General features: G+C 71.8%; 54 protein-coding genes (1 of these 54 only partly in view). 28 read left to right on the forward strand and 26 right to left on the reverse strand.

Features of this window, described 5'->3' with window-relative positions:
* Positions 1 to 313: 313 nt before the first annotated feature.
* Positions 314 to 1,753, reverse strand: coding sequence for a GuaB1 family IMP dehydrogenase-related protein (locus GA0070216_RS19740; protein WP_091248006.1), 1,440 nt, complete (start codon positions 1,751 to 1,753; stop codon positions 314 to 316).
* 190 nt (positions 1,754 to 1,943) lie between these two features.
* A complete protein-coding gene (locus GA0070216_RS19745) occupies positions 1,944 to 3,695 on the reverse strand; it encodes an acetyl/propionyl/methylcrotonyl-CoA carboxylase subunit alpha (RefSeq protein ID WP_091248008.1) in 1,752 nt (583 codons plus the stop codon).
* 148 nt (positions 3,696 to 3,843) lie between these two features.
* Here GA0070216_RS19745 and GA0070216_RS19750 point away from each other — a divergent pair, with 148 nt between their 5' ends.
* From GA0070216_RS19750 to GA0070216_RS19760, 3 genes are all read left to right on the forward strand, one after another.
* Positions 3,844 to 4,452 carry a PadR family transcriptional regulator gene (locus tag GA0070216_RS19750; RefSeq protein ID WP_091248010.1) on the forward strand — a complete coding sequence of 203 codons (609 nt, stop codon included), beginning with the start codon at positions 3,844 to 3,846 and terminating at the stop codon, positions 4,450 to 4,452.
* A gap of 130 nt (positions 4,453 to 4,582) precedes the next feature.
* Complete coding sequence (locus tag GA0070216_RS19755; RefSeq protein WP_091248011.1) at positions 4,583 to 5,542, forward strand: ATP-binding cassette domain-containing protein; 960 nt, start codon at positions 4,583 to 4,585, stop codon at positions 5,540 to 5,542.
* A 17-nt stretch (positions 5,543 to 5,559) separates the two neighbouring features.
* Positions 5,560 to 6,315, forward strand: a complete 756-nt coding sequence (locus GA0070216_RS19760) for an ABC transporter permease (RefSeq protein WP_091248012.1) — start codon at positions 5,560 to 5,562, stop codon at positions 6,313 to 6,315.
* 144 nt (positions 6,316 to 6,459) lie between these two features.
* Here GA0070216_RS19760 and GA0070216_RS19765 read toward each other — a convergent pair whose 3' ends face one another.
* The 5 genes from GA0070216_RS19765 to GA0070216_RS19790 form a co-directional block, all read right to left on the reverse strand.
* Positions 6,460 to 7,113, reverse strand: a complete 654-nt coding sequence (locus GA0070216_RS19765) for an O-methyltransferase (RefSeq protein WP_091248014.1) — start codon at positions 7,111 to 7,113, stop codon at positions 6,460 to 6,462.
* A gap of 9 nt (positions 7,114 to 7,122) precedes the next feature.
* Positions 7,123 to 7,779, reverse strand: a complete 657-nt coding sequence (locus GA0070216_RS19770; RefSeq protein ID WP_091248016.1) for a Maf family protein — start codon at positions 7,777 to 7,779, stop codon at positions 7,123 to 7,125.
* A 9-nt stretch (positions 7,780 to 7,788) separates the two neighbouring features.
* On the reverse strand, positions 7,789 to 9,009 hold the full coding sequence (gene mycP, locus GA0070216_RS19775; RefSeq protein WP_091248018.1) for a type VII secretion-associated serine protease mycosin: 1,221 nt from the start codon (positions 9,007 to 9,009) through the stop codon (positions 7,789 to 7,791).
* A gap of 1,270 nt (positions 9,010 to 10,279) precedes the next feature.
* The gene (locus GA0070216_RS19785; protein WP_091248022.1) at positions 10,280 to 10,747 is read right to left on the reverse strand and encodes a hypothetical protein; all 468 of its coding nucleotides are present in this window, start codon (positions 10,745 to 10,747) and stop codon (positions 10,280 to 10,282) included.
* Positions 10,748 to 10,838: 91 nt separating this feature from the next.
* On the reverse strand, positions 10,839 to 11,051 hold the full coding sequence (locus tag GA0070216_RS19790) for an acyl-CoA carboxylase subunit epsilon (RefSeq protein ID WP_091248023.1): 213 nt from the start codon (positions 11,049 to 11,051) through the stop codon (positions 10,839 to 10,841).
* Positions 11,052 to 11,142: 91 nt separating this feature from the next.
* On the opposite strand from GA0070216_RS19790, the gene GA0070216_RS19795 reads away from it, so the two are divergent.
* Entirely contained in the window at positions 11,143 to 13,290 is a 2,148-nt protein-coding gene (locus GA0070216_RS19795) for a protein kinase domain-containing protein (protein WP_091248024.1), read from the forward strand.
* A 92-nt stretch (positions 13,291 to 13,382) separates the two neighbouring features.
* Positions 13,383 to 13,616 carry a hypothetical protein gene (locus tag GA0070216_RS19800; protein ID WP_091248028.1) on the forward strand — a complete coding sequence of 78 codons (234 nt, stop codon included), beginning with the start codon at positions 13,383 to 13,385 and terminating at the stop codon, positions 13,614 to 13,616.
* Positions 13,617 to 13,740: 124 nt separating this feature from the next.
* Here the strand turns inward: GA0070216_RS19800 and GA0070216_RS19805 are convergent, their stop codons facing one another.
* On the reverse strand, positions 13,741 to 14,493 hold the full coding sequence (locus GA0070216_RS19805; protein WP_091248030.1) for a GH25 family lysozyme: 753 nt from the start codon (positions 14,491 to 14,493) through the stop codon (positions 13,741 to 13,743).
* A 169-nt stretch (positions 14,494 to 14,662) separates the two neighbouring features.
* Positions 14,663 to 14,929, reverse strand: coding sequence for a Uma2 family endonuclease (locus tag GA0070216_RS19810; protein ID WP_425413173.1), 267 nt, complete (start codon positions 14,927 to 14,929; stop codon positions 14,663 to 14,665).
* A gap of 97 nt (positions 14,930 to 15,026) precedes the next feature.
* Between GA0070216_RS19810 and GA0070216_RS19815 the strand changes: the two genes are divergently transcribed.
* The 4 genes from GA0070216_RS19815 to GA0070216_RS19830 all read left to right on the forward strand — a co-directional run bounded on the left by GA0070216_RS19815 (position 15,027) and on the right by GA0070216_RS19830 (position 18,396).
* Complete coding sequence (locus GA0070216_RS19815) at positions 15,027 to 15,770, forward strand: M50 family metallopeptidase (RefSeq protein WP_091248034.1); 744 nt, start codon at positions 15,027 to 15,029, stop codon at positions 15,768 to 15,770.
* Positions 15,771 to 15,908: 138 nt separating this feature from the next.
* Positions 15,909 to 16,901 carry a ketopantoate reductase family protein gene (locus GA0070216_RS19820; RefSeq protein WP_091248037.1) on the forward strand — a complete coding sequence of 331 codons (993 nt, stop codon included), beginning with the start codon at positions 15,909 to 15,911 and terminating at the stop codon, positions 16,899 to 16,901.
* A 71-nt stretch (positions 16,902 to 16,972) separates the two neighbouring features.
* Positions 16,973 to 17,464, forward strand: a complete 492-nt coding sequence (locus GA0070216_RS19825; protein WP_091248040.1) for a SigE family RNA polymerase sigma factor — start codon at positions 16,973 to 16,975, stop codon at positions 17,462 to 17,464.
* The gene (locus GA0070216_RS19830) at positions 17,464 to 18,396 is read left to right on the forward strand and encodes a hypothetical protein (protein WP_091248044.1); all 933 of its coding nucleotides are present in this window, start codon (positions 17,464 to 17,466) and stop codon (positions 18,394 to 18,396) included. The genes GA0070216_RS19825 and GA0070216_RS19830 overlap by 1 nt, the downstream gene beginning before the upstream one ends.
* Positions 18,397 to 18,411: 15 nt before the next feature.
* Here GA0070216_RS19830 and GA0070216_RS19835 read toward each other — a convergent pair whose 3' ends face one another.
* Positions 18,412 to 19,992: an acyl-CoA carboxylase subunit beta gene (locus tag GA0070216_RS19835; protein WP_091248049.1), complete on the reverse strand. Its 1,581-nt coding sequence runs from the start codon at positions 19,990 to 19,992 to the stop codon at positions 18,412 to 18,414.
* Between the two features lie 109 nt (positions 19,993 to 20,101).
* On the opposite strand from GA0070216_RS19835, the gene GA0070216_RS19840 reads away from it, so the two are divergent.
* Complete coding sequence (locus GA0070216_RS19840; protein WP_091248052.1) at positions 20,102 to 20,977, forward strand: biotin--[acetyl-CoA-carboxylase] ligase; 876 nt, start codon at positions 20,102 to 20,104, stop codon at positions 20,975 to 20,977.
* 116 nt (positions 20,978 to 21,093) lie between these two features.
* Entirely contained in the window at positions 21,094 to 21,666 is a 573-nt protein-coding gene (locus GA0070216_RS19845) for a PH domain-containing protein (protein WP_091248056.1), read from the forward strand.
* Between the two features lie 70 nt (positions 21,667 to 21,736).
* Here GA0070216_RS19845 and GA0070216_RS19850 read toward each other — a convergent pair whose 3' ends face one another.
* Entirely contained in the window at positions 21,737 to 22,477 is a 741-nt protein-coding gene (locus tag GA0070216_RS19850) for a GtrA family protein (RefSeq protein ID WP_091248061.1), read from the reverse strand.
* A 62-nt stretch (positions 22,478 to 22,539) separates the two neighbouring features.
* Positions 22,540 to 23,079: a GtrA family protein gene (locus GA0070216_RS19855; RefSeq protein WP_091248063.1), complete on the reverse strand. Its 540-nt coding sequence runs from the start codon at positions 23,077 to 23,079 to the stop codon at positions 22,540 to 22,542.
* Positions 23,080 to 23,448: 369 nt separating this feature from the next.
* Between GA0070216_RS19855 and GA0070216_RS19860 the strand changes: the two genes are divergently transcribed.
* The 3 genes from GA0070216_RS19860 (at position 23,449) to GA0070216_RS19870 (ending at position 27,084) form a co-directional block, all read left to right on the forward strand.
* Complete coding sequence (locus tag GA0070216_RS19860; protein ID WP_091248066.1) at positions 23,449 to 25,290, forward strand: phosphoenolpyruvate carboxykinase (GTP); 1,842 nt, start codon at positions 23,449 to 23,451, stop codon at positions 25,288 to 25,290.
* A 50-nt stretch (positions 25,291 to 25,340) separates the two neighbouring features.
* Complete coding sequence (locus GA0070216_RS19865; RefSeq protein WP_091248070.1) at positions 25,341 to 26,201, forward strand: hypothetical protein; 861 nt, start codon at positions 25,341 to 25,343, stop codon at positions 26,199 to 26,201.
* Between the two features lie 112 nt (positions 26,202 to 26,313).
* Positions 26,314 to 27,084 (forward strand): isoprenyl transferase, encoded by a 771-nt coding sequence (locus GA0070216_RS19870; RefSeq protein WP_091248072.1) that lies wholly within the window; start codon positions 26,314 to 26,316, stop codon positions 27,082 to 27,084.
* Positions 27,085 to 27,355: 271 nt separating this feature from the next.
* Here the strand turns inward: GA0070216_RS19870 and otsB are convergent, their stop codons facing one another.
* The 3 genes from otsB to GA0070216_RS19885 form a co-directional block, all read right to left on the reverse strand.
* Positions 27,356 to 28,180, reverse strand: a complete 825-nt coding sequence (gene otsB / locus GA0070216_RS19875; protein ID WP_091248076.1) for a trehalose-phosphatase — start codon at positions 28,178 to 28,180, stop codon at positions 27,356 to 27,358.
* Positions 28,181 to 28,271: 91 nt separating this feature from the next.
* Positions 28,272 to 28,625: a hypothetical protein gene (locus tag GA0070216_RS19880; protein WP_091248080.1), complete on the reverse strand. Its 354-nt coding sequence runs from the start codon at positions 28,623 to 28,625 to the stop codon at positions 28,272 to 28,274.
* 161 nt (positions 28,626 to 28,786) lie between these two features.
* Positions 28,787 to 29,227, reverse strand: a complete 441-nt coding sequence (locus tag GA0070216_RS19885; RefSeq protein ID WP_091248084.1) for an XRE family transcriptional regulator — start codon at positions 29,225 to 29,227, stop codon at positions 28,787 to 28,789.
* A 265-nt stretch (positions 29,228 to 29,492) separates the two neighbouring features.
* Between GA0070216_RS19885 and GA0070216_RS19890 the strand changes: the two genes are divergently transcribed.
* The 6 genes from GA0070216_RS19890 (at position 29,493) to GA0070216_RS19915 (ending at position 34,790) form a co-directional block, all read left to right on the forward strand.
* Positions 29,493 to 29,837 (forward strand): hypothetical protein, encoded by a 345-nt coding sequence (locus GA0070216_RS19890; RefSeq protein WP_091248086.1) that lies wholly within the window; start codon positions 29,493 to 29,495, stop codon positions 29,835 to 29,837.
* Positions 29,838 to 29,868: 31 nt separating this feature from the next.
* Positions 29,869 to 30,210, forward strand: coding sequence for a hypothetical protein (locus tag GA0070216_RS19895; RefSeq protein ID WP_091248090.1), 342 nt, complete (start codon positions 29,869 to 29,871; stop codon positions 30,208 to 30,210).
* Between the two features lie 329 nt (positions 30,211 to 30,539).
* Positions 30,540 to 31,955 (forward strand): RNA 5'-3' helicase PhoH2, encoded by a 1,416-nt coding sequence (gene phoH2, locus GA0070216_RS19900; RefSeq protein ID WP_091248094.1) that lies wholly within the window; start codon positions 30,540 to 30,542, stop codon positions 31,953 to 31,955.
* Between the two features lie 285 nt (positions 31,956 to 32,240).
* The gene (locus GA0070216_RS19905; protein WP_091248097.1) at positions 32,241 to 32,936 is read left to right on the forward strand and encodes an aggregation-promoting factor C-terminal-like domain-containing protein; all 696 of its coding nucleotides are present in this window, start codon (positions 32,241 to 32,243) and stop codon (positions 32,934 to 32,936) included.
* 114 nt (positions 32,937 to 33,050) lie between these two features.
* Positions 33,051 to 33,704: a rhomboid family intramembrane serine protease gene (locus GA0070216_RS19910; protein ID WP_091248100.1), complete on the forward strand. Its 654-nt coding sequence runs from the start codon at positions 33,051 to 33,053 to the stop codon at positions 33,702 to 33,704.
* Positions 33,705 to 33,821: 117 nt separating this feature from the next.
* The gene (locus GA0070216_RS19915) at positions 33,822 to 34,790 is read left to right on the forward strand and encodes an NAD(P)/FAD-dependent oxidoreductase (RefSeq protein ID WP_091248105.1); all 969 of its coding nucleotides are present in this window, start codon (positions 33,822 to 33,824) and stop codon (positions 34,788 to 34,790) included.
* Between the two features lie 252 nt (positions 34,791 to 35,042).
* On the opposite strand, the gene GA0070216_RS19920 is transcribed toward GA0070216_RS19915, so the two are convergent.
* Entirely contained in the window at positions 35,043 to 35,729 is a 687-nt protein-coding gene (locus GA0070216_RS19920) for a TetR/AcrR family transcriptional regulator (RefSeq protein WP_091248109.1), read from the reverse strand.
* Between the two features lie 141 nt (positions 35,730 to 35,870).
* Here GA0070216_RS19920 and GA0070216_RS19925 point away from each other — a divergent pair, with 141 nt between their 5' ends.
* A complete protein-coding gene (locus GA0070216_RS19925; RefSeq protein WP_091248113.1) occupies positions 35,871 to 36,827 on the forward strand; it encodes an NAD-dependent epimerase/dehydratase family protein in 957 nt (318 codons plus the stop codon).
* Between the two features lie 25 nt (positions 36,828 to 36,852).
* On the opposite strand, the gene GA0070216_RS19930 is transcribed toward GA0070216_RS19925, so the two are convergent.
* Complete coding sequence (locus GA0070216_RS19930) at positions 36,853 to 37,824, reverse strand: DMT family transporter (RefSeq protein ID WP_091248116.1); 972 nt, start codon at positions 37,822 to 37,824, stop codon at positions 36,853 to 36,855.
* Complete coding sequence (gene glpX / locus GA0070216_RS19935) at positions 37,821 to 38,852, reverse strand: class II fructose-bisphosphatase (RefSeq protein ID WP_091248117.1); 1,032 nt, start codon at positions 38,850 to 38,852, stop codon at positions 37,821 to 37,823. The genes GA0070216_RS19930 and glpX overlap by 4 nt, the downstream gene beginning before the upstream one ends.
* A 157-nt stretch (positions 38,853 to 39,009) precedes the next feature.
* On the opposite strand from glpX, the gene GA0070216_RS19940 reads away from it, so the two are divergent.
* Together GA0070216_RS19940 and GA0070216_RS19945 are read left to right on the forward strand one after the other, a co-directional pair.
* Entirely contained in the window at positions 39,010 to 39,789 is a 780-nt protein-coding gene (locus tag GA0070216_RS19940; RefSeq protein WP_091248584.1) for a DUF4245 domain-containing protein, read from the forward strand.
* Positions 39,790 to 40,044: 255 nt separating this feature from the next.
* Positions 40,045 to 40,890, forward strand: a complete 846-nt coding sequence (locus tag GA0070216_RS19945; RefSeq protein ID WP_091248120.1) for a hypothetical protein — start codon at positions 40,045 to 40,047, stop codon at positions 40,888 to 40,890.
* Between the two features lie 218 nt (positions 40,891 to 41,108).
* Here the strand turns inward: GA0070216_RS19945 and GA0070216_RS19950 are convergent, their stop codons facing one another.
* The 3 genes from GA0070216_RS19950 to GA0070216_RS19960 are packed head-to-tail and all read right to left on the reverse strand — an operon-like array spanning position 41,109 to position 44,519.
* Positions 41,109 to 42,023 (reverse strand): PLP-dependent cysteine synthase family protein, encoded by a 915-nt coding sequence (locus tag GA0070216_RS19950; protein ID WP_218108247.1) that lies wholly within the window; start codon positions 42,021 to 42,023, stop codon positions 41,109 to 41,111.
* A gap of 1 nt (position 42,024) precedes the next feature.
* Positions 42,025 to 43,422: an EamA family transporter gene (locus GA0070216_RS19955; protein WP_091248126.1), complete on the reverse strand. Its 1,398-nt coding sequence runs from the start codon at positions 43,420 to 43,422 to the stop codon at positions 42,025 to 42,027.
* Positions 43,423 to 43,436: 14 nt separating this feature from the next.
* On the reverse strand, positions 43,437 to 44,519 hold the full coding sequence (locus tag GA0070216_RS19960) for a serine O-acetyltransferase (RefSeq protein WP_141723143.1): 1,083 nt from the start codon (positions 44,517 to 44,519) through the stop codon (positions 43,437 to 43,439).
* 223 nt (positions 44,520 to 44,742) lie between these two features.
* Between GA0070216_RS19960 and GA0070216_RS19965 the strand changes: the two genes are divergently transcribed.
* Entirely contained in the window at positions 44,743 to 46,161 is a 1,419-nt protein-coding gene (locus GA0070216_RS19965) for an aminotransferase-like domain-containing protein (protein ID WP_091248131.1), read from the forward strand.
* 39 nt (positions 46,162 to 46,200) lie between these two features.
* On the forward strand, positions 46,201 to 46,938 hold the full coding sequence (locus GA0070216_RS19970; RefSeq protein WP_091248134.1) for an alanyl-tRNA editing protein: 738 nt from the start codon (positions 46,201 to 46,203) through the stop codon (positions 46,936 to 46,938).
* Between the two features lie 95 nt (positions 46,939 to 47,033).
* On the opposite strand, the gene GA0070216_RS19975 is transcribed toward GA0070216_RS19970, so the two are convergent.
* Both GA0070216_RS19975 and xseA read right to left on the reverse strand, forming a co-directional pair.
* Complete coding sequence (locus GA0070216_RS19975; RefSeq protein ID WP_091248136.1) at positions 47,034 to 47,246, reverse strand: exodeoxyribonuclease VII small subunit; 213 nt, start codon at positions 47,244 to 47,246, stop codon at positions 47,034 to 47,036.
* Positions 47,243 to 48,469, reverse strand: a complete 1,227-nt coding sequence (gene xseA, locus GA0070216_RS19980) for an exodeoxyribonuclease VII large subunit (RefSeq protein WP_091248139.1) — start codon at positions 48,467 to 48,469, stop codon at positions 47,243 to 47,245. Before xseA ends, GA0070216_RS19975 begins: the two co-directional genes overlap by 4 nt.
* A gap of 133 nt (positions 48,470 to 48,602) precedes the next feature.
* Here xseA and GA0070216_RS19985 point away from each other — a divergent pair, with 133 nt between their 5' ends.
* Together GA0070216_RS19985 and GA0070216_RS19990 are read left to right on the forward strand one after the other, a co-directional pair.
* Positions 48,603 to 49,586 carry a 4-hydroxy-3-methylbut-2-enyl diphosphate reductase gene (locus GA0070216_RS19985; RefSeq protein ID WP_091248586.1) on the forward strand — a complete coding sequence of 328 codons (984 nt, stop codon included), beginning with the start codon at positions 48,603 to 48,605 and terminating at the stop codon, positions 49,584 to 49,586.
* 113 nt (positions 49,587 to 49,699) lie between these two features.
* Positions 49,700 to 50,170: a hypothetical protein gene (locus tag GA0070216_RS19990; RefSeq protein ID WP_091248143.1), complete on the forward strand. Its 471-nt coding sequence runs from the start codon at positions 49,700 to 49,702 to the stop codon at positions 50,168 to 50,170.
* A gap of 250 nt (positions 50,171 to 50,420) precedes the next feature.
* Here the strand turns inward: GA0070216_RS19990 and GA0070216_RS19995 are convergent, their stop codons facing one another.
* Positions 50,421 to 51,572 (reverse strand): DNA recombination protein RmuC, encoded by a 1,152-nt coding sequence (locus GA0070216_RS19995; RefSeq protein ID WP_091248146.1) that lies wholly within the window; start codon positions 51,570 to 51,572, stop codon positions 50,421 to 50,423.
* Positions 51,573 to 51,625: 53 nt separating this feature from the next.
* Between GA0070216_RS19995 and GA0070216_RS20000 the strand changes: the two genes are divergently transcribed.
* Positions 51,626 to 52,426, forward strand: a complete 801-nt coding sequence (locus GA0070216_RS20000) for a hypothetical protein (protein ID WP_091248149.1) — start codon at positions 51,626 to 51,628, stop codon at positions 52,424 to 52,426.
* 95 nt (positions 52,427 to 52,521) lie between these two features.
* On the opposite strand, the gene ppc is transcribed toward GA0070216_RS20000, so the two are convergent.
* Both ppc and GA0070216_RS20010 read right to left on the reverse strand, forming a co-directional pair.
* Entirely contained in the window at positions 52,522 to 55,308 is a 2,787-nt protein-coding gene (gene ppc, locus GA0070216_RS20005) for a phosphoenolpyruvate carboxylase (RefSeq protein WP_091248152.1), read from the reverse strand.
* A gap of 93 nt (positions 55,309 to 55,401) precedes the next feature.
* Positions 55,402 to 56,034 carry the 3' portion of a hypothetical protein gene (locus tag GA0070216_RS20010; protein WP_091248155.1) on the reverse strand. 402 nt of this gene lie beyond the right edge of the window, so the window shows 633 of its 1,035 coding nt (coding positions 403-1,035); the start codon falls outside the window, past its right edge; it ends in the stop codon at positions 55,402 to 55,404.

A 56,034-nucleotide genomic window follows, 5' to 3' on the forward strand; every position in this document is an offset into this window, starting at 1 on the left:
GTCCCCCGCCGCCCCGCCCCGCCCCGCCGCCCCGCCGCCCTGCCCCGCCCCGCCGCCCTCCCGCCTGGCTGCCCCGCCCCGCCTCTCTCCCAGCCCCGTTGATCAAGAGGTTTACGTCACCCCACCCGCCTCAGCTGACGCAAACCTCTTGATCACCCGAGCGGGTGAAGGGTCGGGGCGTTGATCAAGAGGTTTGCGTCAGGAGATTCGTGGTGGGTGACGTAAACCTCTTGATCAACTCGTGCGGGGCGGGGCGGGGCAGGGCAGAGAGGGGGAGGGCGGGGAGGGGGGAGGGGGGAGGGGGGGAGGGGGGTTACCAGCTGGTGGGGAGGGGCATGCCTTCGGTGTAGCCGGCGGTGCTCTGGACGCCGACCAGGGCGCGCTCGTGGAACTCGTCCAGGGAGCGGGCGCCCGCGTAGGTGCAGGCGCTGCGTACCCCGGAGATGATCTCGTCGATCAGGTCCTCGACGCCGGGGCGGGCCGGGTCCAGGTACATCCGGGCGGTGGAGATGCCCTCCTCGAAGATCGCCTTGCGGGCCCGGTCGAAGGCGCTGTCCTCGGCGGTCCGGGCGCTGACCGCACGCGACGAGGCCATCCCGAAACTCTCCTTGTAGCGTCGGCCGTCCGGCTCGGTGTAGAGGTCACCCGGCGACTCGTAGGTGCCGGCGAACCAGGAACCGACCATCACGTTGGATGCCCCGGCGGCCAGCGCCAACGCCACGTCCCGGGGGTGCCGGACCCCGCCGTCGGCCCAGACGTGCCGGCCCAGTGCGCGGGCCGCCGCCGCGCAGTCCAGCACCGCCGAGAACTGTGGCCGGCCGACCCCGGTCATCATCCGGGTGGTGCACATCGCACCCGGCCCGACCCCGACCTTGACGATGTCCGCACCCGCCTCGATCAGGTCGCGTACCCCGTCGGCGGTGACCACGTTGCCGGCCGCCACCGGCACCGGCGGGTCGAGCTTACGGACCGCCCGCAGTGCGGAGATCATCCGCCGTTGGTGCCCGTGCGCGGTGTCCACCACCAGGGTGTCGACCCCCGCCGCGAGCAGCGCCTCGGCCTTGCCGGTGACGTCGCCGTTGATGCCGACCGCCGCCGCGATCCGCAGCCGGCCCCGGTCGTCGACGGCCGGGCGGTAGAGGGTGGCCCGCAGCGCGCCCTGCCGGGTGAGCACCCCGACCAGGCGGCCGTCGGCGTCCACCACGGGGGCCAGCCGACGCCGCCCCGCGTGGAGCCGCTCGAATCCGGTACGCGGGTCGGCGTCGGCCGGCACGGTGTGCAGCTCGGTGGACATCACATGCTGGAGCTGGGCGAACCGGTCCACCTCGTGGGTGTCCGCCTCGGTGACCACGCCCACCGGCCGGCCGGCCTCGTCGATCACCACCACCGCGCCGTGCGACTTCTTGGGCAGCAGGTGGATGGCGTCGCCGACGGTGTCGGTCGGGCCGAGCGTGATCGGGGTGTCGTGCACCAGGTGCCGCTGCTTGACCCAGTCGACCACGGTGGCGACCACCTCGATCGGGATGTCCTGCGGGATCACCGCGATCGCACCGCGCCGGGCCACCGTCTCGGCCATCCGCCGGCCGGCCACCGCGGTCATGTTGGCCACCACCAGCGGAATGGTGGTGCCGGTGCCGTCGGCGGTGGACAGGTCGACGTCGAGCCGCGAACCCACCTCGGAACGGGCCGGCGCCATGAAGACGTCGTTGTAGGTCAGGTCGTGTGCGGGGACCGCGCCATGAAGGAACCTCACCCCGCCATCATTCCCGCTCCCGGCCCGTCCCGCCGCCGTCGGTGGCCCACACCACCCTGCCTCCGCTGGAGGCGTCCGGCCCGTCGGTCGGTCGACGACGCACCGCACCGGGCCGCGCAGGGGCACCACGGTCACCGGGACCGGGTTGCCCCGAACCTGCCGCTGGCCGATGGGGCGCGAGGGGCCCGGTTCAGGAGATGGTGCAGATCGCCGCACCGGCGGTGAGTACCGCGCCGACCTCGGCGGCCAGCCCGGCGACCGTACCGGCCCGGTGGGCGTGCAGTGGCTGCTCCATCTTCATCGCCTCCAGGACGACGACCAGGTCACCCTCGGCGACGGTGTCCCCGTCCGCGACGGCGATCTTGACGATGGTGCCCTGCATGGGCGAGGTGAGCGCGTCGCCGCTGACCGCCGCGCCCGTGTTGGTCCCACCGCCGCGGCGGGCCGGCCGGCGGGTGGCGGGGGCGGCGGTGGTCGTACCCCCGGCGAGGCCGGCGGGGAGGGTGACCTCCAGCCGCTTGCCACCCACCTCGACCACGACGGTCTCGCGGGGGGCCACCGGGTCGGCGGCGTCGGCGGTGGCGGTGAACGCCGGGACGGTGTTGTCGAACTCGGTCTCGATCCACCGGGTGTGCACGGTGAACGGCTCGGCGGTGAACGCCGGGTCGCGTACGACGAGACGGTGGAACGGCAGCGCCGTGGCCATCCCCTCGACGACCATCTCGTCGAGCACCCGGCGGGCCCGCTCGATCGCTTCGGCGCGGGTCTCGCCGGTGACGATCACCTTGGCCAGCAGCGAGTCGAAGTTGCCGCCGATGACGTCACCGGCGCGGACACCGGTGTCGACCCGTACGCCGGGACCGGTGGGTAGGCGCAGCGCGGTGATGGTGCCGGGGGCGGGGAGGAAGTTGCGGCCCGGGTCCTCGCCGTTGATCCGGAACTCGATGGCGTGCCCGCGCGGGGTCGGGTCCCCGGTGAACCGCAGCTTCTCGCCGTCGGCGATCCGGAACTGCTCGCGGACCAGGTCGACGCCGGCGGTCTCCTCGGTGACCGGGTGCTCCACCTGGAGCCGGGTGTTGACCTCCAGGAAGGAGATGGTGCCGTCCACGCCCACCAGGTATTCGACCGTGCCGGCGCCGTGGTAGCCGGCCTCCCGGCAGATCGCCTTGGCGCTGTCGTGGATCTGGGCGCGCTGCGCGGCGGTGAGGAATGGTGCGGGGGCCTCCTCGACCAGCTTCTGGTGCCGGCGTTGCAGGGAGCAGTCCCGGGTGCCGACCACGATCACGTTGCCGTGCTGGTCGGCCAGGACCTGCGCCTCGACGTGCCGGGGCTGGTCCAGGTAGCGCTCGACGAAGCACTCGCCCCGGCCGAACGCGGCGACGGCCTCCCGGGTGGCCGACTCGAACAGGTGCGGGATCTCCTCCAGGGTGCGGGCCACCTTGAGGCCGCGCCCGCCGCCGCCGAAGGCGGCCTTGATGGCGACCGGCAGGCCGTGTGCGACGGCGAAGGCGGTCACCTCGTCGGCGTCGGCGACCGGGTCGGGGGTGCCGGGGACCAGGGGGGCGCCGGCCCGTTGGGCGAGGTGCCGGGCGGTCACCTTGTCGCCGAGGTCGCGGATCGCCTGCGGGGTGGGGCCGATCCAGGTCAGGCGTGCGTCGATGACCGCCTGGGCGAAGTCGGCGTTCTCGGAGAGGAAGCCGTAACCGGGGTGCACGGCGTCCGCGTCGGCCTGCCGGGCCACCTCGATCAGCTTGTCGATGCGCAGGTAACTGTCGGCGGCGGTGTCGCCCCCCAGGGCGTACGCCTCATCGGCGAGGGTGGTGTGCAGGGCGTCCCGGTCGGAGTCCGCGTAGACGGCGACGCTGTCCAGACCGGCGTCGCGGCAGGCCCGGATGACGCGGACGGCGATCTCTCCACGGTTGGCGATGAGAACCTTGCGCACCTTGGTGCTCCTCCCGGGGTCGTTGCCTGGGGAGTGTATCGGCAGGCCGGGAGCGCCCCGAACGATCACTCAGTGTGGGATGCCGCACTATGGGCGCGGTGAGCTAGTCAAACTTGGTTATTACGCTTGTGCGGTGTCTGCGACTCGGTTGATGATCCTGGGGCTGGTCCGGTGGATGCAGCCCGTGCACGGTTACGACGTTCGCCGCGAGCTGCTGAGCTGGAGCGCCGACAAGTGGGCGAACGTGCAGCCCGGCTCGATCTATCACGCGCTACGCAAGCTGACCGAGGAGGGGCTGTTGCGTGCGGTCGCCACCGAGCAGGTCGGCGCCCGCCCGGCGCGCACCACGTACGAGGTGACGCAGAAGGGGGACGAGGAGTTCGAGACCCTGCTGCGGGCGCAGTGGTGGCAGTTGCACGAGGTGGTCGACCCGTTCACGGTGGCCTTCTCGTTCCTGCCGGCGATGCCCCGGGAGGAGGCGGCGGCGGCGCTGCGTAACCGGGCGAACCTGCTGCGGGCCGGTGTCGAATCGATGCGTGCCTCGTTGGACTCGGACTGGGTGCGCAACAGCAAGCCGGTGCACGTGAGCTGGATGTTCGAGCTGTGGCTGGCCCGGGCCGAGGCGGAGGTGGCGTGGTGCGGGCGGATCGCCGAGCGGATCGAGTCGGGAGTGTCGTACCTGCCTGCTGGGGTGGCCGGGACGGAGGGCTGGCCGGGCTGGACCGACGGTGGTCCATCGAGCGGCACCAAGAAGTAATAGCCAACGTTGACTATAGAAGCTATATCGCGTTAGCCTGCTCCTTGCCCGATGGTGGGGAGCGCGCCGCATGGCGTCCCGGGGGCAGACGGTGGCCGGCACGACCCGGCCCGGACGACCAGGAGTAGAAATGATCGAGACCAGGGGGCTGCGGAAGTCGTTCCGCTCCCGGCAGGGTCGGGAGACGAAAACGGTCGACGCCGTACGGGGGGTGAACCTTCAGGTCCCCGCAGGGGAGATCTTCGGCTTCCTCGGCCCCAACGGTGCCGGCAAGACCACCACCCTGCGGATGCTCGCCACGCTGATCGCACCGGACGGCGGCGATGCCACCATCGCCGGCGCGGACCTGCGCAAGGAGCCGGCCGAGGTGCGCCGCCGGATCGGTTACGTCGCCCAGGGCGGCAGCACCTGGGACGAGTGCACCGCCCGCGAGGAGTTGGTCCTGCACGCCCGGATGTACGGCATCGGCAAGGCCGACGCGCACCGACGCGCCGTCCGCGCCCTGGATGCCTTCCAGCTCACCGAGTACGCCGACCGTAAGTGCAAGACCTACTCGGGCGGCCAGCGGCGGCGGGTGGAGATCGCGCTCGGCATCATCCACGAGCCGAAGATCGTCTTTCTGGACGAGCCGACCACCGGCCTCGACCCGCAGAGCCGCGCGCACATGTGGGACGAGATCCGCCGGTTGCGCACCGAGGGGATGACCGTCTTCATCACCACCCACTACCTCGACGAGGCCGACGCGCTCTGCGACCGGATCGCGATCATGGATCACGGTGAGGTGGTCGCCGAGGGCACCCCGGCCGAGCTGAAGCGGGAGATCTCCGGCGACGTGGTGCTCGTCGGCCTCGACCTCGCGAGCACCCCGCAGGCCGCCCAGCTCCTCGACGGCGAGGAGTACCTCAACAAGCTGGAGACCGCCGACGAGGGTGGGCTGCGCCTCTATGTCGACGAGGGAGCCACCGCCATCCCGCAGATCCTGCGCCGGCTCGACCACGCCGGGCTGTCCATGACCTCGATCGAGCTGCACCGACCCAGCCTCGACGACGTCTTTCTCACCAAGACCGGCCGCTCGCTGCGCGAGTCCTGAGACCCCGGAGACCACGCATGAAACTCGCCCGCGACACCTGGCTGATCTTCCAACGTCAACTCCAACTGCTGCTGCGCAACCCGGTGTGGGTCTTCGTCGGCGTCTTCCAGCCGGTGATGTACCTGCTGCTCTTCGCCCCGCTGCTCAAGCCGGCGCTGAACGCGCCCACCCAGGCCGCCGCCTACAAGATCTTCGTACCCGGCCTGCTGGTGCTGCTCGCCATCTTCGGCGGGCTGTTCCAGGGCTTCGGCCTGATCGCCGAGCTGCGTGCCGGGGTCATCGAGCGGTCCCGGGTCACCCCGATCAGCCGGCTCGCCCTGCTGCTCGGCCGCTCCCTGCGCGACGTCGTCTCGCTGCTCGTGCAGGCGGTGATCATCACGCTGCTGGCGCTCCTGTTCGACCTGCGTGTCTTCATCGGCGACCTGCTGCTGGCGTACCTGATGCTGGCCCTGATCGCGCTGATGACCTCGGCCGTCTCGTACGGCGTCGCGCTCAAGGTCAAGAGCGAGGACGCCCTCGCCCCGCTGATGAACACCGTGGCCCAGCCGGTGCTGCTGCTCTCCGGCATCCTGCTGCCGCTGACCTTCGCCCCGGGCTGGCTCCAGGGGGTGGCCGAGTGGAACCCGTTCTCCTGGGCCGTCGACGGCACCCGGGCGCTGTTCGCCGGTGACCTCGCCAACGACAAGGTGTGGCAGGGGCTGGCCATCATCGCGGTGCTCGCCGCCGCCGGGGTCTTCTGGGCGGCCCGGCAGTTCGCCCGCAGCGTCCGCTGACGAGACGCCGCCGCACCCGACCTCGACGTGGCTCGTGCGCCCTTGATCGACTCAATGTCGCCGATATAGCGGTGTCGACGTGTACTGGACACCGCTATATCGGCCCAGGGGAGTTGATCTAGGCAGGCGACCCGGGTGGAGCGGTCAGTGCACCCGGGCGAGGGTGACGCCGTCGGCGAGGGGGAGCAGCACCGCGTCGACGCGGACGTCGGCGAGCACCTCGTCGTTGAAGGCGGCGATCGCCCGGTCGGCGGCGTCACGTGGGGCGAGCACCCGGCCGCCGCGCAGGGTGTTGTCGACCGCGATGACCGCGCCGGGGCGCATCCGGGGCACCAACTCGGCCCAGTAGACCGGGTAGCCGGTCTTGTCGGCGTCGATGAAGGCGAAGTCCAGGTAACGCTCGTGCGGCAGCTCCCGCAGCGTCTCGGCAGCCGGGCCGATGCGCAACTCGATCCGGTCGGCCACCCCCGCGCGCTGCCAGTACGACCGGGCGATGCCGGTGAACTCCTCCGAGATGTCGAAGCAGGTCAGCCGACCGTCCTCGGGCAATCCACGGGCGATCGCCAGCGACGAGAGCCCGGTGAACGTACCCACCTCGACGGCCTGCCGGGCACCCAGCAGCCGGGTCAGGAAGGTAAGGAACGCCGCCTGCTCCGGCGCCACCTGCATTTCGGCGTGTGCCGGCAGTACCGCGCGGGTCTCCTCCGCCAGGTCGCGGATGATCTCGTCCGGCGGAGAACCGTGAGCGACGAGGTAGGCGTGCAGTTCCGGCGTCAGCGGCAACGACTTCGAGGTCATGACCGGACGTTAGCCCAGCGGCTCGATCTCCTGGGCGCCCGGCGCGACCTTCGTCCACAGGTCGGTGATGCTCAGCTCCAGATCGCGCAGCAGGCCACGGAGCAGCGGCAACGACAATCCGACCACCGTTCCCGGATCACCCTCGATCCCGTTCAGGAACGCCCCACCCAACCCGTCGATGGTGAACGCCCCGGCCACCGCCAACGGCTCACCCGTGGCCACGTACGCGGCGATCTCCGCGTCGGTCACGTCGGCGAAGTGCACGACCGTCGAGGCCACCGCCTCCGCACGGGACTCGTGCACCATGTCGATCAGGCAGTGCCCGGTGTGCAGCACCCCGCTGCGCCCGCGCATCCGCTGCCATCGTCGGGTCGCGTCGGCTGCGTCGTCCGGCTTGCCCAGGATCTCACCGTCGAACGCGAGCACCGAGTCGCACCCCAGCACCAGCGTCCGCTCGTCCGCAGTGGAGCGCAGCCGGTCGGACACGGCCTGCGCCTTCAACCGAGCCAACTCCAGGCAGAGATCCTCGGCCCGTTCCGCGATCACCTGGGACTCGTCGACCCCACTCACCAGCACATCGGGTTCGATCCCGGCCGCCTGGAGCAACTTGCGGCGGGCGGGACTCTGCGAGGCGAGCACGAGGCGGAGCGGCAAGGAGTTGGACACGGGCCGACGCTACCGGCTGATCCGTGGTGGCGGGTCGTCGGCACGTCGACGTCGACGCCACACCAGGAATCCGCACCCGGCCGCCACGATCACCCCCAACGTCGCCCACCCCCGCACGGCAGCACCAACGTCGTCGCCGCCGGCCGGCTGTGCTGCTGCGCTCGTCGCCCCGGTCTTCGGCGGGGTGGCCGTCGTGCTCTCGAAGCCCAGGGGTGGGACGTCGGCAGTGAGCGCGGCCACCAGGTCGATGACGCCGTAGCCGTACTCGTCGTCGCGGCCGGGAGGGCCCTTGTCGACAGCGGTCGCCGTGAGCCGGTGTACGACCTCGGCGGCGGGGAGGTAGGGGTATTTCGAGCGGACCAGCGCCGCCGCCCCGGCGACAATGGCAGTGGCATCGGACGTGCCGGTTCCCTTGCGGTACTTACCGTTGATGCTGGTGCTGTAGATGTCCACCGCCGGTGCCACAACGTCAATTTCGGGACCACTCACAGAAACTGGGGCATGCGCACCGTTTCGGCCAACGCCAGCCACTGCCAGTACGCCATTCTCTGCTGCGGGGTATATTACAGCACTGTCGTCGGGCGTATTGCCGGCAGCTGCAACAATAATTACGTTGGCCTGAAGTGCGGCTTTGACTGCCTGACGTAGGCGAACATTTGAGGCCCCTCCACTGGAGATGCAAACCACTTGCGCGCCCTGCCGGGTTGCGTACTCGATGCCTGCAGCCATTGCATCCGCGGTTGAACCTCCTTTCGATGATACATGTATGGGCAAGATCTTGGCCTTGGGCGCGATGCCTAGCGCCCCTTGGTGCCCCTTTCCGTGGGCTGCAATTAGACCAGCCATGCCAGTTCCATGACCGTCGCGGTCTCGCTTTCCGTCAATGCCACCTCCTGCCAGGTCCACTCCTCGGAGAAGATTGCTGGATAGGTCTGGATGTGGTGATACGCCAGTGTCTGGAACCGCGACTATGACGCCTTCCCCCTGGCTGATGGACTGCGCTTCTGCTGCCTTGAGATAATTGAGATGCCATTGGTCTTTCCGAATTTGACTTAAATCATCTGCTTGAACCTTGCTGTAAGGAAATAAATTGGTGAGCGTTATGGCTGCGGTTGTCGTGATAATAAGAAAGCGCTTCACCGATTGAAGCCAATTGCCGGGCCAGGATCTATCGGGCCGCCGTCGTCTGGTGGCCGAACGATCGGCGTTACGCCCTCTTCCACTTCCCATGGCTGGTCGGGGTTCCAGCGCCGATTCGTCTCGTCAAATCTGCCACTTCGGCCACTCCCGCCCGGCATCGATCCGGTAGTGCCGGTAGGGCCACCCCCGAGGGGGGGAATATGAGTTCCGCCTGGTTGCCGCCCTCCGCCGGGTCGCGAGCCAGCTCCTCCGGTTGGTGTAGTTCCGGCTGCCCCGCCACCGATTACACCACCAATTGGATTGATCCTTCGTGGTGGAGGATTCCCTGGTTGTTGGGTGAAGCCCATACCGGGAGTGCCACCGATTACTCCATTCGAAGGCATTTGGGGCGGTGGCGTCCTTTGGGGAACTCCTTGGTGCCCTTCTGTGAATGGCTGAATTGGGTTTGCGTTCAGCCACTTCTGGGTCTGGGTATGATTTGGGCGACCCGGTAAGGGTGTTATGGGCGGCAGAGATGATGGTGGCCTGCCGTTAGGGGGTGGTCCCACTGAAGGCGGTGAGCTTGTTCCTGGAGTAACGGGCTGACGAGATGCAACGCCTGTGCTGCCCAGTACTGGACCGCTTCGAGGGGTAGGCGGAGTCGGAGCATTTTGCCTTATGGCTGGTGACCGACTGCTGTTCGCGCCGCTGCTTCCCGAAGTCGGTACAGGAACTATGGGTGGAATTGCGATGGCAGGCCCGGTGCTGCCATAGATGTCCGAATTGGACGGGTCCTTCGATGGGAGCCTGGGGGGTGAAGCGGAGGGTTTTTGGAGCATTGCTTGTGCTTGTTGGAGTTCGCCGCTGAGCCCGAACATGATCCCGCGCGCCTGCACGTTCAGCTTCTCCAGGTCGGCGTCGGTCACCGGCGGGTCCACCACCCGGCTGCCCGCAGCTGCCTTGGGATCAGCAAGAGTCGCTTCGTACCCCCGCTTCCGGGTGAGCTTTCCGGCGTAGTCGTCGTACAGCCGCTTCAGCTCTGGTCTGGTGCTGTCGATGGCGCGGGCGGCGGCGGCGAGGGCGTCGTGGTTGGCGGCGGCCGTGTCGTGGGTGTGCTGCACCTTGCTGATCAGCTCGTCCAGCTCACCGAGGTACGTCCTGGCGGCGGCGTTCGTGGCGGGCGGCCACGCCTCGGCGAGCCCACTGCGGTACTGCTGGAGTCGCCGCAGGTGGGTCTGGGCCAGGTCGCAGACCTTGCGCCACCCGGCGACGTGCTTCCAGTGCCCCGGGGTCTCCTGGTCCTGGAGGCAGGCCCACATGCTGAGCACGTCCATCAGTTGCCAGTCGGTGAGGCCGGACGTACGGCCGCTGCCCCGTTCGATCACGGCAGCACCACCGGACCCGGGTTCTCGGGGCTGTTGGGCTCGGGTGCCGTCCACGAGGAGCGGCCGGCGAGGGTGGCCGCGGTGGCCTGCGCGCCGTGCAGGGCGCGTTCGACGTCGGTCACCCGGGCGTTGGCGAAGGCGTCGGCACCCTGGTAGTCGGTGGCGATCCGGTTGGCGGCGGTCGCCAGCCGACCGGTGGCGCCGGCCAGGCCGTGCACCAGGTCGGAGGTGGCCTGCTGGGTCTCCCAGTGCGCCTGGAGGAAGTGGACCAGCTCGATGAACGCATCGCACGGGTTGGGCACGGCGGTGGTCATGTCGTCGGCGATGTAGCGCAGGTGCGGCGTGTAGTTCCGCTCGACCTCGGCCTGGAGGTGGTCGGCGAACTCCCGCATCTGGCGGATGTCGGCCTCGATGCCGCCGTAGTTGCCCAGCCAGGAAGCTGGGCGGCCCTCCTCAGGGATCACTGGTCCTCCCGACTGTCACGACACCGTTTCCCAGAGTGAGGCTAGTGGCTGGGTGGCGATCCCGGCAGCCCCCGGCGGGCGGTCCCGACCGTCAGCGGGGCAGGCCGGAGGTACGCCAGGCGCCACGACCGGGCGCGGGAGCCGCGCCGACCGGACGGGCGCTGTGGGCCCACGAAGACCTCGCCGCCGGCGCGGGTGTGCCGGCCGACCGGGAACGGAGGGTGAGTGCGCCGACCAGCGCGGCCAACTCCTCGGCGGTCGGCACCCCCCGGACGACCCGGAACAGCGGCTCTTCGGCAGACATGACGCCAGGGTACGCGTCGACAAGTTGACCCACGTCGCACAGTGGCGTGCCGGCGGTGTGCGCATTGGCGCGGCCGGGTACGGTCTCACCGATGTCTGACGTACCTTCCTCACTCGTCGCTGACCGGTACCGGCTGCTCTCGCCGCTCGGTCAAGGTGGCATGGGCCGGGTCTGGAAGGCGCGCGACGAGGTCCTGCACCGGGACGTCGCCATCAAGGAGCTCGTCCCACCGCCCAGTCTGACCGACGACGAGCGCCGCGAGATGCGGGAGCGGTCGCTGCGCGAGGCGCGGGCGATCGCCCGGCTCAACCACGTCAACGTGGTCCGCATCTTCGACGTGCTGCGCACCGACGGCGACCCGTGGATCGTCATGGAGTACGTGGCGTCGAAGTCGTTGCAGGACACCCTCGCCGAGGACGGGCCGGTGACCCCGGCCCGCGCGGTGGAGATCGGCCTGGGCGTGCTGGGCGCGCTGAAGTCCGCCCACAAGGCCGGTGTGATGCACCGGGACGTCAAGCCGGGCAACGTGTTGCTGGGCACCGACGGCCGGGTGGTGCTGACCGATTTCGGACTGGCCACCATTCCCGGCGACCCGAACGTCACCCGCACGGGCATGGTGCTCGGTTCGCCCGCGTACATCGCGCCGGAGCGGGCCCGGGACGGCACCGCCGGCCCGGAGGCGGATCTCTGGTCGTTGGGGGCGACGCTCTACGCCGCGGTGGAGGGCAAGTCGCCGTACGCCCGGCCGTCGGCGATCGGCACCCTGGCTGCGCTGGCGACCGAGCCGTTGCCGCCGGCCAAGAACGCCGGCCCGTTGAAGCCGGTCCTGATCGGCCTGCTCCGCAAGGACCCGACCGAACGGATCACCGCCGAGGTGGCGGAGCGCATGCTGCGGCGGGCCGCCGGCAAGCGCGCCAGGGGCATCTCACTGCTCGACGGGGTACGCCGGCCGGGGCCGAACGGTCCGCGCGAGCCGCGTGTACCGGTGGTGCCGGCGCCCCGCCCGGCGGAGGGCGGGACCGGCGCGAGGACCTCGCCGTCGGTGGCCTCCGCAGCGGGGGCCGCCACCGGCACCGCAGCCGCGAAGGCAGCGGCCGCGAAGGCGGCGTCGGACAGTGCCGCCGCGAACGACAGCGCCGCCACGCGGGCCATGGCGGGCGGTGCCGCCTCGACGGGTGGCGCAGCGGAGGCGACCGTCGTCACCGGGGCGTCGGCCGCAGGTGCGGACGCCACCGCGACGGTGCCGGCCGGGGTGGATGCCGACCCGACCACGAAGGTCACCCCGCCGATCGAGGCCGACGCCGTGTCGACCGGCCCGGGGGTTCCGGCCGACAGTCCTCCGCCTGGCGAGGCCGCCGCGGCCACCGCGCCGGCCAGCAAGGCTGCCGCGCCGGCCGGTGCCGACGCCGCGTCGACCAGCAAGATCTCCCCGTCGGCCGGCGCCGGCCGGGTCGACCCGCCCCCACCGGGCAACCCGACCGCCGTGCTGGACGCGCCGGTCAGCCCGCCCGCCCGGTCCGCCGGGGTCGCGTCCGTCCCGGTGTACGACGGGACGCCGTCGGACCACAAGCGACGTAACCTGCTGATCGGCGCGCTGGTCGCGGTGCTGCTGGTGGGGTTGGCGCTGGCGGTCCCGTTGCTGACCAGCTCCGACGACCCGGGGAACGGGACCCCGCAGGCCGACCCGACGAGCGCCGCCGCGTCCTCCGCCGCCCCGACGTCGGCTCCGGCGGCCCCGCCACCGACGAGCGCCCCGCCCAGCCCGACGCCGTCGGCCACCCCCTCCGCCGACCCGAACGCGCTGCCGGTGGGTTGGGAGATGTACAAGGGGCCGACGTTCAGCGTGCCGGTCCCGAAGGGCTGGCGACGCAGCGTCCGTTCCGACTCGGTGGTCATCACCGAGCCGGGCGGGGTGCGGGAACTGCTCATCCAGTGGACGTCCAGCCCACTCAAGGACGCGGTCGCCGACTGGAAGGACAAGGAACCGGCCCGGAAGAACTACGTCAACGCCTACCAGTACCTCGACATCAAGGCGTGTGGCGGCTACCGCACCTGCGCCGACTGGGACTGGTTGGAGAGCCGGGACAACACCCGCATCCACGTCCGTAACCGGGGTTTCGTCACCGCCACCAACCGGGGATACGGGCTGCGCTGGGAGGTGGCGGCGAAGGACTGGAACGCCAACCTCGACAACTTCGCCCTGATCACCAGCCGGTTCGTCCCGGACCGGAAGAACTGATCCCGGAGGATTCCCGCCGGGGGTGAAATCGTTTCGCATGACTTCCGGTCGTACGGGGTATCTGTCCTGGGACGACGGAAGGAGGTAGCGAGATGAGTTACCGACGCAGGGACGCCCGACCCAGGCTGGCACTGTGGATGCTCGTCGCCCTCGGCGATGTCGTCCTGCTGCTGTTGAGCGCGGGGGTGGCCGCGCTGGTCACCCTGGTCGCCGTCGTGACGGTCGCCGCCGCCGGGGTCGCCGCCTGGCGGCTGAGCCGGCGGACCGCGATGACCACCGGCACCGACGCCGTGACCGTGCCGTTGACCAGCCGCAAGAGCGCCTGACCCGACAGCCGACTGACCGGTCGGCAGGCACACCGGTCACCCACCACGACGGCGGCAGTCGGACCGGTCATCGACCCTTCGGTGATGACCGGTCCCGCTGCCGCCGAGCCGTGTCCGGCAGTGGTCAGGTGTTGTTCGCCAGCGCGATCAGCCGGGAGCGGTCGCCGTTCCAGTAGTTGCGGTCGACGTTGCCAGGGATCCCGGAGACGCTGCCGGAGCTGGTGTACTGCCAGAAGCTCCAGACCGGGGCGCCGGCGGGCAGAGTGCCCGGCGTGCTGGCCCAGCGGGCCAGCCAGAGCGGGTGGTTGGCCCACGGGCCGGTCCAGCTGCCGGTGCACTGGTTCCACCAGCTGGTGGTGGTGTAGATGACCGCGTACCGGCCGGTGCGGGAGCGGTAGGTGTTGAGGAAGTCCTGGATCCAGTTGCGCATTCCGGTGGTGGACAGCCCGTAGCAGGTGCCGCCGCTGTACGGGTTGGCCTCGACGTCGAGCGCGGCCGGCAGGGTACGGCTGTCCGCCGACCAACCCCCACCGTTGCTGGCCAGGTAGCCGGCCTGGGCGGCGCCGGATGAGGCGTTCGGCAGGGCGAAGTGGTAGGCCCCGCGAATCACCCCGGCGTTGTAGGCGTTGACGTAGTTGGCGTTGAAGTTCGGGTCCTTGTAGGTCGTACCCTCGGTGGCCTTGATGAAGGCGAACTCGATGCCGGCGTTGCGGACGCTGGTCCAGTTGATGGAGCCCTGGTAGCGGGAGACGTCGACGCCGGCGGTGGTGGCGGCGGCCGCGGGTGCGGCCGTGACGACGAGGGCCGCGGCCGCGGTGGCGGCCACGGTGAGACCGGCGGCGAACAGCCGGCGCAACGACAATCTGGTACGGGTCATGGATTCCTCCAGGGACGCCAATCGATTGACGCCAATCTTTGGAGATTCCTATCCTTGATCGCAAGAGGGCTCAAGGAAAGTTTCATCGACGATTGCCGAACTTTGCAGGCACTGATCTGAATCGGTCAGGCCAGGTAGGCGGCGGTGTCCGCCGGTCGACGGGGTCGGTTCAGCGCAGCGCGGCCGGGTCGAGCTGCCAGCGGAACGGCTCGGCCAGGGTCAACGTCTCGCCCGCCTTCGCCACCTGGTCCTCCACGTAGTGCGCGCCGTCGAGCCGGTGCAGCCGCAGCGAGTGGGCGTCGCCATCCTGCTCGACCAACAGGTACCACGGGATGCGGGCGATCGCGTAGAGCTGCATCTTGACCAGGCGGTCGGCGTTGCCCGGCGAGACGATCTCGCAGACCAACGCGACCGGTTGCTCGGAGCAGGGGCTCACGATCAGGCTCCCGTCGAGCTCGCCGCCCGGTCAGGCTCACCCGGTACGAGGCGACGACCGTCGAGCGACGCGGTCCGGCCGGGTAGGCTCCCCGGCCATGGTGTCGATCGACGGGCTGGGCGACCTCTGGGACCGGCTGTTCAGCGCCCAACCCGACCCGCCGCCCCTGCTGGTGCTGCTCACCGCCCTGGCCGCGCTGGTGGTCGTCGCCGTCCGGACGACCTGGCGGGTCGCCCGCAACGCGGTGACCATCGCGCACGAGGGCGGCCACGCCCTGGCGGCGCTGCTGACCGGGCGGCGACTGCACGGCATCCGGCTGCACTCGGACACCTCCGGGCTCACCCTCAGCGCCGGCCGTCCCACCGGCCCCGGCATGATCCTCACCCTGCTCGCCGGGTACGTCGCGCCGTCGCTGGTCGGCCTGGGTGGTGCCTTGCTGCTCGGCGGCAACCGGATCACCCTGCTGCTCTGGGCCGCGGTGGCCCTGCTGCTCGCCCTGCTGCTGCTGGTCCGCAACGTCTTCGGGGCACTCTCCCTGCTGATCACCGGCGGTGTGGTGCTCATCGTCTCCTGGTACGCCACCCCGCAGGTGCAGGCCGCGTTCGCCTGGACCTCGGTCTGGTTCCTGCTGCTCGGCGGCGTCCGGCCGGTCTTCGAGTTGCAACGGCTGCGCAGCCGGGGCCGGATGCCCGAATCCGACGCCGACCAGTTGGCACACCTGACGCCCTTCCCGGCGCTGCTCTGGGTGGTCGTCTTCGGGCTGGTCAACCTGTTCGCCCTCGCCGTCGGCGCGGTCCTGCTCGCCGGTCCGCTGCTCGCCGAGGCCGGCATCCCGCTCTGAGGCCGCCCGCCCGGGCCACCGCACCCACGACGACCGCACCACCGACCGCATCCCGCGCCGGGCCACCGGCACCGGGGGACGGTGCCCGGACCGGTGCCGGGTCGTCGAGCCGGCCGGGTGCGGGGCAGAATCGGTCTGATGCGATACGTGATCATCGGAGCGGGCGCGGTCGGTGGCACCATCGGCGTACTGCTGGGGGAGGCCGGTCGCGACGTCACGTTGGTGGCGCGGGGTGCGCACCTGGACGCGATCCGCCGCCGCGGGCTCACCCTGCGTACCCCCGACCGGTCGGTGACCTGGCGGGGGCCGGCCACCGGCGGGCCGGGCCCGGAGCCGCTGCCGGCCGACACCGTCCTGGTGCTGACCGTCAAGTCGCAGCACACCTGGGCCGCCCTGGACGCCTGGGCGGACGCCCCGGTCGTCGGCGGCGGCACGGCCGGGCAGCGGCTGCCCCTGTTCACCGCGCAGAACGGGGTGGCGAACGAGCCGACCGCGCTGCGCCTGTTCGCCCACGTCCACCCGGTCTGCGTGTGGCTGCCGGCCACCCATCTCGACCCGGGTGTGGTGATCGCCAGCGGTCACCCGTACCCGGGGATGTTGCACGTGGGCCGTTATCCGGCCGGTGCCGACGAGATCGACACGGCGGTGGCGGCGGACCTGACCGCTGCCGGCTTCCTCGCCCCGGTCCGCGACGACGTGATGCGGTGGAAGTACGGCAAGCTGCTGAACAACCTCGGCAACGGGGTGCAGGCCCTGCTCGGTGGCGACCTTCCCGGCTGGCTGCTCGACCGGGTCCGGGCCGAGGGCGTCGCCGTGCTCGCGGCGGCCGGCATCGCGCACCCCGCCGAGGACGAGGAGCGGGCCGAGCGGGGTGACCGGGTCGGCACCCGGCCCGTCGACGGGCAACCGCGCAGCGGCAGCTCGACCTGGCAGAGCCTGACCCGGGCGGCGGGCTCCACCGAGGCCGACCACCTCAACGGTGAGATCGTGCTGCTCGGCCGACGACACGGGGTGCCCACACCGGCCAACACCGCCGTGCAGGTCGCGGTCCGCCGGTTGGCGCAGGAACGCCTCCCCGCCGGCACCTTCCCGCTGGCCGAGCTGATCGACCTCGTCGAGCGCGCAGAATGATCGGCTGAGCACGCAACCCACCGGGGCGCGGCGCGCGTGTCACCTGCGACCGCCACGGGGGAGGTATCAGCGTGCCGGACGTCGACGGGTTCGACGAGTTCTACCGGGGCAGCCGACAACGGCTGCTCGGCTTCGTCTGCGCGCTCACCGGCAACCTGGCCGAGGCGCAGGACGCCGTGCAGGAGGCGTACGTCCGGGCCTGGCAACGCTGGTCGACGGTGAGCGGGTACGACGACCCGGAGGCCTGGGTACGCGTGGTGGCCTCCCGGATCGCGGTGAGCCGCTGGCGCAGCCTGCGCAGCCGGGCCCGCGCCTACCTGCGGCACGGGGCGACCGAGAGCGTGCCCGGCCCCGGCACCGACACGCTCGACGTGGTTGCCGCCCTGCGGCAACTGCCCGAGGAACAGCGCATCGCGCTCGCCCTGTACTACCTGCTCGGCATGCCCGTCGCCGAGGTGGCCCGGGAGACCGAAGCCCCGGTGGGCACGGTCAAGGCCCGGCTCTCCCGGGGGCGCGCCGCGCTCGCCGGCCTGCTCGCCGTTTCTGACCTGGAGGAGGTCTGATGGATGAGGATCTGACCTTCGTCGACCGGCTGCACCGGGACCTGCGTGAGGTCCACTGGCCCGAGCCGGCCGAGATCCGGGCCCGCGCCCGCCGCCGCAGCCGCCGGACGGCGGTGCTGTCGGCGGTGACGGTGCTCGTGGTGCTGGCCGGCTCCGCCACGGCGGTGAGCCGGGGGCCCACCGGGTCACCGACCCCCACCGCGCCGGTCGGCGCCCCGGCACCGTTCGCGAGCCGGTCCTCGGTTCCGGTCGTGGTCCCGGCCCGGGTGGAGATCCCCCTCGCCGCGCTACTGACCCCCGCCGACCTGCCCGTCAAGACCGGGCCAAGGCTCGGCACGACGGGGCTGGCCGAGACCGTCCAGGTCGACCCGCTGCTCGAGTCGTGTGGGCGGGAACGCGAGGTCGCCGCCCAACTGCCGGTGTCCCGCGCCTCCCGCTCGCAGACCCTGCTCCGCCCGGGGGCCCGCGTCGACGTCCCGATCGCCAAGGTGCTCAGCCAGGACGTCTACCGGATCGAGCTGCCCCGGGGCCGGTGGCTGTTCGGCGAGATCGACCGGCTGCTCAACGCCTGCGCGGACTGGACCCTCAGCGCGTCCATGCTGACCGCCGATCAGCAGCCGGCGCGCACGGAGCAGGAGCACAGCTGGGAGCCGGCGGCGCGCGACTTCGCCGGTGACCAGTCGGTGCTGCTGCGGCACGTGGCGCGGCAACCCCGTGAGCAGGTCGGCGGGGAAGCGGTCGGCCGGCTGCCAGTCGTCGAGACCACCCTGGTGGTCCGGGTCGGTGACCTGGTCACGGTGGTCGCACCCGCCCCGGACACGGTCGCCGACCGGGTCGACGGCACCGGCCCGGGGCTGAGCCAGGCCGACCTCATCACGCTGGGCGGGACCGCCGCGAAACGGCTCTGCCCGGCCACCGAGGGGCCCTGCTGACGGCCCGCCCGCCGGTCACAGCGGGATGTTGCCGTGCTTCTTCGGCGGCAGGGTCTCCCGCTTGGTCCGCAGCACCCGCAGCGCCCGGACGATCTGGGTACGGGTCTCGTGCGGCGGGATCACCGCGTCGACGTACCCGCGCTCGGCGGCGATGTACGGGTTTGCCAGGGTGTCCTCGTACTCGGCGATCTTCTCGGCCCGGACGGCGGCCGGGTCCTCGGCGGCGGCCAACTCCTGCCGGTAGAGGATGTTCACCGCGCCCTGCGCGCCCATCACCGCGATCTGCGCCGTCGGCCAGGCGAAGTTCAGGTCCGCCCCGAGATGCTTGGAGCCCATCACGTCGTACGCCCCGCCGTACGCCTTGCGGGTGATCACGGTGACCTTGGGCACGGTGGCCTCGGCGTACGCGTAGATGAGCTTCGCCCCCCGGCGGATGATGCCGTCCCACTCCTGGCCGGTGCCGGGCAGGAAACCGGGAACGTCCACGAAGGTCAGCACCGGGATGTTGAACGCGTCGCAGGTGCGCACGAAGCGGGCCGCCTTCTCCGAGGCGGCGATGTCCAGGGTGCCGGCGAAGTGCATCGGCTGGTTGGCGACCACCCCCACCGGGCGGCCCTCCACCCGGCCGTAGCCGATCACCAGGTTCTGCGCGTAGAGCGGCTGGACCTCCAGGAACTCACCCTCGTCGAGGACGTGCGCGATGACCCGGTGGATGTCATACGGCTGGTTGGCCGAGTCGGGGATCAGGGTGTCCAGCTCCCGGTCGGCGTCGGTGACGTCGAGGTCCGCCGCGGCGTCGAACACCACCGGCTCGTCCAGGTTGTTGGACGGCAGGTAGGACAGCAGCGCCTTGACGTAGTCGACCGCGTCGTCCTCGTCGGCGGCCAGGTAGTGCGCGTTGCCGCTGCGCGCGTTGTGGGTGCGGGCGCCGCCCAGCTCCTCCATCGCCACGTCCTCGCCGGTGACCGTCTTGATGACGTCCGGACCGGTGATGAACATGTGCGAGGTCCGGTCGACCATCACGGTGAAGTCGGTGACCGCCGGGGAGTAGACCGCGCCACCCGCGCACGGGCCCATGATCAGGGAGATCTGCGGGATGACCCCGCTGGCCCGCACGTTGCGGAAGAAGATCTCGCCGTAGAGGCCGAGCGAGGCGACGCCCTCCTGGATGCGCGCGCCACCGGAGTCGTTGATCCCGACCACCGGGCAGCCGATCTTCATGGCCAGGTCCATCACCTTGACGATCTTGGAGCCGAAGACCTCGCCGAGGGAGCCACCGAAGACCGTGAAGTCCTGCGCGAAGACGCAGATCTGCCGCCCGTCGACGGTGCCGTAACCGGTGATCACCCCGTCGCCGTACGGGCGGGTGCGATCCAACCCGAAGTTGGTGGACCGGTGCCGGGCGAATTCGTCCAGCTCGACGAAGGAGCCCTCGTCGAGCAGCAGCTCGATCCGCTCCCGGGCGGTCTTCTTGCCCCGCGCGTGCTGCTTCTCCACCCCGCGCGCGCCCGCGTGCACCGCCTCGTCGACCCGTCGCTCCAGGTCCGCCAGCTTGCCCGCGGTGCTGTGGGTGTTGGTCCCGGTCTCGGTAGTCACCCTGGGAATATAACGATGGTTCAGGCCCGCGCCGCTGTGCAGTACGCCTCAGTAGCCTCGCCGGAGGCTGGCGGGGCGTCGGCGTCGGCACGGCCCGTAGGCTGGCGGGATGCCGGGCTCGCCGTACACCGATCTGGACCGACCGCCGCTGTCGGCGGCGCGGCTGTCCCGGGCGTTGACCGCGCCGCTGGGCCCCTGGCGTCGGCTGGACCTGCGGTCGGAGACCGGCTCGACCAACGCCGACGCGGCCGACGCCGCGCGGGCCGGTGAGCCGGAGGGCCTGGTCGTGGTCGCCGAGCGGCAGACCGCCGGCCGGGGTCGACGGGGCCGGGTCTGGCAGTCGCCGCCCCGGGCGGGCCTCGCGGCCAGCGTGCTGCTCCGGCCCGGCGAGGCCGTCACCGAGCGCGACTGGCCGCCGGCGCCCCCGACCGGGTACGGCTGGCTGCCGCTGCTCGCGGGGGTCGCGTTGGTGGAGGCGGTCTCCCGGCTGGCCGAGCTGGACGCCGGCTTGAAATGGCCCAACGACCTGCTGGTCGGCGAGGCCAAGTGCGCCGGCATCCTGGCCGAGGCGGTGCCGGCGGCCGGGGGAGCGGAGCCACCCGCGATCGTGCTCGGCATCGGGCTGAACGTGACGCTGCGCGCCGAGGAGTTGCCGGAGAACCCCACCGGCCTGCCGGCCACCTCGTTGCAACTCGCCGGGGCCACCGCGACCGATCGTGATCCCCTGCTGCGGGCCCTGCTGCGCGCCCTCGCCGACTGGTACGACCGGTGGCGGATGGCCGGCGGTGACGCCGACGCGTGCGGTCTGCGGGAGGCGTACCTGGCCTCCTGCGCCACGGTGGGGCGGCAGGTGCGGGTGCTGCTGCCCGACGGCTCCGCGCTGACCGGGCTCGCCACCGGCGTGGATCTCGACGGTCACCTGCTGGTCGAGACCGCCGCCGGGGAGCGTCGGCTGGCCGCCGGGGACGTGCTGCACCTGCGCTGACCGGGCCGCCCCCGGTCGGTTCGTGCGTGGGGTGCACGGCAGGCCGCCCGGCTGATCCGGCGGGTCGTGTCGACCGGTTACGGTCAGCGCGTCCGATTGTCGGCTAGGAGGTTCCCGTGGCGTTCCCCGAAGACGTGCTCACCGAGGACGAGCACGTCGTCCTGCACCTGCACCCGCACTGGAAGGCGCTGCTGCGGCCGATCCTGGTGCTGGTCCTCGGCGTCGCGGCGGTGGTGGCGGGCTGGCTCCTGCTGCCCGACGGCGACGGCGGCACGATCGTGCTCTACGTCGTCGCCGGGCTGTTCCTGATCGCGGCGCTCTGGCTGGGGTTGTGGCCGTTCCTGGTCTGGCGCACCACGCACTACCTGTTCACCAACGAGCGGGTGCTGCTCCAGGAGGGGGTCTTCTCCCGGCACCGGCGGGACCTGCCGCTGGCCCGGATCAACGACCACTCGATGAACCAGCGTTTCATCGAGCGGCTGCTCGGCTGCGGCACCCTCACCATCGAGTCGGCGGGCGAACGCGGCCAGTCGGTGCTCGCCGACGTGCCCCGGGTCGACCGGGTGCAGACCACCCTCTACGAGTTGGTGGAGGCGCAGCACGACAAGCACACGCTGGGCGACGGCGAGATGCGCGACATCCTGGCCGACATGCGTGACGGCAAGCCGCTGCGCGACACCACCGGCTGAACCCTGCGGAAATGCGCGACGGCCCCGGGGATTCCCGGGGCCGTGGTCGTCAGGTGGTGCGGCGGGTCGGTCAGGGGCGCGGTGCGCGGCGGGTGCCGGCGTGCAGTTCGGCCGCCAGTTCCGCCTCCAGATCGCCACCGGTGACCGACTGGCCGAGGCCGGTGCCGAGGGCGGCGCCACGCCCCTGGGCCTGCTTGAACACCGGTTCGGCGGGCGGGGCTGTCGGCGCGGTGGTCGGGGTGGGCCGTTGTTCGGGCTGGGCCTGGGCCTCTTCCAACTCGCTGACCGACTCGGCCAGCTCGGCCACCGGGTCCAGCTCGGCCATGGTGTCCCACTCGTCCCGCTTGATGGCGTGCCAGCTCTCCTCGGCGTGCCGGGGGATGGGCTGGAAGACGAACGTCCGGTAGGACCAGAACCGGAACAGGGTGGCGAGCAGCACGCCCCCGGTCTTCGCCACGTTGAGCGCGAGCAGGCTGTTGAACCCCAGGCCGTACTTGGCGGCGGCGAGGACACCCAGTTCGATGATCAGCCCGGCGCCGTTGAACAGAAAGAACAGGGCATATTCCCGCTTAAGTGCCGATTTGGGACGATCCCGGTACGTCCAGTGACGATTCATCAGATAAGACGTGATGGTTGCCACGATGGTGGCGATGACCGTCGCCTTCAGTTGACCGTCGACAAAGACCGTGAGTGCCAGGGCATTGAACACCGCGTAATTGATGACGGTGTTGACGCCGCCGACGATGCCGAATTTGAGCGCCTCGCGGATGAACTTCTGCCAGCGCTCGGGCAGCAGACGGACAAGACGCATGCGCAACACCTTAGGGCAGAGGACGATGCCGGAGTCTCCGGCTGGACGGGGTGGGCGACCGCTCACGGCCCGGGCGACGGGTCGTCGGTGGTCGCCTCCGGAACCGGGGGAGTTCCCGCCTCCACGAAGACGAACCGTCGGTACGACCAGAACCGGAACAGTGTGCCGAGCGCGGTGCCTACCACGTAGCTGGCGATGTTGTCGGCCAACGGGGTGCGGAAGATGTCGGGCCAGATGCTGCCCAGCCCGTAGCGGCTGCCTGCCAGACAGGCCACCGCGATGCCCAGGCCGACCGCGTTGAAGAAGAAGAACAGCGCGTACTCGCGGGCCGGGTTGGAGCGGACCCGGTGCCGCCAGGTCCAGAACCGGTTGCCGACGAACGCGACCGTCGCCGCGATCACCGTGGAGATGACCCGGGCGGTCACCGGCTCCATCCCCCGGGCCAGCGTCAGGAAGTTGAACAGCGCGAAGTCGACCAGGAAGGCCACCCCGCCCACGGTGGCGAACTTGCTCAACTCGCGGAGGAGGTGACCGAACCGGTCCAGCAACGAACGGACCAGACCCGGACGGGTCTGCGGGGTTCCCGGTTGGTCCCCGGTCATCGTCGCGGCCACCTCGCGAGCGTACCGGTTGCCGGCTGTCCGGACGGGGCACCGTCCGCGACCTGTCGCCGTGCCGCGCACCGGTCCACCCGTACGCCCGGTTCCGCCGTTCCCGTCGTCCGTTCTCGCAGTCACCGACAGTTCACCGGAGGATTTGCGTGAAACTGCGCGTGAAAGCGGGTATCAGCTCGTGTTACCGCAGCCGGGCGGCACCTTGTGCAGTTGTTCACAACCAGTCCCACTGACTCGCGGGTCCGCCCGGTTTACGCTGAGGCCAATCCCAGGTTTCCACGAAGGCGACGCGGCCCGCGTCCGCCGGGACTCGTGCATCCCATAAATCGGTCAGCGTCGACCACAAGGAGATGAGTCATGGTTGCTCCGGCTACTGTGCGGGGGATCGATCAGGCCCCCACGACCCACCCCAAGCTGCTCGCCTGGGTCCGGGAGATCGCGGAACTGACGACCCCGGACCGGGTGGTCTGGGTGGACGGCACCGACGAGGAGTGGCGGCGTCTCACCGACGAACTCGTCGACAGCGGGACCCTGATCCGGCTGAACCCGGAAAAGAAGCCGAACTCCTTCTACGCCCGCACCGACCCCACGGACGTCGCCCGGGTCGAGGAGCGCACCTTCATCTGCTCGGTGGACGAGGCGGACGCCGGCCCCACCAACAACTGGATGGCGCCGGCCGAGATGAAGCGGACGATGACCGACCTCTACCGGGGCGCGATGCGGGGCCGGACGATGTACGTCATCCCCTTCTGCATGGGTCCGGTCGAGGCCGAGAGCCCGATGTTCGGCGTCGAGGTCACCGACAGCCCGTACGTGGTCGCCTCGATGCGGATCATGACCCGGATGGGCACCGCAGTGCTCGAGGCGATGGGCGACGACGCCGACTTCGTGCACGCGCTGCACTCGATCGGCGCCCCGCTCGCCCCCGGCCAGTCCGACCTGGCCTGGCCGTGCAACGAGACGAAGTACATCTCGCACTTCCCGGAGAGCCGGGAGATCTGGTCCTACGGCTCCGGTTACGGCGGCAACTCGCTGCTGGGCAAGAAGTGCTACTCGTTGCGGATCGCCAGCGTGATGGGGCGGGACGAGGGCTGGCTCGCCGAGCACATGCTGATCCTCAAGATCACCTCTCCGGAGGGGAAGGTCTACCACGTGGCGGGCGCGTTCCCGTCCGCCTGTGGCAAGACCAACCTGGCCATGCTGGAGCCGACCATCCCGGGCTGGAAGGTCGAGACCATCGGCGACGACATCGCCTGGATGCGGTTCGGCTCCGACGGACGCCTCTACGCGGTCAACCCGGAGTACGGCCTCTTCGGCGTCGCCCCGGGCACCGACTGGAAGACCAACGCCAACGCGATGCGCACGCTGGACCGGGGCAACTCCGTGTTCACCAACGTCGCCCTCACCGACGACGGCGACATCTGGTGGGAGGGCATGGGTGAGCCGCCGGCCCACCTGACCGACTGGAAGGGCAACGACTGGACGCCGGAGAGCGAGCACCTCTCCTCCCACGCGAACAGCCGGTTCTGCACCCCGATCACCCAGTGCCCGATCCTGGCCGACGACTACTTCGACCCCAACGGGGTACCGATCGACGCGATCCTGTTCGGCGGTCGCCGTCGGGACACCATCCCGCTGGTCACCGAGGCCCGGGACTGGGTGCACGGCGTCTACCTGGGGGCGACGCTCTCCTCGGAGACCACCGCCGCCGCGTCCGGCGCGGTCGGCGTGGTGCGCCGCGACCCGATGGCCATGCTGCCGTTCATCGGCTACCACGCCGGTGACTACTTCAACCACTGGATCGAGATGGGCAAGGGCGTCGACGGGGACGCCGCCAAGCTGCCCCGGATCTACTACGTGAACTGGTTCCGCAAGGACGCCGAGGGCAGCTTCCTCTGGCCCGGGTTCGGCGAGAACTCGCGGGTGCTGAAGTGGGTCGTCGAGCGGCTCGAGGGCACCGCCGACGCGGTCGAGACCCCGATCGGCATGGTCCCGACCGCCGACGCGCTGGACGTCGACGGCCTCGACATGACCCCGGAGGACGTCCGGATCGCCCTCAAGGTCGACCCCGAGGAGTGGCGCAACGAGTTGCCGCTGATCACCGAGTGGTTCGAGAAGTTCGGTGACAAGCTGCCCGCCGTCCTCTGGTCGGAGCTGGACGCGCTGCGCGCCCGGCTCGACGCGAAGCAGCCGCAGTAGCCGGTGCGGACAGGTGTGCCGGTCGCCCGTACCGGGCAACACCGGAAGCCATGAGGACGGCCGCCGTGACCCCGCAGGTCCGGCGGCCGTCCGCCGTCCGGGCGCTCACCACCCTGCTCGCGCTGACCGCCGCGGCCACCATCGTGGTCGAGCTGCTCAACTGGTGGTACGCCCCGGAGCAGGAGTTCGGCCTGGCGGTACGCACCGGCTGGGCGATGCTGCGGTCACTGGGCTTCCTGGTGCTGATCGGGCACGTGAACCGGGGGCGGGTCGGGGCGAAGCCGTTCGGGCTGATCCTCGCCGTGACCACCGTCTTCGCCGTCGGCCGGCTGGTGGTGCCCCGGCAGGGTGTGCCGCCGCTGCCCGGCCTGCTCGGCTTCGCCGTCCTCAGCGTGCTCTGCGTCGCCGTGGTCGTGCTGCTCTACCGCTCCGACGCGGTCGCCGGGCACCTGGTGCGGCACCGCAAGGGCCTGGTGGTCGAGGGTGGGACGATCACCTGGCGGGAGGTCGCCCCGAAGCGCCCCCAGGTCACCGGCTGGCTGCTGACCGGCCGGGTGGCCGCCTTCACGTACAGCCCGTTGATGCTGGTGCCGGCCCTGGTGGCCGGCGGTGCGGTGCTGGACGGCCGACTCGCCGCCGTGCCGGTGGTGCTGCTCTGGTTCGGCGCCGGCATCGTGGTCAGCTACCTGGTGCTGTTCTGTACGGCGTTCCTGATGCGCGGCCGACCGTGGGCCCGCCGCCTGCTGGTGGCGATCACCCTGGGCGTCCTCGCGGTCAACCTCCCCCTCTGCTGGTGGCTCCTCGGTCTGGACGGCCTGATCCGCGACGGCGCCCCCCTCCTGGCAGCCGCCACCCTCACCCTCTACTCCCTCCACCGCGCCACCCCCACCCCCGGGGCCGGGTCACGGTGATCAAGAGGTTTCGGTCACGGGGAGGCCGGCGGATGACGTATTTCTCTTGATCACGGCCGGAGTGCGCCACCGAGGCACTGGTATTAGGCGGGGGTCGCTACGCTGCAGGGTGATGACTCTGCGGAAACTCCTCTACTCCGTCTACGAGCGCCGGCTGACGGCCAGGCTCGCGGGTCGGCCGGTGCCCCGGCACGTGGGCGTGATGTGCGACGGCAATCGCCGGTGGGCGCGGGAGATGGGCCTCGTCGATCCGAACGACGGGCACCGGATGGGTGCCGAGCGGATCAAGGAACTGCTGCGCTGGTGCGACGCGGCCGGGGTCGGCCACGTCACGCTCTGGCTGCTCTCCACCGACAACCTGTCCCGGCCGGCGGAGGAACTCGACCCGCTGCTCCAGATCATCGAGGATCTGACCACCGAGCTGGCCGAGGAGGGCAACCCCTGGCGGCTGCGGATGGTCGGTGCGCTCGACGTGCTGCCGAACCAGCACGCCCAGGCGCTCAAGGCCGCCGAGGAACGCACCCGGGAACGCACCGGCGGCGCACAGGTCAACATCGCCGTCGGGTACGGCGGGCGGCGCGAGATCGCCGACGCGGTCCGTTCGCTGCTGGTGGAGCACGCCGCCAAGGGCGGCACCATTGAGGAACTCGCCGGTTCGCTGGACGTGGACCACATCTCCGAGCACCTCTACACCCGTGGCCTGCCCGACCCGGATCTGATCATCCGGACCAGTGGCGAGCAGCGCCTGTCCGGATTCATGCTCTGGCAGTCGGCGCACTCGGAGTTCTATTTCTGCGAACTCAACTGGCCGGACTTCCGGCGGGTCGACTTCCTGCGCGCCCTGCGCTCCTACGGCACCCGGCAACGCCGCTACGGCGTCTGACCCGCAGCCCGCACAGCCCGAAGCCGCAGCAGTAGCCCGCACAGCCGGCAGCCGCAGTCCGCACAGCCTGCGCCCGAAGCCCGAAGCCCGAAGCCCGCGCAGTCCGGAGCCCACAGCCCCGAGACGACGGCCGGCGACGTGCCGTGACGTCATCCACCCCGGGCGCTCACCGCCCGTGATGCCACTCGCACCCGGCACCGCCGGGCGGCACAGCACCCGGCGGGATCATCCGGCGGTGAGGACGGGTGGGCCGATCAGGACGGTGCGCCGGTCAGGTGAGATGGTGCACGGCGCGGGTCAGGAAGTCGCCCAGGGCGGCAGGGGAGTCGATGGTGAGGTCGGCGGCCTCGGCGACCTCGCGACCGGTCTCCGGGTTGGCCACCGCCACGCAGACGCCGAGGAATCCGGGGTCGGCGGCGGACCGGGCGCGCAACGCCGCGAACGCCTTGATGTCGGAGACGTCGTCGCCGAAGTACCAGGCGCCACCGGCGTCCCGGACCACCTCGCCGATGACCAGCCCCTTGTCCCGGTCGACGGGCGGCTTGAGTTCCAGCACCATCCGACCCGCCTGCACCCTGAGTCCGAGCCGCTCGGCCTGCGCCCGGCCCCACTGTTCGACCGCCGGGCCGAGTTGCTGGGCGGTACGCCAGTGCAGCGCCACGCTCAGCCGTTTGAACTCCACCAGCGCCCCGGGGGGCAGTTCGGCGCGGGCCAGGTCGGCCAGCTTGGCCATGGTCGGCACCCAGGGCAGCGCGGCGGGTTCGGTGACGGTCGCGCCGCCGGAGTGGCTGTGCTCCAGGCCGTAGAGGCCGTAGAGGTCGATCCCGGTGAGGCCGCCCAGGTGGTCGCGGAGGAAGTCGACGGGGCGGGCGGAGACGATCGCCACCCGCTGCATCACCGGGGCGAGTGCCTCCAGCGCGGCGAGCACCTTGGGTGCGGGTCGCACTGCGGTGGGATCGTCGTCGACCGGCGCGAGGGTGCCGTCGAAGTCGAAGAAGAGGACGGTGTCGGCGGCCCGCTCGGCGGTGGTACGCCAGGCGTGCTCAGCATCCAGCGGGGTCGGTGGCTGCTGGTTACCCAGATTCAACGGCGGCACGCGCGACAGCGTACCCCGGGGACGGTGGCTGATTCGTGGCTTCGGAGTGGCTTCTTGACACCGCCGGAAGTGTGCTGTCGGTGAATGGTCCTCAGCGCTCGGCGGCTCCCCGACCGCGCCGCCCCAGCGGCACCACTGTGGCCTCCCTACCCTGGTTGAGCAGGTAACCCTCGACGAAGCCGGTGTTCCGGTCGCCGGTGCGGGCCTCGATCTCGTTGAGCCGCGCCACCAGGAAGTCGGTGAGTGCGCTGACCCGGTCGTTGAGTCGGTCGTGCAGTTCGGCGACCACCGCCAGGACGACTGCGGTGCCGGCCACGGTGAGGGCGAAGAGGTTGACGACCAGCGGAATCTGCCCGCCCGGCCGCACGCCGACCACCAGGTTCGCGGTCACGCACGCGGTCAGGGAGACTGCCGCGACCACGACTGCCATCCATTTCAGGGTCATGGACAGACCCCTCCTTCTGTCCCGCAGGGCTGAGTTCGGCCTTGTCCCGTCCCCCGCCGACGACGAGCCCAAGCAGTACGGATACGGACGCTAGCGTGCCCGCTGCGGCCCCGGAGCGAAACGATCCGGTCTGCTCAGGCGTTCTTTCGCCATCTGAGGAACTACCCGGCCTGCTCGCCTCCATTTCGGACATCGAGCGGAAGGGTAGGGCGGTATGCGAGATAACGAATGGTTTCTCGGATGTGGAACTTCTCCGCATCCGAGACGGCCGGGTCGACCAGGCGGCGTAGCAGTGCCTCGACGTCCGGGTCCATCGGGGGCGTGTTCGCGGCACCCCGGGGGGCGGCGGTCCGGTCCCAGCCGAGGGCGGCGAAGGCGGCGGCGGGGTTGAGGCCGAGTCCCTCACAGAACGCCACCACCCGTTCCGCCTCCGGGTCGCTGGCCCAGTCGCCGCGGACCCATCGGTTGATCGTCTGTCGGGAGACGCCGGTGCGGCGGGAGACCTCGGTGCCGGTCCAGGCCCGCATGGCCCGGGCGTCGTCGAGCGCCCGGCGAACGAAGGTGGCGAATGCGATCTTCCGGGCGGGGGCGGTCTCGGTCACCCCGTGACGGTACGACCGCAGCGCCCGTCCAGGCTGCCCGGGGCGGATCTTTGTCACGCATATGAGACGTGCTCACTGTGCTGCCCGTCGGGGGGCGGGCCGCTGTCTCAAGGGTGTTTACCTGGGCATAATAGCCGCTTTGGAGGTCGGAGGGAACCGGACGAAAAGCTGATACTGTCACGCTCATGGGACATTCTACGGTGTGTCACGTGCTTGAGACGATCAGTGCTCACCGGCGCCACGCATCCGGTGCGAGGGGGACGCGGTGACCGAACTCGCGACCCGTGCCCAGGCCTTCGGCCTGATCGCGGAGGGGGTCGCCGCGGGGCTGAGCGCACCCTGGCGGCTCTACCTCGCCCGCGGTTGCCGTTACCTGTCATTGAGCGTCGGCGACCGGGACGAGTGGAACTCCTGGCGGACGCATCTCGGCTGCCCGGAGATGAGCGTCCGGGTCTACGACGCCGGCGGTGAGATCAGGCGGTCCTCGATGGCCGAGGTGGTGCTGGACGGCTGCCGGATCAGCGTGGAACTGGTCGAGGAGGTCAGCACCGAGGACCTGGAGCGGTTGCTGGTCGTCGATCCGAGCCCGGCCGAGCCGGAGGACCGGTGATCCGGCCGACGCGGCCCGCCGGAGCCGCCCGATGAGCCCCCTCCTCGCGTTGTTCCTCGTCCTCGTCCTGGGCGCGACCAGCTATGCCGCCGGGCGGTTGCACGGTCAGCTCAGTTACCGGATCGGCTACCGCTTCGGTTACCGACAGGGCTACTTCGACGGGGACCGGGGTGCCTGGAACCGCCGTCGGCGTGACGCCCAGGCCGTGCTCGCCTCGGCGTTCGCCACCCCGGCCGGGCCGGCTCCGGCTGCGGGACTTCCCGCCCCGCCGGTCCGCCAGGGCACCACCTACGCCGGCTCCTCGTTCGCCGCCCCGCCGGGCCCGGTCGCCGGTCGGCACCCGACCGGCACGCTGGTCCGCCGGTCGGGCTGAACCGCAGGAGCCCGCCTTCGTCGGTACGTCGTCCACGGCGGGCGCGTACCGGTGGGACCGGTGACGCGGTCCCGCCGGCCGGGATGCGCGCAGGGGGCTGGCATCCCGGCCGGTCCGTCGTGGGCCGCCGCCGGGGGAGATCCTTGTCCGCCCTCTAGCCGAGGCGGCCCGGCGCCGCTAGCGTCTAGGCATGACCCGGGGTTCTCCCGGGTCAGCCGGCCGCCCGGATCTGCGACCTCGCACACGGGGTTCCGCATCCGACCCCGTGTCACCGGGCACCGGAGGAGGCGGAACGCGGATGGCGGATGCCCGTCCGTCGGAGCAGGCCTGTGACGACTCGCCGTACGCCCGCCGGTGTCGACCAGATCCCGGCCGCGACTGCCACGACCCGCCGAGCCACCCGGAGCCGCCGTACGACGGCCGCTGCTCCGCCCGGCCCCGAGGAGCCCGGACCAACCGGCCAGGTATTCGTCCTGGACACGTCGGTGCTCCTCTCCGACCCGGCGGCCTTCCACCGCTTCGCCGAGCACGAGGTGGTCCTGCCCCTCGTGGTGATCTCGGAGCTGGAAGGTAAGCGGCACCACCCGGAGCTGGGCTGGTTCGCCCGCCAGTCCCTGCGGATGCTCGACGAGCTGCGGGTCCGGCACGGTCGGCTGGACCATCCGGTGCCCGCGAACGAGTCCGGTGGCACGCTCAAGGTGGAGCTGAACCACTCGGACGACGGGGTTCTCCCCCCGGGCTTCCGCAACGAGTCCAACGACGCCCGCATCCTGTCGGTGGCCCTGAACCTGGCCGCCGAGGGGCGGGAGGTGACCCTGGTCAGCAAGGACATGCCGCTGCGGGTCAAGGCCGCCTCGGTGGGCCTGCGGGCCGACGAGTACCGGCACGGGCAGGCCAGCGATCCGACCTGGACGGGGATGGCCGAGCTGGAGTTGGCGGAGGACGAGATCGGCCGGCTCTACGCCGGGGACTGCCTCGACCTGGACGCCGCCGCCGGCCTGTCCTGCCACACCGGCCTGGTGTTGCACTCCACCCGTGGGTCGGCCCTGGGCCGGGTGCTGCCCGACAAGACGGTCCGGCTGGTCCGCGGCGACCGGGAGGCGTTCGGGGTGCACGGCCGGTCGGCCGAGCAGCGGATCGCGCTGGACCTGCTGCTGGACGAGTCGATCGGGATCGTGTCGCTGGGCGGCCGGGCCGGCACCGGCAAGTCGGCGCTGGCGCTCTGCGCCGGGCTGGAGGCGGTGATGGAGCGCCGCCGGCACAAGAAGGTGGTGGTCTTCCGCCCGCTCTACGCCGTGGGCGGCCAGGAGTTGGGTTACCTGCCCGGTTCGGAGTCGGAGAAGATGTCGCCCTGGGCGCAGGCAGTCTTCGACACCCTCGGCGCGGTGGTGCACGAGAACGTGCTGGAGGAGGTCACCTCGCGGGGCATCCTGGAGGTCCTTCCGCTGACCCACATCCGGGGCCGGAGCCTGCACGACGCCTTCGTCATCGTCGACGAGGCGCAGTCGTTGGAGCGGGGCGTGCTGCTCACCGTGCTGTCCCGGATCGGGCAGGGCTCGCGGGTGGTGCTCACCCACGACGTCGCCCAGCGGGACAACCTGCGGGTGGGTCGGCACGACGGGGTGACCGCGGTGATCGAGGCGTTGAAGGGGCATCCGCTCTTCGCGCACGTCACGCTGAACCGGTCCGAGCGGTCGCCGATCGCGGCGATGGTGACGGATCTGTTGGAGGACATCCCGGGCTGAGGTGTCCGGGGCGGGGGTCCGCCCCTCATCGTCCGCATTCACTTTGTGGCGCAGGTCACAATTTGCGTGCCGGGTTTCCCATCAGCCTCACTGTGCGCGATGGTGTCCCACGAGCGCCCACGTCCCGGTGGGGTCATTGGTGAACGTTCGTCCCATCCTCGGACGAGCCGCCGCCCCCGCCGGAACGTCGGTGGCGACCGGCTGAGGTCGGGGCGCTCGTGGCACGACCGCGCCCGTTCCGGGTCGGTCCGCGCCGCGTCCTTGCCCCCGACGAAGGGATACTTCGTGAGTCGGCTGTGGAGCCGGTTCGGTGCCCGTACGGCCGCTGTCGCGCTGCTCTCCGTGGGCGTTGCCGGCGGTTTCTATCTGGGCGAAGACCGGGAAACCCAGCAACAGGGCCTGACCGCGCAGGTCGGCCTCCAGGTCGACCAGGCCGAGTACGACTACCAGCGCGATCGGCAGGCCGACCACCGGCGGGATTCCGCGAAGCAGCGGTCCGCCGAGTACCAGGCGAGGCTGCGGGCCGCCGCGGCGGCCAAGGAGGCCGCCCAGCGGGCCAAGGCAGCCGAGGCTGCGGCGGCGTCGCGCAAGAAGGAGCGTGAGGCCGAGGCCAAGGCCAAGGAGGAGGACAGCAAGCTCAAGGCGTTCGCCGGCCCGATCCCCGCCTCGTGCAGTTCCTACAGCGGTCACCGCAAGACCGGCTGCGCGATGCTCCTGAGGGAGGGCTTCAAGATCGACCAGATGCCCTGCCTGGACAAGCTCTGGACCAAGGAGAGTGGCTGGAACCCCAAGGCCAGCAACTCCTCGTCCGGCGCGTACGGCATCCCGCAGGCGGTGCCGGGCACCAAGATGAGCTCGGTCGCCAGCGACTGGAAGACCAACCCGGCCACGCAGATCAAGTGGGGTCTCGGTTACATCGAGGGTCGGTACGACAACCCGTGCGGAGCCTGGGCCAAGAGTCAGAGTTCCGGCTGGTACTGATCGACGAGCAGGACGGCGGGGCGGGTGGGCGACCACCCGCCCCGCCGTCGTCGTCGCCCCGACGGTGCGGGACGCGGGTGGCGGTTCCCGCGGAATGCTGATAGCCATGGTGGGGTGACCCTGCACCCCACGGGCGGCGACCCCGACCGGTTCGGCACCGAGGCGTTCTATGCCTCCCTCGGCCGGGCCTTCGTCGCCATGTGCGCGGTGGTGCCGTTCCTCTTTCTCGTCGAGGCCCTGGACCAGGGGCTCGGCTTCGGGCTCGACGTGGCCGCCGGCATCATCCCGCACCGCATCCAGGGGCTCGACGGGGTCTTCTTCTCCCCGTTCCTGCACCACGGCTTCGACCACCTCTACAGCAACAGCATCCCGCTGATCCTGCTCGGCACCTTCGTGCTGGCCGCCGGTGTCCGCCGGTTCCTCTGGTCCACCCTGGTCATCATCCTGGTCAGCGGGCTCGGCGTCTGGTTCACCGGTTCGCCCGACTCGGTGGTCGTCGGGGCGAGCGGGGTGATCTTCGGCTACCTCGGCCTGCTGCTCACCCGGGGCATCGTCGAACGCAGTTGGTGGAACTTCGCGGTGGTGCTGCTGGTCGGCCTGCTCTACGGCTGGCAACTGCTCGGCATCCTGCCCACCGACGAGCGGATCTCCTGGCAGGGGCACCTGTTCGGGCTGCTCGGCGGGGTGGTCGCGGCGGTCCTGTTCCGGCGTCGTCGCCCGTACGACCCGTACGGGGAGTACCGGGTGGAGTCCACGCTGACGTCCTGAGCGGGACGACCCGCCCGGCACGCGGCCGAAGCCGGGACATGCTTGCCCGAGCGGGGTGCCGGGCCTACCGTCGGCAGCAGCACGCGTTGATCGCCAGCGGAAAGCGACGGTACGCCCATGCGCGAGGTCGATGTCGCCGTGATCGGAGCCGGCCCGGTGGGGCTGTTCGCCGCGTACTACGCGGGCTTCCGGGGCCTGTCGGTGGCGGTGGTCGACGCGCTGCCCGAGCCGGGCGGGCAGATCACCGCCATGTATCCGGAGAAGTTGATCCTCGACGTCGCCGGCTTCCCCGCCGTCAAGGGTCGGGACCTGGTGGCCAACCTGGTCGCCCAGGCCGCGCCCTACCGCCCGGAATACCTGCTCGGCACCCGGGCCGAGAAGCTCGCCCACCTCGACGGCCGACCGGTGCTGGGTCTGGCCGGCGGGGAGCAGTTGCGCTGCGGCGCGGTGGTGGTCACCGGCGGGCTGGGCAGCTTCGCCCCGCGCCCGCTGCCGGTCGCGGACAGCTTCCTCGGTGGCGGGATCGTCTACTTCGTACCGGACCCGGCCGCGCTCGCCGGTCGGGACGTGCTGATCGTGGGTGGCGGCGACTCCGCGTTCGACTGGGCGGCGACCCTGCAACCGCTGGCCCGCTCGGTGACCCTGGTGCACCGCCGGGAACGGTTCCGGGCGCACGCGGGCACGGTGGCCCGGGTGCTGTCCCTGCCGGTGCGGGTCGTGGTCAACGCCGAGGTGACCCGGTTGCACGGCGACGACACGGTGACCGCCGCCGAGATCACCGTACGGGGTGGTGCGGCGGAGACCCTGCCGGTCGACACGGTGGTCGCGGCGCTCGGCTTCACCGCCGACCTGGGTCCGCTGGCCGAGTGGGGGCTGCGGCTGGACCGGCGGCACATCGTGGTGGACAGCGCGATGGCGACCAACCTGCCCCGGGTCTATGCCGCCGGTGACATCACCGAGTACCCGGGCAAGGTACGGCTGATCGCCACCGGCTTCGGCGAGGCCGCCACCGCCGTCAACAACGCCGCCGTGGCCATCGACCCGGCGGCCCACCTCTTTCCGGGGCACTCCTCCGACGCCGGCTGACCCGCCGCCCATACCCGTGGCGACCCGGTGCCGGCTGGTCTGCTGCGCGAGCCGGGGACGGTCGGGTCCGCTGCGCGAGCCGGGGACGGTCGGCGTCCCCCGGATGCCGTCATGACACCAGGCTCGGGAGTGGGCGCCCGGCGTGGCGAACCGCCCGGCACCGGCGTTCCGGCACCGGCGTTCCGGCACCGGCCCCGCACCAGCCCGGCCCGGCTGTCCGGCTCGAATCGGGTCGGGTCGGGTCGGGTCGGGTCAGGGTAGGCCGATGAGGTCGGCCATCAGCGCGGTCTGGTGGTCGAAGTAGGCGTCCCGGTGGGGCAGGACCGGGTCGAGGCGGCCGAAGAGGTCGAAGCTGATCAGCCCGAAGAGCTGGGTCCAGCCGGCCATGCCCCGGGCCAGCAGGGGCGCGGGCAGGCCGGGGAAGAGGCCGGCGGCGATCTCGGCGAGGTCGGCGCGGACCGGCGCGGGCAGGTCGTCGTCGGGTGGGGTGAGCCGGCCGTCGGCTACCCCGTCGCGCAGGATGCCGATCAGGGTCAGCGGCGGGCGCTGGGCGGGGAGCACGGTGTCGACCGGAGCGGCGTACCCGGGGACGGGGCTGCCGTAGAGCAGCGCGTACTCGGCGGGGTGCGCCAGCGCCCAGGCACGGGCGGCCCGGCATGCGGCGTGCCAGCGGCCGCGCAGGTCGGCCCGGTCGGCGGTGGCGTCGGCGGTCTCCACCGCGTCACCGAGCGCGTGGTACGCCTCGATGATCAGCGCGGTGAGCAGGTCGTCGCGGCTGGGGAAGTAACGGTAGATCGCGGACGAGACCATGCCCATGTCCCGGGCGACCGCCCGCAGCGAGAGGTCGGCGCCGTCGGTGGCGAGGTGGCGGCGGGCCACCGCCTTGATCTCGTCGATCATCTCGGCGCGGACCCGGGCGCGGATCGAGGAAGCGGGCATGACTCCACTGTGCCACGGATCAGAGCGGCAATCAAAAGAGAGAGCACTGCTCTTGACGGCTGGTCGGTCGTCGGTCATGCTGGAGGCAGCTCAACGAGAGCAGTGCTCTCTATTTAGTCTCTCGCTCTGAAGGGTGTTCCCATGTCGCTACACGTGATCGTCGGTGCCGGTCCGGTCGGCACCGCCACCGCCCGCCACCTCGCCGAGCAGGGCGAACAGGTCCGGCTCGTCACCCGGCGGGGCAGCGGCCCCGTCGACCCGGCGATCGAGCGGGTCGCCGCCGACGCCGCCGCCGACGCCGACCGGCTGACCGCCCTCACCAAGGGCGCGGTGGCCCTCTACAACTGCGCCAACCCCGCCTACCACCGGTGGGCCACCGACTGGCCACCACTGGCCGCCGCGTTGCTCACCACCGCCGGGCGCACCGGCGCGGTGCTCGCCACCGTCGGCTGCCTCTACGGGTACGGCCCCGTCGACGCGCCGATGACCGAGGACACCCCGCTCGCCGCCACCGGCACCAAGGGGCGGGTCCGCAACCGGATGTGGACCGACGCGCTCGCCGCCCACCGCGCCGGCCGGGCCCGGATCACCGAGGTACGCGGCTCCGACTACCTCGGTGCCGACGGCACCTCCCTGCCGATGCTGATGCTGCCGAAGGTGCTCGCCGGGCAACGGGTCCTCCTGCCGGTGAACTGGGACGCTCCGCACACCTGGACGTACATCGGGGACGTGGTGCGCACCCTGGTCGCCGCCGCCACCGACGAGCGGGCCTGGGGGCGGGCCTGGCACGTGCCCAGCAACCCGGCCGTCAGCACCCGCGAGCTGGCGGGCCGGGCGGCGGCCCTGGCCGACGCCCCCACGCCGAGGCTGATCCGGATGCCCTACCCGCTGCTCTGGCTCGGTGGCGTGACCGACCCGTTCGCCCGCGAGCTGCGGGAGACCGCGCACCAGTTCGCCCGGCCCTTCGTGATGGACTCGACCCGGGCCACCGAGACCCTGGGCGTCACCCCGACCCCGCTGGACGAGGCGCTGGCCACGACCGTCCGCACCCTTGCCGTGTCGCGCCGCACTCCGGCGGCGACGGGCGCGGGCCGCTGACGGCCCGCACCGGCCGCGGGGCGGGTCAGCGGCGGGGTGCCGGCCCGAGCGCCGCGACCAGCACCGCGATCAGGGTGAGCGCCGCGCCCGCCAGGGTGGCCGGGCCCGGGTGCGACGCCGCCGTCGGCAGCACCACGTCCAGCACGACGGCCCCGACGACCTGACCGGCGATGGTGGCGAGCCCCAGCAGCAGCACCCCGGTGAACCGCACGAGCGCCGCCGCGACAGTGATGAAGACGATGCCGATCGGGCCACCCAGATAGAGCCACGGCTCGGTCGGCAGCGCGCCACCGGGGCCACCCCGGACCGCCACCTCCACGCCGAAGGCGACAAGCAGGGCCGCCGTACCGACCGCGAAGTTGACCAGGGTGGCGGTGAGCGCGCTGCCCGAGGCCGCCCGGACCAGACCGTTGACCGCCTGCTGCCAGGCCAGGCCCAGCCCGGCCAGCAGCGGCAGCAGGGCCAGCACCAGGGCACCCGGGTTGCCCAGCCGGTCACCGACGGCCAACAACACGGCCAGCACGGTCAGCACCGCGCCGGCCAGCCGGGCGACGGTCACCGGCTGCCGCCCGCCCGGCCCGATCCCCGCCCGGTCCACGGCCAGGCTGCTGGCCGACTGCCCGGCGACCACCGCCACCGTGAAGACCGCCACGCCGAGCACGCCGATGGTGAGCCCCTGGGTGGCGACCAGGAACGCCCCGCACACCCCGCCTAACAACTGCCAGGGGCGCAGCGCGCCGGAGCGCAGCGACCCGCGCAGCTCGGCCAGCCCGCGCCGCCCACCGGGCAGTGCGGGGACCAGCACCAACAACACCAGCAGCCCGAGACCGAACGAGACCACCGCCGCCGCGATCCCGTCGGCCAGGCGTACGCCCAGCTCGCCGTTGATCCGGGACTGGACGGCCACCCCGACGCCGGCGACGGTCGCCAACCCGATCCCGGCGATCCGGCGGGAGGTGGGCAGGACGGGGGGAACCGCGGTGTCGGTCGCGGTCATTCCTGCTCTGCCAGGGGCCTGCCGTCGAAGTCCACCGCCGAATAGAGGGCCAGCTTCTCCAACCGGTGGTACGAGTCGATCACCCGGATCGTGCCGCTCTTGGACCGCATCACGATCGACTGGGTGTACGCCCCGCCGGCCTGGTAACGCACCCCGCGCAGCAGGTCGCCGGAGGTGACCCCGGTCGCCACGAAGAAGCAGTTGTCCCCGGTGACCAGGTCGTCGGTGCCGAGCACCCGGTCCAGGTCGTGCCCGGCGGCGAGCGCCTTCTCCCGCTCCTGCGGGTCGCGCGGCCAGAGCTTGGCCTGCATCGCCCCGCCCATGCACTTGAGCGCGCACGCGGAGATGATCCCCTCCGGGGTGCCGCCGATGCCCATCAGCACGTCGACGCCCGACTCGCCCCGGGCGGCGGCGATCGACCCGGCGATGTCCCCGTCGGAGATGAACCGGATGCCCGCCCCGGTCCGCCGGATCTCGTCGACCAGGTCCTCGTGCCGGGACCGGTCCAGCACGCAGACGGTGACCTCGGCGACGTCGGTGCCCTTGACCTTGGCGATCCGCCGGATGTTCTCCGTCGGCCCGGCCTCGATGTCCACCACGTCGGCGTACGCCGGGCCGACGGCCAGCTTCTCCATGTAGAAGACGGCGCTCGGGTCGAACATCGCCCCGCGCTCGGAGACGGCCAGCACCGCGAGCGCGTTGGGCATGCCCTTGCTCATCAGCGTGGTGCCGTCGACCGGGTCCACCGCCACGTCCACCTCGGGTCCGCTGCCGTCGCCGACCTCCTCACCGTTGAACAGCATCGGCGCGTTGTCCTTCTCGCCCTCGCCGATCACCACGATGCCGCGCATCTGGATCGAGTTGATCAGCTTGCGCATGGCGTCGACGGCTGCCCCGTCGCCACCCTCCTTGTCGCCCCGGCCGACCCACCGGCCGGCGGCCATCGCCGCGGCCTCGGTGACCCGGACCAGGTCGAGAGCGAGGTTGCGGTCGAGATCCTGCGGGACCCGCGTCCTGGTGTTCGTCATGGCGGCTTCCTCCTCGCGACGGTGCGGGGTGGACCGGCAGGGGCTGCGCTCGCCACTGCCAGTTTTGTCGCTGATCCTCACACGATGCCAGGTCCGGCGGCGGGGCGGGGCGATGGTGGGCGGGATCGCCCCTCCGGGCGGCTGCCAGAATGGGCCGGTGGAGCCCGCACAGCCTGCCGACCGCGTACCCGCCGATCCGACCCCGCCGGACGGCCGGCCGCCGCTGCCCCCGACCGCCGAGCCGGTCGCCGGCGTCGCACCCGCCGAGGGGCCGGCAGCCGCGTCCGCGCCTGCCGGCGGGACCGCCCCGGTGACCGACGGCGATCCCGAGCCGGCGTTGGTCGCGGCGGCGGCGGCGGACGAGCGGGCGGCGGACGAGCCGGCCGGCGAGCGGGCGGCGGTGGTGCGTGCCGGCCGGGCGGAGAAGTCCCGCTCCGAGCGTTCGCCGAAGGACATGGCGTTGTCGCTGCTGGTGCTGCTGGTGCCGATCGCCCTGCTGCTCGCCTTCTACCGGGGCTTCCTCGGTGGCGAGCAGCCGACCACCGTCGACGCCGCCCCCGCCTACGAGCAGGCCCGCGCCGCGAACGTCTTCCCGGTCGCCGAGCCGACCGGGCTCGGCTCCGGCTGGCGTACGGTCAGCGCCAGCTTCCGTACCGTGGACGACGGGGCGAACCTGCGGGTGGGCTATCTCACTCCGGAAGGGCGGGGCGCCCAACTGGTGCAGAGCAACGTGCCGCCGGAGCGGCTGCTGCCCGCCGAGTTGACCGCCGAGGGGCAGCCGCAGGGACCGGCCGACCTGGGCGGGGCGAACTGGCAGCGGTACACCGGGCGGGGCAACGAGCAGGCCCTGGTGTTGCTCACACCGAACCGTACGGTGATCGTGGTCGGCGACGCCCGGGACAACGAGCTGCGCGAACTGGCCGGCGCACTGCGCTGACCAGGGCCGGCGTGCCTGCGTCGAGCGCGCCCGGTGGCGCGTCGGTCACGGCGTGCGGTGCGCCGCCGGCCAGGAAGTGTGCGGCGGTATGCAGCGGAGTGGATTGCGGAAGGCGACGCGCGGGAACAGAAGGGACGCGACCCCGGGTCCGGCGCGACCGGGTGGGGATCGCGCGCCACGCGGGAAGCGTCACGCCCGCGACGCCACGCCTCCGGCACCCGCCGGGGGTCGGACGACCCGACTGGAGAGCCTGACGTGACCATTCGACGTTTCAGCACGGCGGTCTTCGCCGCAGCGCTGCTCACCCCCGGCCTGGCTGCCTGCAACAACTCCGGGAGCGGCGAGGCGGGGGCCTCCGCATCCCCGACGGTCTCCGGCAGCGCCGCCCCGGGCAGCGCCTCGCCCGGCACCTCCGAGGCCAAGCAGGCCCTGCTGAACTCCACCAACGAGATCCGCAACGGCAACTTCCGGTTCACCATGACCGGGGTGGGCTCCACCGCCGAGGGGCAGGTGCACCAGCCCAGCCAGAGCGCCCAGATGAAGGTGAGCATCGGTGACGCGTCCTCGGATCTGATGATGAACCTGGACCTGATCCACGCCAAGCCGGACAGCTGGGTCAAGCTGGACCTGGGCGGCAAGTCCGCCAGCAGCATCCCCGGTGCGCAGAAGCTCAGCCTGGGCAAGTACCAGCACCTCGACCAGACCCGGATCAAGGGCAACAAGTCGCTCGGCTTCGACTTCGAGAAGGTCGACCCGGCCGGCAGCGCCGTGCTGACCCAGGGCATCACCGAGGTCCGGCAGACCGGTGAGGGCAGCTACGCCGGCACCCTGGACGTGTCGAAGGCCGCCGAGGCCGGTTCCGTCGACCCGACGGTGATCACCGCGCTGGGTGCCCAGGCGCAGTCGGTGCCGTTCACCGCGAAGCTGGACCCGCAGGGCCGGCTCAGCGAGCTGGTGGTCCAGATCCCGGCCGCCGGCCAGAGCGCCGCGCAGGACATCAAGATCACCTACTCCGACTACGGGAACGCCGCCGCCGCCCAGAAGCCCTCCGCCGACCAGGTGGTCGAGGCCCCGCAGGAGCTGTACAACCTGTTCAACTGAAGCCACGGAGACCGATGGCGGGGTGGCCCGGGTGGGCCCTCCGCCATCCTCGTCTCCACCCGGCCACGGGCTGCGGCGGCCGGCCCCGGAGTCACCGGCGGCCCGGCATCCGTCGGGTGGCAGTCGACAGCACGGCATCGACCGGGGCAGCCCGTCGTCGCCGGCCGCACGGTACCCGGTCGGGAAATGTCCGGCGGCGTGGTGGGATCAGCCCGGGGTCAGAGCAGTTCCAGGTAGTCGTTGACCCGGTCGTAGGCCACCGTCAGCAGGGTCAGCGGCTCGTCCGAGGCGGCCAGCAGCCGGCGGCACGCGGCGATGTTCGCGCCGGTGGACGGCCCCGCGCCGATGCCCTCCGACTGCATCAGCCGGCGCATCCCATCGATCGCGTCCGCCTCGCTCACCGCGACCATCTCGTCGATGATCTCGGTGTTGAGTACCGGCGGGATCATGCCGATGGACAGCCCCTGGATCCGGTGCGGGACGAAGACGTCGGCGAACATGTCGCAACCCTCTGGCTGCACGCCGAGGATGCGCAGCCCGCCCTGGTGCTGCCGGAGCACCTCACCGATGCCGGTGAGGTGCCCGCCGGTGCCGATGCCGGCGACATAGCAGTCCACCCGGGTGCCGTCCAGATCGGCGATGATCTCGCGGACGGTGGTCAGCCGGTGGATCTCCGGGTTGGCCGGGTTGGCGGCCTGGTTGAGCATGACGTACTCGGGGTGTTCGAACTGGATCTCGGTGGCCAGCTCACCGTGCGAGTTGTTGCCCCGGGTGCTGTCGGAGAGCCGGACATCCACCCCGAAACTCGCCAGCAGGCGACGCTTCGACTCGCTGTAGTTGTCCGGAATGACCAGCACCACCCGGTAGCCGAGCACTGCGGCGGCGATCGCGATCCCCATCCCGGTGTTGCCCCCGGTCGGCTCCAGGATGGTCTGCCCGGAGCCCGGCTTGAGCAGGCCCTCCTGCTCCGCCGCCCGGATCATGTGCAACGCGATGCGCATCTTGTGGCTGCCGCCCGGGTTGTTCAGCTCCAGCTTGAGCAGGATCTCCCCGGGCAGGTCGGCGGTGAGCCGGCTGAGCCGCACCAGCGGGGTGCCGCCGACGGTGTCCAGAATCGAGTCACGGATGCCCACCTCAACCCACCTCCGCCGCGCGCCGGTCCGGACCGGGCAGGAACCGCAGCTCGGTGTACTCGCCATCGACGCAGCGGAACAACCGCGCCTCCCGGACGCCGGTGTCGTCGATGCCGACCACCAACTGCTCCAGCGTCGGATAGAGCGGTACCCCGTCGATCAGCGCGTTGCGCCGGTCCTCGTCACTGAAGTAGGCCCGACCGTTGGGATGCGAGTGGTAGAGCACCACCACCGGATCGTCCCCGTCGAGGTGGTCCTCCAGATAGATCAGGTCGGCCGGGGGCAGCACGTAGCCGGTGGCGGCGTCGCGCGGGAACCGGACCGGGTCCTGCCGGTGCATCTCGTCGGCCATGTTGCGGGCCTCGTGCACCCGCCCGCTGGCGTGCACGAACCCGCACGCCTCCCCGGGGTAGGCGATCCGCGCGTGCTCGTAGATCGCGTCGAGGGTCGCCCCGTCGAGTGGGGAGCCGGCATCCGGGACCGCCGGTGCCGGTGCCGATCTGCCGCCGCTCGCCTTCTTGGTCAGACCGAACGCGGCGAGCATGACCACGGCCAGGACCACCGCCAGGGCCGGCAGCGCCGAATTCTCCAGCACCGCCGACCCGAACAGGGCCACCACCGGGAAGAGCACGAAGACGTACGACACCAGCACCGCGTCGACGTGCTGGAGCAGGTAGAAGTAGGCGGCGAAGCCGATCACCGAGCCGACCAGCCCGAGATAGAGCACGCCGGTGAGGGACCGGCCGGAGATCGCGCCGAGATCGGGTCGCTCGACCGTCACACCGAGGATGACCAGGCCCAGCGCGCCGAGCCCGATCGGCAGGGTCTCCTGGGTGAGCACGTGCACGGTGCCGCCGTAGCGCGCCATCACCGCGTAGGTCAGGGCGTGCATCACCGCGGCGAGCAGCACGGCGGCCGGCGCGAGGATGCCCCGGGCGCTGATCCCGGCGGTCAGTTGGACGATGCCGACCAGACAGCCGAGGCCGATCACCACGCCGGCCCACTGCATCCAGCTCACCGAGATCCGCGAGATCAGCACCGAGAAGAGCAACAGGAAGACCACGACCGACGAGAAGATCAACGCGGCCAGGCCGGAGCTGATGTGCTGCTCGCCGTAGTTGATCAGGGCGTACGGGACGGCGATGTAGACCACCGCGATGAACGGCACCACCCAGCGTCGCCCCGGCGGCGGCAGCAACGACACCCCCGGTGCGGCGAGACAGACGGCCAGCAGGAACGGGAAGGCCACCAGGAAGCGCAACCCGGCGGCGGTGATCGGGGGCAGGGTCTCCACGCTCATCTTCATGCCGTACCAGGTGGTTCCCCAGATCAGGCACACGAGCAGGTAGAGCAGCCCGAGCTGCCACGGGCCGACGCGCCGGCCGGTGTCGTTCGTCATGTCATGTCTCCTGGTCACGCGAAGCCGAACTCGTCGAGCGCCCGCCACAGTTGCTGGAGGTTGTAGAGGACCGTCTCGTTCCCGCAGGTGTCGATGATCCGGAGCCGCTCGTCGGTGCCGGGGCGGTTCACCGCGCACCGGACCCGCCGGTCGTCTCGTTCGAGGACCACCACCGGGCGGTGCTGGCCGGTGCTGGTCACCAGGTCGACCTCGATCGCGGCCAGGCCGGTGCCGTGCACCTCGACCACGCCCTCGCAGACCGGGACGACGCCGAAGACCCGGACGTTGCACTCGCCGGAGGTGCCCTGGTACTGGTTGAGCAGCCGCACCCGGCGGTGGCTCGGCACGTCGGTGGTGACGATGATCCCGGGCCCGATCAGCACGTCGTCCCCGACCGTCACCGCGCCGAGGATGCGGGCGAACGCCCCGACCTCGACCCGGTCGCCGAGCCGGGGGTGCCGCCGGCCGCTGGGGTTGTCGGCGATGCCCCGGGCGCCGAGCACGACGCCCTGGAGGATGTACGCGTCGTCGCCGATCACCGTGGTCTCGCCGATCACGGTGCCGAGCCCGTGGTCGATGATCAGCCGTCTCCCGATCGTGGCGCAGGGGTGGATCTCCACGCCGGTGCGGACCTTGGCGACCTCGGAGACCCGGCGGGCCACGGCGAGCCGGACGTCGTGGCCCAGCGGGGTGTCCTCGGCCCGGTGGATGGCGTGCGCCACCCGGTAGGCGAGGGTCGCCCGGTAGGCGATGTAGCTGTCCCAGACGTACCGCCACGAACCGCCGGCGGCCGGGTCCCGGCGGGCCAGCGCGAGCAGGTCCTCCATGGCGTGGGCGCAGATGGTGCGCAGTCGCTGCGGTGCCAGCAGCACCTGGGTGACCGCCGAGGACGCCTCGGCCTCGGTGATCCGCAGGACCTCCTGACGCAGCAGCGGCCCCAGGGCGTCGGTCGACTCGGGGGCCCCGTCGGCCTCACGGGGGGATGCGTCGGGGGTCGGCGACGACGGCTTGTCGCCCGGCGGAGGGTTCGGTGTGGAGCCGGCGCGGGGGGCGGGTACGCGCTGCCCCGTGCCGTTCGAGCCCGCGGTTTCGTGCAACGACGACTCCATGCGGCTCCTGCTCCCCGTTCTGCTTGGAACCGTCTCCTTTGGCGGCTCGAGTGAGGTGACACTCGCTGCGGCGCCACGATCGGGAAGCTGGCACTGGCCGCCGAGGCGATGCCAGATGGTAGTCACAGCCCCCCGCTAACGTGACGATGGAATATTGCTCAAGTCAGTGGCTGAGGGAAATAGCCAATCCTCAGTCCATTGGGGGGAGAGCATGAACGCGGAAGAGTTGGCCGCTCAGCTCGGTGCGTGGAAGCAGGACCAGACCCGGCTCTACCGGGGGCTGGCCGAGCAGCTGCGGCTGCTGATCCGGCTCGGTTCGCTGCCCCCGGGCAGTGAGCTGCCCCCGGAACGCCGGCTCGCCGTGGAGTTGGCCGTCAGCCGGACGACCATCGCCCAGGCGTACAGCCTGTTGAAGGACGAGGGCTGGCTGGTCAGCCTCCAGGGCAGCGGCACCCGGGTCGCGCACGCCCAACCCGCCGTCGCGCCGCCTGCCGACTACGGCGCCGCGGCGAGCGGCTTCATCGCCGACGTGGTCCGCGACCGGGTCCGGGCGGTCGACCTGACGGTCCCGTCGCCACCGCCCGGCCCGTGGCTGATGACGGCGATGTCCCGGCTGCCCGCCCTGGCCGCCGCGGCGCTGCCCGGCCGGGTGTACGAACCGGCCGGCTACCCCGCGCTGCGGGACCGGATCGCCGGCAAGCTGACCACCGACGGCCGGGTCACCGCCGCCGAGGAGGTGATCGTGACCAACGGCGCCACCCAGGCGCTGTCCCTGCTGGCCGGCGCGTTGACCCGCCGGGGCGACACCGTGCTGGTGGAGGAGTTGACCTGCCCGACCGTGCTGGCGTCCCTGCGTACCGCCGGACTGCGACTGGTCGTCGTGCCGATCGAGCGGGAGGGCGCCGACCCGCAGGCGGTCGAGGCGGCCGTCCGACGGTACGAACCCTCGTTCATCTACCTCATTCCGACCTACCACAACCCGACCGGGTGGACGATGACCGAGCACCGCCGCGCGGCGGTCGCCGCCATCGCCCGCCGGTACGGGGTCCCGCTGGTGGAGGACCTCACCCTCGCCGACACCCGGATCGACGGTCCGCTACCGCCGCCCCCGATCGCCGCGTACGCCCCCGGCGCGCAGATATACACGGTGGGCAGCCTCAGCAAGGTCTGCTGGCCGGGCCTGCGGATCGGCTGGCTGGTCGGGCCCCGCCGGGAGCTGCAACGGATCGTGCACCTGCGGGCGATGTACGACCTGGGCTGCCCGCTGCCCACCCAACTGCTCGCCGTCGAACTCCTCGACGACCTGCCGCAGATCCGCCTCGAACGGCAACGGGAACTGCTCCGCCGCCGCGACACCCTGCTCGCCGCGCTCGCCGAGCACCTGCCGCAGTGGCGGCACGAGTCACCGCACGGCGGGCTCAGCGTCTGGTGCGCGACCCCCCGCCCCCTGCAACAGCTCAACCACGTCGCCCAGCGGCACGGCATGCAGTTGATGCTCGGTGCGCACTTCGCCGTGGGGGCCCGCTCCTACCTGGACCATGTCCGCCTCCCCTTCACCCTCGACGAGGGTGAGCTGGTCGAGGTGGTCAAGCGGCTGGCCGGCTACTGGGTCGAGGCCGGGTGTGGCTAGGCTCACGGTCCGCGACGATAGGTAGTACGCTGCGCCTCCATGGGCATCTCCCACCACGGACGCACCCAGCGTCTCGACCTCGCCGACCCGTCCCTGCGCGAGTGGACCTGCCGGGTGGTGCACGTCGACCCCGAGCGTGGCATCGTGCTGGACCGGTCCGCCTTCTATCCCGGCGGCGGCGGTCAGCCACCGGACCACGGCGTCCTGCTGTGGCAGGGGGTGCAGACCCGGATCGTCGGCACCCACAAGGGCGACGACCTCTACCTGATCCCCGCCGAGGGTGACCCGGTGCCGCCGGTCGGTGCCGAGATCCAGGGCGCGATCGAGGACGAACGCCGGTTCACGCTGATGCGCACCCACTCCGGGCTGCACGTGCTCTGCGGGGTGGTGTTCCGCGACTTCGGTGCGTTGGTGACCGGCGGCAACATGGAGCCGGGCGAGGCCCGGATGGACTTCAACCTGCCGCAGCCCCCCGAAGGCTTCAAGGGGCTGCTGGAGGAGGCGGTCAACAAGGAGTTGGCCACCGACCGACGGGTCTCCGTACGGGTGCTGCCGCGCGACGAGGCGCTGGCCATCCCCGACATCGTGCGTACCCAGACCAACCTCATCCCCCCGGACGAGCAGGAGGTCCGGATCGTCGACATCGAGGGCCTCGACGTGCAGGCCGACGGCGGCACCCACGTCGCGTCCATCGGGCAGGTCGGGCGGCTCCAGGTCGTCAAGGTGGAGAGCAAGGGCAAGCAGAACCGTCGGGTCCGCATCCGCCTCGTCGGCTGACCCGCCGCTCCGGACCGACCCGCCGCTCCGGACCGACCCGCCGCTCCGGACCGACCCGCCGTTGCGGGTCGGCCGGGCCGAGCGCGCAGGGCGGGTCAGGCTTCGGCGGTCTGCCGGGCGGCGTCGATTCGGGCCCGCGCGCCGTCGAGGGAGCGTTGACAGGCGGCGGCGAGCTGCTCGCCCCGTTCCCACAGCGCCAGCGACTCCTCCAACGACGTGCCGCCGGCCTCCAGCCGCTCCACCACCTGGGCCAGCTCGGCGCGGGCCTGCTCATAGCTGAGCTGCTCGTCGGGCTTCCGGTCGCTCATCTCGTCCTCATCTCCTCGACGGTCGCGGTCAGCTCGCCCTCGGCGAGGCGTACCCGCAGCGGATCGCCCTGGGCCACCTCGCCGGCCGCCCGGACCACGTGCCCGTCGACCCGCTGCACGATGGCGTAACCCCGGTCCAGGGTGGCGGCGGGGGAGAGCGCCCGCAGCCGGGCCAGGGTGTGCCGCAGGTCGGCGGTGGCCGCGTCGAGCCGGTGGGTCAGGCTGCGCCCCGCCCGGTCGCGCAACGCGGTCACCTCGGCTGCCCGCTGCTCGACCATCACCTGCGGGCGGGCCAGCACCGGCCGGGACCGCAGCAGGGTCAGCCGGTGCGACTCCCGGTCGACCAGGTTGCGGACCGCCCGTTCCAGCCGGGACCGGGCCTGGCCGATCAGGCGTACCTCGTCGGCCAGGTCGGGGACGACCCGCTTGGCGGCGTCCGTCGGGGTGGAGGCGCGGACGTCGGCGACGTAGTCGACCAGCGGGGCGTCCGTCTCGTGGCCGATCGCGCTGACCACCGGGGTACGGCAGGCGAAGACCGCCCGGCACAGCGCCTCGTCGGAAAAGGGCAGCAGATCCTCGATGCCGCCACCACCCCGGGCCAGGATGATCACGTCGATGGTCTCGTCGGCGTCGAGGACCCGCAGCGCGTCGACGATCTGCGACACCGCACCCGGCCCCTGCACCGCCACGTTGACGGTGCGGAACTCCACTGCCGGCCAGCGCCGCCGGGTGTTGGTCAACACGTCCCGCTCGGCCGCCGACGCCCGACCGGTGATCAGGCCGATCCGCTGCGGCAGGAACGGCGGTCGGCGCTTGCGGGCCCGGTCGAACAGCCCCTCGGCGGCGAGCAGCTTCTTGAGCTTCTCCAACCGGGCCAGCAGCTCACCCAGCCCGACCTGGCGGATCTCGTCGGCGCGCAGGCTCAGCGTGCCCCGGGCCGCATAGAACTCCGGCTTGGCGTGCAGCACCACCCGGGCACCCTCGCGCAGCTCCGGAGCCCCGGAGTCGAGGACGTCCCGGTTGGTGGTGACGGTGAGGCTGAGATCGGCCGACGGGTCGCGCAGGGTGAGGAAGACGGTGCCCGCCCCCGGCCGGCGGCTGATCTGTGCCACCTGCCCGTCCACCCAGACCCAGCCGAGCTTGGCGATCCAGGCACCGACCTTCTGGCTGACCACCCGGACCGGCCAGGGCTCCTCGGGGGTGCTGCGCGGGGCGTCGGTCACCCGCCCACCCTACGGTCCACCTCCGACGAACCCGGGCAGCCCCGACGGCACCGCCCGACCGGGCCGTCGTGCCCCCGCTGTGGTACGGGTCGCAGCCACTGCCGGTGCGGATGTCGGCACGTACGATGGGTGGGTGACCGAGGCTGAGGCGACCCCCAAGACCGGCAAGCGTGTCCTCCTGGCCAAGCCCCGCGGCTACTGCGCGGGGGTGGACCGGGCGGTGCAGACCGTCGAGGAGGCGCTGAAGCTCTACGGTGCCCCGATCTACGTCCGCAAGCAGATCGTGCACAACAGGCACGTGGTGCAGACCCTGGAGGCCCAGGGTGCGATCTTCGTGGAGGAGAACGAGGAGGTGCCGGAGGGCGCCACCGTCATCTTCTCCGCGCACGGCGTCGCCCCCGAGGTCTACGAGCAGGCGAAGGCCCGGTCGCTCAAGGCGATCGACGCGACCTGCCCGCTGGTGACCAAGGTGCACCAGGAGGCCAAGCGGTTCGCCGCCGAGGACTACGACATCCTGCTGATCGGCCACGAGGGGCACGAAGAGGTCATCGGCACCGCCGGCGAGGCCCCCGCCCACATCCAGCTGGTCGACGGCCCGGACGACGCCGACAAGATCACCGTGCGGGACCCGAGCAAGGTCGTCTGGCTCTCCCAGACCACCCTGTCGGTGGACGAGACGCTGGAGACGGTGGCCCGGCTCAAGACCCGGCTGCCGCTGCTCCAGTCGCCGCCCAGCGACGACATCTGCTACGCCACCTCCAACCGGCAGCACGTGGTCAAGGAGATCGCCGCCGACTGTGACGTGGTGATCGTGGTCGGCTCGCGCAACTCGTCCAACTCGGTACGCCTGGTGGAGGTGGCCCTGGACGCCGGGGCCCGCGCCGGGCACCTGGTCGACTTCGCCCACGAGATCGACGACGCCTGGCTGACCGGTGCCGCCACCGTCGGCCTGACCTCCGGCGCGAGCGTGCCGGACGAGCTGGTCCAGGACGTGCTGGCGTACCTGGCCGAGCGGGGTTTCACCGACGTCGACGAGGTGGTGACCGCCAACGAGCGGCTGACCTTCTCGCTGCCCCAGGAACTCAAGCGTGACATGAAGGCCGCCGCCCGCGGCTGACCCGCCGCCGCCCGCGGCTGACCCGCCACCCCGGTCGGCGCATCGGGGCGCGCTCTCGCGGATCGATGCCGGTCGCCCGGAACGGAACACGGACGGGGTGCGTCCCAATGGGTATGAGAACTCCTCGGATGGCGTTCGTCGTGCTGGCCGCCGGTCTGGCGCTCGCCGGCTGTGGCAGCGGGGACGACACCACCGGCCCGCCGGCCACGCCGACCAGCTCCCCGACGACCACCCCATCGGCCACCGTGCCGCCGTCCGTGCCGCCGGCCACGGTGGCCCCGTCGGCGCCATCCATGGGTGCTTCGGTGCCGCCCGGTGCTTCGGTGCCGCCCGGCGGGCCCAAGCTGCCGTCCGGCGGGCCGAAGGTGCCGCCCGGTGCGGGCGCGACCGAGTTGACCGGCACGGTCGAGTCGGGGATCGAGCCGGGGTGCCTGCTGCTCGGCGGTCACCAACTGGTCGGTGGCCCCAGGGACGTGCTCGTCGTGGGGGCCCGGGTCAGCGTCACCGGCCGGGCCCAGCCCGACCTGATGAGCACCTGCCAACAGGGCGTCCCGTTCGTGGTGGAGTCCGCCCGCCGCTCCTGATCCGCCCGGACCCCACGCCGACGCCCAACCCCGACCCCGTGCCCGTGCTCGGCCCCGTGAGATCGACGCAATGTCGCCGATATGGCGGTGTCCGGCTGCTCCGAAACCGCTGTTGGGACGATATGGCGAGCGGGCCCGGGGTCGACGAACGCGGAGCCGGCGGTCCCGATCGGGGCCGGCGGGCCGGGCGGACCGGGCGGGCCGGGTGAGCAGGTGGGCCGGGTGAGCAGGTGGAGCGCGTGGGGGTGGGCTAGGAGCGCTCGTCGGTGGGGAGCAACTCGGGGGCCTGGGGTTGGCGGGGGGCCAGCTCGACCTGGGCGGGGACGGCCAGCTCCTGGTCGGAGACGCCCAGCTCGGCCAGCTTGCGTGCGCTGACCAGCACCCGCGCCTCCAGCGAACCGACCGCCCGGTTGTACGCCGTCACCGCGCCGCCGAGCGAGGTGCCGAGCTTGCCCACGTGATCGCCCAGGGTGGACAGTCGGCCGTACAGCTCACGGGCCAGCGAGTGCACCGCCACCGCGTTGCGGGCCAGCGCCTCCTGCCGCCACGAGTACGCCACCGTCCGCAGCAGCGCGACCAGGGTGGCCGGGGTGGCCAGCACCACGTCGCGGGCGAACGCGTGCTCCAGCAGCGTCGGGTCGCGTTGCAACGCCACGTCCAGGAACGGGTCGGCCGGCACGAACAGCACCACGAACTCCGGGCTGCTGTCGAACGCCGCCCAGTAGGTCTTCGCGGCCAGCGCGTCGACGTGCCCGCGCAGGTGCTTGGCGTGCCGGTCGAGGTGGGCGTCCCGGCCGCGTTCGTCGCGCGCCTCCATCGCCGTCAGGTAGGCGTCGAAGGGGGCCTTGGCGTCCACCACCACGGTCCGCCCGCCGTGCAGCCGGACCACCAGGTCGGGGCGGACCCCCTGGTGGTCGGTGGCGGCGGTGACCTGCTCGCTGAAGTCGCAGTGCTCCAGCATGCCGGCCGCCTCGACGATCCGGCGGAGCTGGTGCTCGCCCCAGCGCCCGCGTACCTGCGGGGCGCGCAGCGCGGCGACCAGCTGTTTGGTCTCGGTCCGCAGCTCACTGGAGACGGCACCCATCGAGCGGACCTGTTCGCGCAGCTCGGCGTAGGCGTCGACCCGGTCGCGTTCCAGCTCGCCGACCCGCACCTCGTAGCGGCGCAGGGTGTCGTGCAGCGGGGCGACCGCGCGGGCCACCGCCTCCTGGGACTGGGCGGTCGCCTCGTAGCTCAGCGCGCGCATCGACTGCTCCAGCCGGCCCTCGCCCTCCCGGGTGGCGGCGAGGGTGGCCTCCAGCCGGGCGATCTCGGTGGCCGACCGGGAGCGGGCGGCGTACCAGCCGACCGCCCCGCCGGCGGCGAGGCAGACGACCACCACGGCCAGCGTCGAGAAGTCCATCACCAGAGCTTGCCAAACGGGTACGACTCGACGCCCCCGGGTACGTTCGTAGGATGGAATTTCTGCTCGTGGCGATCCTGATCGCCCTGCTGGCCGGTGGTTTCGTCTGGTGGCGGCGGGAGAAGGCGGCCCGGGAGGCGCGCAGCCTCGCCGACGTCCGGGCCGACGCCCAACGGTGGTACGAACGCCTCGGCGGTCAGGTGATGAACCTGCACGGCGACGAGCCGGCGGTGCGTCAGGCCCTGGTCGACGCCGGTGAGCGGTACAACGCGGCGGGCAGCCAGCTGGAGCAGGCGCGGACCGTCCACCAGTTCCGGCTGGCCCGGGAGACCGCCCTGGAGGGACTCGCCTACGCGCGGGCCGCCCGGGTGGCGCTCGGGCTGGACCCCGGCCCGGAGTTGCCCCCGCTGGCCGCCGCGCAGGGCGCCGGGGAGATCACCCGGGAACGCCAGGTGGACGTGCAGGGGCAGACCTTCAAGGCCGGCCCGCAGCCCGGCCGGGACACCCCGTACTACTACCCCGGCGGGCGCTACCAGGGGCGGGCGGTGCCGTCCGGGTGGTATTCGACGCCCTGGTGGAAGACCGCGCTGGGGGCCGGCGTCGGCGTGGTCGGCGGCATGCTGATCGCCGATGCGCTCTTCTCGCCGGCCTTCGCCGACCCCGGCTACGCCGCCGCCGGCGGTGACTTCGCCGGCGGTGACTTCGGTGGCGACGGTGGCGACTTCGCCGGCGGTGACTTCGGCACCGCGGGTGACGTCGGCAACAACGACTTCGGCACCGCCGGTGACTTCGGCGGTGGTGACTTCGGGGGTGGTGACTTCGGCGGCGGCGACTTCGGGGGTGGCGACTTCTGAAGTCCCGCCCACTTCCCGCACGCCCCTGCGCCAGGCGCGGGAAAAGGGCCCCTCCCATCCGCGAACGCGGCGGGAAGGGGCCCTTTCCCGCGTTGTCAGCCGGTGTTGCGCATCCCGGCGGCGATGCCGTTGACCGTGGTGAGCAGGGCACGCTCCAGGGCCGTACCGTCGCTGGGGGCGCGTCGGCCGCCCGGCGCGGTGGCCACCGCCCGGCCGGCGGCGCCGGAGTCGCGGTACTGCTGCAGCAACGCCACCTGGAGGTGGTGCAGCGGCTCCAGGTAGGTGTCGCGCACCGCGAGGGTGCGCTGGAGCACCGGCGAGTTCTCCAGCAGGGCCGGCGACGAGGTGACCGCCAGCACCTCCTGCTTGGTCAGCTCGTACTCCTGCGCGATCTTGTCGAAGATCGGGTGCAGCGGCTCCGGGACCAGCGTCTCCACGTACCGGCGGGCGATGCTGAGGTCGGTCTTGGTCAGCATCATCTCCACGTTGGACAGGAACGTGCGGAAGAAGTGCCAGTTGCGGTTCATCTCGGCCAGCACGTCCTCCAGGCCGGCCGCGCGGGCGGCGGCGAGGCCGGAGCCGACCCCGAACCAGCCGGGCACGATCTGCCGGGTCTGCGTCCAGCCGAACACCCACGGGATGGCCCGCAGCCCGCCCAGGCCGGCCCCGGTGTTGGGCCGCTTCGCCGGCCGGGAGCCGATGTTGAGCGCGCCCAGCAGCTCGGTCGGCGTGGACGCCCAGAAGTACGCCGGCAGGTCCGGGTCCTCGACCAGGCCCCGGTAGGACCGGAAGGCCGACTCGGAGACCACGTCCATCGCCGCGTCCCAGCGTTCCAACTGCTCGGCGGGCTGCCGGGGCGCGGTGTGCAGCAGCGTGGCCTGGAGCACCGCGGCCACGGTCAGCTCCAGGTTCTCCCGGGCCAGCGCCGGCAGGGTGTACTTGTCGGAGATGACCTCACCCTGCTCGGTCACCTTGATCGCGCCGTCCAGGGTGCCGTAGGGCTGGGCCAGGATGGCCTCGTGGGTGGGGCCGCCGCCGCGCCCGACCGTGCCGCCCCGACCGTGGAACAACCGCAGGTGCACGCCGTGCTGGGCGGCCACGTCCCGCAGCGCCCGCTGGGCCCGGTGGATGGACCACTGGCTGGTGGTGATGCCGGCCTCCTTGTTGGAGTCGGAGTAGCCCAGCATCACCTCCTGCACGTCGCCCCGGGCCGCCACCAGCGCCCGGTAGGCCGGCAGGGAGAGCAGTTCGTGGAGCATCTCGCCGCCGGCGTTCAGCTCGGCCGGGGTCTCCAGCAGCGGCACGAAGCCGATCCGGGCCCGCCCGGTGTGCACGTCGACCAGCCCGGCCTCCCGGGCCAGCACCACCGCCGCGAGGACGTCGTCCACCCCGAGGGTCATCGAGATGATGTACGACTCGATGACCTCGCCACCGAACCGGTCCTGCGCCTCGCGGATGGTCCCGAACACGTCGAACGTCTTGCGCGCCCCCTCGGTCAACGGGGTGTCCAGGGCGGACAGCGGCCGGCGACCGGTCAGCTCGTCGGCGAGCAGCTTGGTGCGCGCCAGCCGGGTCAGCGACGGGTAGTCCGACACCTCGCCGACCGCCGCGTAGAGCTGGGTGAGCACCTCGTGGTGCTTCTCGGCGTGCTCCCGGACGTCCATGGTGGCCAGGTGCAGCCCGAACGCGGAGACGGTACGGATGGTCGAGGCCAACCGGCCGACGGCGGTGAGCTGCCCGGAGTTGCGGGCCAGCGAGGCGCGCAGCAGCTCCAGGTCGGCGACCAGCTCGCCGGAGCCCTGGTAGTCGCGGCCCGGCACGTGCGGGGTGCCGGCGCGCAGCCGCTCCCGGGTGTTGGCCAGTTTCGCCTTCACGCAGCGGGCCTTGAGCCGGTAGGGCTCCTCGGCGTTGACCCGGCGGAACCGGGGGGCCACGTCGGGCAGCGCGTCGAGGTCGGCGGCGAGGCTGGCCGACAGGTCCAGCGACACGGCGCGCAGCCGGCGGGAGACGGAGACCTCGTTGACCAGGTGCTCCATCGCCGCCTCGGTGGCCGCGATGCCGTGTTCGTGCTGGATGCGCAGCACCTCCCGGGTGACGACGGGGGTGACGAACGGGTTGCCGTCGCGGTCGCCGCCGATCCAGGTGCCGAAGGTCAGCGGGCGCGACGTCGGCGACGTCTCCACGCCGAGGGTGCGCAGCGTGTCGGCCAGGTCGTCGAGCACCTGCGGGGCGGCCTCGGCGTAGAGGTCGCGCAGGTAGTAGATGGCGTTGCGGGCCTCGTCGGTCGGGTCGGGCCGGTCGAGGCGCAGCTCGTCGGTCTGCCACATCAGGTCGAGCAGTTCGGCGAGGCGGCGGTTGGCCGGGCCCTCGTCGCTGGCGCCGTAGAGGATGGCGTTGGTGGTCTCGGTGTCCAGCTCGTCGGCGATGGCGCGCAGCTTGGACAGGATCGACCGGCGGGCCGCCTCGGTGGGGTGGGCGGTGAAGACGGGGCGTACCGCGAGGCGGCGGGCGGCGGCGGCGATCTCCTCGGCCGGCACCCCGCGCTCGGCGATCATCTTGGCGGCCTGGTCCAGCCAACCACCCTGGATCGCCCGGCGGCGGCGCAGGTCCCGGGCCCGGTGCACCTGCTCGGTGATGTTGGCCAGGTGGAAGTAGGTGGAGAAGGCGCGGGCCAGCTTGGTGCCGGTGGTCACGTCCAGCCCGCCGAGGCGCTGCGCGGCGGCTGGCGGGTCGGAGCGGACCTGGGCGCGGATCTCCTCGACCAGGTCGAGCAGCGGCCGACCCTCCTGCCGGGCCAGGGTCTGACCGAGCAGGGTGCCGAGCCGACGGATGTCGGCCCGCAGTGCCGCGTCGGGCCCGTCGTGATCATGCTGGTCGGTCACCGTGCGCTCCTTACGTGAGTACGAAGGACAGCGCTGTCCGACTCCCTGGATGGTATCCGCGCGGCCCGGTCCGGGAGGAAGGGGTTCGGTGTGTCACCTTCCCCACGATCGACGTGTCCCACCCCTCGTCCGCGCCGGATCGGCCCGGCGCTCCCGGAACAGGGCGGCGGTGAGCAGGCCGAGCAGCCCCAGGGCGGTCCAGATCAGCAGCCCCGCCAGCGGCCAGCGGGCGGACCGCCGGTCGAAGTAGACGGCCGACTTGAGTAGGTCGGTGGCGAGGCCGGGGACGTTCCAGCGGTGCATGCCGCGCAGCGCGGCGGGGAGGAACTCCGGGGCGTAGATGCCGCCCGAGCCGGGGTTGCCGAGCACCACCAGCAGCAGGATCACCAGCCCGGTGCCGAGCAGCCCCAGCCAGCCCTGCACGGCGGCGGCCACCATCGCGGCGGTGAAGACGGTGAGCACCCCGACGGCCGCCACGGTGACCAGGTCGTGGTCCCAGACGCCGAGCACCGGGCCGACCAGCACCGCGCCGATGGTCCCGAGCAGCACCGCGTGCACGGCCAGTGAGCCGATCCGCAGCCCGGCCCGGCGCAGGCCGCGCGGGGCGGTGCCGAGCGAGACACCGAGCGCGGTCGAGGCCAGGTAGCCGCCGAGCACCAGCCCGACGGCCAGATAGAACGGCACCAGGCCGCGCGGGTCGTCGGGGGAGACGGGCACCTGGTCGAG

This window comes from Micromonospora matsumotoense, from assembly GCF_900091525.1.
GTDB classification, from domain to species: domain Bacteria; phylum Actinomycetota; class Actinomycetes; order Mycobacteriales; family Micromonosporaceae; genus Micromonospora; species Micromonospora matsumotoensis.

Excerpts from the sequence above, each read along its gene's own strand:
- GA0070216_RS19755 (WP_091248011.1), top strand. The coding sequence starts at position 4,583 with ATGATCGAGACCAGGGGGCTGCGGAAGTCGTTCCGCTCCCGGCAGGGT.
- GA0070216_RS19760 (WP_091248012.1), top strand. The coding sequence starts at position 5,560 with ATGAAACTCGCCCGCGACACCTGGCTGATCTTCCAACGTCAACTCCAA.
- GA0070216_RS19765 (WP_091248014.1), bottom strand. The coding sequence starts at position 7,113 with ATGACCTCGAAGTCGTTGCCGCTGACGCCGGAACTGCACGCCTACCTC.
- mycP (WP_091248018.1), bottom strand. The coding sequence starts at position 9,009 with ATGGGAAGTGGAAGAGGGCGTAACGCCGATCGTTCGGCCACCAGACGA.
- GA0070216_RS19790 (WP_091248023.1), bottom strand. The coding sequence starts at position 11,051 with ATGTCTGCCGAAGAGCCGCTGTTCCGGGTCGTCCGGGGGGTGCCGACC.
- GA0070216_RS19795 (WP_091248024.1), top strand. The coding sequence starts at position 11,143 with ATGTCTGACGTACCTTCCTCACTCGTCGCTGACCGGTACCGGCTGCTC.
- GA0070216_RS19800 (WP_091248028.1), top strand. The coding sequence starts at position 13,383 with ATGAGTTACCGACGCAGGGACGCCCGACCCAGGCTGGCACTGTGGATG.
- GA0070216_RS19805 (WP_091248030.1), bottom strand. The coding sequence starts at position 14,493 with ATGACCCGTACCAGATTGTCGTTGCGCCGGCTGTTCGCCGCCGGTCTC.
- GA0070216_RS19815 (WP_091248034.1), top strand. The coding sequence starts at position 15,027 with ATGGTGTCGATCGACGGGCTGGGCGACCTCTGGGACCGGCTGTTCAGC.
- GA0070216_RS19820 (WP_091248037.1), top strand. The coding sequence starts at position 15,909 with ATGCGATACGTGATCATCGGAGCGGGCGCGGTCGGTGGCACCATCGGC.
- GA0070216_RS19830 (WP_091248044.1), top strand. The coding sequence starts at position 17,464 with ATGGATGAGGATCTGACCTTCGTCGACCGGCTGCACCGGGACCTGCGT.
- GA0070216_RS19840 (WP_091248052.1), top strand. The coding sequence starts at position 20,102 with ATGCCGGGCTCGCCGTACACCGATCTGGACCGACCGCCGCTGTCGGCG.
- GA0070216_RS19850 (WP_091248061.1), bottom strand. The coding sequence starts at position 22,477 with ATGCGTCTTGTCCGTCTGCTGCCCGAGCGCTGGCAGAAGTTCATCCGC.
- GA0070216_RS19855 (WP_091248063.1), bottom strand. The coding sequence starts at position 23,079 with ATGACCGGGGACCAACCGGGAACCCCGCAGACCCGTCCGGGTCTGGTC.
- GA0070216_RS19860 (WP_091248066.1), top strand. The coding sequence starts at position 23,449 with ATGGTTGCTCCGGCTACTGTGCGGGGGATCGATCAGGCCCCCACGACC.
- GA0070216_RS19865 (WP_091248070.1), top strand. The coding sequence starts at position 25,341 with ATGAGGACGGCCGCCGTGACCCCGCAGGTCCGGCGGCCGTCCGCCGTC.
- GA0070216_RS19870 (WP_091248072.1), top strand. The coding sequence starts at position 26,314 with ATGACTCTGCGGAAACTCCTCTACTCCGTCTACGAGCGCCGGCTGACG.
- GA0070216_RS19880 (WP_091248080.1), bottom strand. The coding sequence starts at position 28,625 with ATGACCCTGAAATGGATGGCAGTCGTGGTCGCGGCAGTCTCCCTGACC.
- GA0070216_RS19895 (WP_091248090.1), top strand. The coding sequence starts at position 29,869 with ATGAGCCCCCTCCTCGCGTTGTTCCTCGTCCTCGTCCTGGGCGCGACC.
- GA0070216_RS19915 (WP_091248105.1), top strand. The coding sequence starts at position 33,822 with ATGCGCGAGGTCGATGTCGCCGTGATCGGAGCCGGCCCGGTGGGGCTG.
- GA0070216_RS19920 (WP_091248109.1), bottom strand. The coding sequence starts at position 35,729 with ATGCCCGCTTCCTCGATCCGCGCCCGGGTCCGCGCCGAGATGATCGAC.
- GA0070216_RS19925 (WP_091248113.1), top strand. The coding sequence starts at position 35,871 with ATGTCGCTACACGTGATCGTCGGTGCCGGTCCGGTCGGCACCGCCACC.
- GA0070216_RS19930 (WP_091248116.1), bottom strand. The coding sequence starts at position 37,824 with ATGACCGCGACCGACACCGCGGTTCCCCCCGTCCTGCCCACCTCCCGC.
- glpX (WP_091248117.1), bottom strand. The coding sequence starts at position 38,852 with ATGACGAACACCAGGACGCGGGTCCCGCAGGATCTCGACCGCAACCTC.
- GA0070216_RS19955 (WP_091248126.1), bottom strand. The coding sequence starts at position 43,422 with ATGACGAACGACACCGGCCGGCGCGTCGGCCCGTGGCAGCTCGGGCTG.
- GA0070216_RS19965 (WP_091248131.1), top strand. The coding sequence starts at position 44,743 with ATGAACGCGGAAGAGTTGGCCGCTCAGCTCGGTGCGTGGAAGCAGGAC.
- GA0070216_RS19970 (WP_091248134.1), top strand. The coding sequence starts at position 46,201 with ATGGGCATCTCCCACCACGGACGCACCCAGCGTCTCGACCTCGCCGAC.
- GA0070216_RS19975 (WP_091248136.1), bottom strand. The coding sequence starts at position 47,246 with ATGAGCGACCGGAAGCCCGACGAGCAGCTCAGCTATGAGCAGGCCCGC.
- GA0070216_RS19990 (WP_091248143.1), top strand. The coding sequence starts at position 49,700 with ATGAGAACTCCTCGGATGGCGTTCGTCGTGCTGGCCGCCGGTCTGGCG.
- GA0070216_RS19995 (WP_091248146.1), bottom strand. The coding sequence starts at position 51,572 with ATGGACTTCTCGACGCTGGCCGTGGTGGTCGTCTGCCTCGCCGCCGGC.
- GA0070216_RS20000 (WP_091248149.1), top strand. The coding sequence starts at position 51,626 with ATGGAATTTCTGCTCGTGGCGATCCTGATCGCCCTGCTGGCCGGTGGT.